This window comes from Streptomyces sp. NRRL S-1022, from assembly GCF_000720135.1.
Lineage (GTDB): Bacteria > Actinomycetota > Actinomycetes > Streptomycetales > Streptomycetaceae > Streptomyces.
Map to the genome: position 1 here is coordinate 1 of NZ_JOIU01000001.1, position 55873 is coordinate 55873.

A 55873-nucleotide genomic window follows, 5' to 3' on the forward strand; every position below is an offset into this window, starting at 1 on the left:
ATCGGCGAGCGCCTCGGCGTCTCCCAGATGCACGTCTCCCGGCTGATCACGCGACTGCTGGGCCGGCTGCGCGAGGGCATGCTCAGCACCACCTGAGCCGCCGCGGGTCCCCCGTCACCAGTTTCCTGAGGCGGCGCTACTCGTCGGAGAGCGTCAGGTCCGGTACCCGCCAGGCGGCGAGCAGGAAGGCGACCAGCGCCACCGCGGCGCCGGTGAGGAAGACGAGGCGCATCGAGGAGGCGTACCCCTCCAGGAACGGCAGCGCCACGCCCCGGTCGAGGGTGTGCAGGAAGGCGGAGTCCTCCAGGTCGACACCGCCGCCGGGGCGCAGCACTCCCGAGAGGGCGTGGGCGTTGTCGGGCCGGGCCAGCAGCCGGCGGTAGGCCGGGTCGTGGCGCGCCTCGGCCAGCCGGCCGGCTATCCGGCCGGCCGCCGTGGAGAACAGGACGGACAGGAACACGGCGGTGCCGGCCGTACCGCCGTTGGAGCGGAAGAAGTTGACCGAGGCCGTCGCCGCTCCCATGTCCGTACGGGGGACCTCGCTCTGCGCGAGCGTGGTCAGCGTCTGCATCGACGCGCCGAGTCCCGCGCCCATCAGCGCCATGCCGAGCGCCGCCTGCCACAGCGGGCTGCCGACACGCAGCGTGGCGAAGACGAGCATTGCCGCCGCGAACGAGCCGGTACCGGCGACGAGATGGACCTTGAACCGGCCGGTCCGCGCGATCAGCCGGCCCACCAGCAGCGTCACCGCGAGGTTCGCGAACACCGTGGGCAGTGTGGCCAGTCCCGCCCCCATGGGGCTCATCCCGCGCACGAGCTGGAGGTACAGCGGCAGCGTCGTCATCGCACCGAACATGCCGGCCCCCACGACGAAGTGCAGCCCCACGCCCAGCCGGAAGGCACGGATGCGGAACAGGCGCGGCGGCAGCAGCGCCGCGTCACCCGTGCGCCGCTCCACCACGACGAACACGGTCAGCCCCAGCACGCCGATCGCGTACGACACCAGCGCCCCGGGCGAGGCCCAGCCCCAACGGCGGCCCTGCTCGGCGACGGTGAGCAGCGGTACGAGCCCCACGGCGAGGGCCAGCGCCCCCGGGTAGTCGAGCCGGCGCCGCACGCGCCGGTGGGGGAAGCGCAGCACCCGGACGATCGCCACGGCCGCCGCGGCGGCGAGCGGCAGGTTGATCAGGAAGATCCAGCGCCAGCCGTCGATGCCGAGCAGGCTGCTCCGGTCGGCGAACGCGCCGCCCACGAGCGGGCCGACGATGCTGGCGCTTCCGAACACGGCCATGAACCAGCCCTGGTAGCGGCCCCGTTCGCGCGGGGTGGTGATGTCGGCGACGATCGTCATCGCCAGTGACATCAGCCCGCCGCCGCCCAGCCCCTGCACGGCGCGGAAGGCGGCGAGTTCGTAGATCGAGGTGGCGCATCCGCACAGCAGCGAGCCCGCCGTGAACAGGGCGATCGCGGCGAGGTAGACGGGCCGGCGGCCGTGGAGGTCGGAGAGCTTGCCGTACAGCGGTGTCACGAGGGTCGCCGAGATGAGGTAGGCGGTGGTCACCCATGCCTGGGCCGTCAGCCCGTGCAGGTCGTCGGCGATGGTGCGCAGGGCGGAGGAGACCACCGTCTGGTCCAGCGCCCCCAGGAACATGCCGAGCACCAGTCCGGACATGACGGTGGTGATCTGCCGGTGGCCGAGCCGTGCGGGCACGTCCCCGGCGGCACCCTGCTGCCGGGTGTCGGAGGAGGTCACAAGTCGTCCCTGTGGGTCTGGTCGTCCTGGGGGAGTGGGGAGGTGCGGGGAGCCGTCCCCGGCTTCCGGCAACGGCTCCGTGCGCCGTGGTGGTGCGGGCTACCCGGCGATCCCCTCCAGGTCACCGACCGCCCGCTCGACGTCCGGCAGCGTGAGCATCGCCAACTGGGCCGCCCGGGCCCGCGCCCGCGGCGCCGGGTCGGCGAGCAGCTTGCGGCACACGTCGGCGATGCCCGCCGCGCTGCGGTCGGCGATGTGGCGGCCGAAGCCCAGTTCCTCCACGCGCTCGGCGTTGGCGTGCTGGTCCCCGAAGTGCGGCAGGACCGCCAGCGGTGTGCCCGTGCGCATGGCCTCGCGGATGCTGTTGAACCCGCCGTGGGTGACGAACAGGTCGACCGACTCCAGCAGCAGCGGCTGCGGCACGTGCTCGGTGACGTGGACGTGCCCGGGCAGTCCGTCGGTGTCCAGGGGCAGCCCGGACGTCGACACGACCACCGTGCAGTCGTTCAGTCCGGCCGCGGCCCCCAGGATCGCGCGCAGGCTCTCGGCGGTGTCCGGCAGCCGGACCGGCAGCGGCTCGGCCGACTCCGCCATGTGCTCGCGCAGCGAGGGCAGGGCCGTACCGATCGCGGCGTACACCAGCGGCCGGTCCGTGGGCAGCCCGGCCGCCCACGGGGGCAGCACCGCGCGGCGCTCGACGTCGACCGTCTGCCGGTAGGACCAGGCCCGGGACGCGTTGCGGGCGAAGGAGAAGGCGGCCGGTACGTAGTCGACGCGGCCGTGCGGTACGACGGACAGCGGGTCCTCCCGCACCGGAAGTCCCAGTTCCTCGCGCCATGCGTTGAGCGGCGGCAGGATCTCGGCGGGGTCCATGATGTTGCTGAACCCGGAGGGCGTCGGGAGCTGCGGTACCCCCAGCAGCTCGGCGATGAGCACCGAGCTCATGTCCATGCCGTCCCGCAGGATCAGATCGGGGCGGAACTCCCGGGCGAGGGGCAGCAGGATGTCCAGCTGCGGCTTGACGGCGGCCCCGGCCACACCCCGCAACAGTAACCGGGTCAGCTCGGGGGTCGGCTCGGTCATGTCGGGGGGCTCGGGGAGTGCGGCGAGGTACGGACCGGCCGCGACGAAGGGGTCGAACCGCTTGAGCGCGGCGTTCACGTCGACGTCGTCGTCACGGAAGACCGGGGCGAGGGTGTCGACGGTGACCACCAGCACCTGGTGCCCGGCCTCGGCCAGGGCGCGCAGCAGGGGCAGCTGGGCGCGCCCGTGGGAGGGACTGCCGAGCGTGGTGCACAGAACCCGCATGGGGTGAGCCTTTCCGTTGAGAACTCTCGTTGTGGGTCGAGCACTTGCTTCAGGGGCGGGCCGGCCAGCCGCGTGCGAATCGGACGGACTCCGGCCGGACCGCAGCGCTTCACGCCACCCGCGCCGGTTCCGCAGGGCGCCCGATGCCCCGCCGGCCCAGCCCGGCCCGCGCGAGCAGGTCCGCGTCCAGCAGGTTGCGGAAGTCGTGCACCTCGTGGCCGGACATCCGCGCGGCGATCGCCGCCCAGTCCAGGTCCCGCAGCTCCGGCCACTCGGTGAGGACCAGGCAGGCCGCGGCCCCCTCGGCGGCCCGCACCGGGTCGGCGACGAGCTCGACCAGGTCGCTCAGGTCGGGTCGCTCCTGCGACAACGCCGGGTCGTACGCAGTGAGTTCGGCTCCCCGCTCGCGCAGCAGCCGGGCGACGGCGAGCGCGGGGGAGTCCCGCAGGTCGGCGGTGCCGGCCTTGAAGGTCAGACCGTACAGGGCGAGCCGTACGCCGTGCAGGGAGCCGCCCTCGCCGCGCCCGCACGAGGCGGCCACCCGCTCCACGAGCCTGCGCTGGTGCGCGACGTTGGTCTCGATGGTGGCGTTCAGCAGCGGGAAGTCGACGCCGGACCGCTCGCACACGGTCAGCAGGGCGTGGGTGTCCTTGGGCAGGCAGGAGCCGCCCCAGCCCGGCCCGGGCCGCAGGAACGCCGAGCCGATGCGCGGATCGCGCCCGATGCCCTCGGTGACGTCGGCGATGTCGGCGCCGAAGCGCTCGCAGAGGGTGGCGAGGTTGTTGGCGAACGACAGCTTCATCGCCAGGAAGAAGTTCGCCGCGTACTTGGTCAGTTCCGCGCTGGCGGGGTCGGTGAGGACCAGAGGCGCGTCGAGTGCGGCGTAGAGGTCGGCCACGCGCCGGGCGGCGGCCCGGTCGGCGGAGCCGATCACGATGCGGTCGGGATGCAGGAAGTCGTGGACGGCGCGGCCCTCGCGCAGGAACTCCGGGTTGCTCACCACGGTCACGTCCGCCCGGCCGAGCAGCGCGGCGACGCGCTCGCAGGTGCCGACCGGCACCGTCGACTTGTTGACGACGACACAGCCGGACCGCAGCACGTCCCGGATCTCCCCGGCGACGGCCTCGACGGCGGCGAGGTCGGCCGCACCGCCCGCTCCCATGGGTGTGGGCAGGCACAGGAACACCACTTCGGCCTCGGCGACGGCGGCCGCGGTGTCGCCGGTGAACTCCAGCCGGGCCGCCTCCAGGGCGTCCCGCACCGTCTCCGGCAGATCGGGCTCCAGGATGTCGACCCGGGCCGCGCGCAGCCGTTCGACCTTGCGGAGGTCGGCGTCGGCGCACACCACCGTGTGTCCCAGGGAGGCCAGGCAGGCACCGGTGGTCAGTCCGACGTAACCGGTTCCGATCACGGCGACTTGTCGAGCAGGCACAGAAGATCACCCTTTCCGGTCGGTGGGGCCCGCGCGCGGCGGCTTCGGTGCACGTGTCGGGGACGCGTGCCGTCGCACCGTGCGGGCGACCCGGAACGGGCCGGGCACCCTCGTACGGCCCGGCGGAACGAGATCCGAAGTCATCGGTCGTTGACCTGTCTCAGGTATGGCACGCGGTGCGAACACAAGTCAACGATTGGTGACAACGGTCGGTGACTTTGAGACAGCCGCTTCACACTGGACCATGGGGCGGGCAGCGGGAGGTCCGCGGGCGACGGAGGTGCGGTGACGTGACGGGAGTACACGACGGTGAGGCGGCGAAGGCGGAGGTCTGCCGACCGGCCCACAGGCGCTCGGCCTCGGCCACGCGCACCGCGCTCAGGTCCGCCGCCGCGTTCCGCTTCGGCAAGTACGGCTACGAGGGCACCAGTGTGCGCGACATCGCGGGTGACGTGGGGGTGGACGCCGCCCTCGTCTACCGCTACTTCGGCTCGAAGGAAGCGCTGTTCAACGACGTGGTGGGCACCGGGAAGATATTCGAACCCCTGCTGGAGGAGCCGGTCGAGACGATCCCCGACTGGTTCTGCGCACTGCTGTCGGGCACGCCGAAGGAGGGCGATTTCCCGCACCCGGTGCTGTCGGTGCTGCGGTCCTCCGGCCGGGACGAGGCGCTGGCCCGGCTGCGGGCCGACTTCACGGAGGTGTTCACCGAGCGCCTCGCCTCCCGCATCGGCGGCCCCGACGCCGGCCTGCGCGCGGAACTCCTCGCCGCCTGGATGCTCGGCACCAGCCTGATGCGCACCGAGATACGGCCCCCCGCCCTGATCGCGGCGTCGGACGCCACCCTGGAGCGGTACCTGCGGGCGGGCATCGACCTCCTCCTCGACCCGGCACCCCGGGAGGACCCGGGGTCGGCTGGATCCGGGGACGGGGAGCACGTCTGAGGGAGCCGTGGCTCCGCGGCCGCCGTGTTCGCCGGGACGCGCGGTCGACGGCGAGGGCGTCGGGGCTCAGCTCTCCGACGCCGGACGCGGCCCGCGGCGGAGCGGCCCGCGCGCGACCGGCCGGGCGACGGCTGCCCCCGCCGACTGGCCGTCGTCCGCGAGCGGCGCGCGATCCGAGCGATGCGCTCAGCGGCGGATGAGGCCGAGGTCGGTGGCGGTGGCGACGGCGGCGGTGCGGGAGTCGACGTCCAGCTTGGTGTAGATGCGGGCCAGGTGGGACTTGACCGTCCCCTCGGTCAGGTGGAGGCGGCCGGCGACGGCCTGGTTGGAGAGGCCGTCGGCGACCAGGGTGAGGACCTCGGTCTCGCGCCGGGTCAGGGCGGTGCCGGGGGCGCGGAGCCGGTTCATCAGCCGGTCGGCGACCGTGGGCGCCAGCGTGGTGCGTCCGGTGGCCGCGCTCCGTACGGCGGCGGCCAGGTCCTCGGGCGGGGCGTCCTTGAGGAGGTAGCCGGTGGCGCCGGCCTCGATGGCGGGCAGGGTGTCGGAGTCGGAGTCGTAGGTGGTGACGATCAGCACCCGGGGGGCTCCCGGCCGGGCGGTGATCCGGGCGGTGGCCTCGGCCCCGCCCATGCCTTTGCCGAACCGGAGATCCATCAGCACCACGTCGATGTCGCCCTCGGCGGCGCGGGCGACGGCGTCCTCGGCGGTGGCGGCCTCGGCCATGACGACCAGGCCGGGTTCGGTCTCCAGTACGGCGCGCAGCCCGGCCCGTACGACGGGGTGGTCGTCGGCCAGGAGCAGGCGGATGGGGGTGTCGGTCACGGGCGGGCCTCGGGCTGGGTCTCGGTCGGTGGGGTCAGGGGCAGCCGGGCGGCCAGCGTGGTTCCGTGGCCGGGGGCGGATCCGATGGTGAGGGTGCCTCCGAGGGCCTCGGCGCGGGCGCGCATGGCGGCCAGCCCGAAGCCGCCGGCCTCGGGGTCGGGGGCGGGCAGACGGGCGGGGTCGAAGCCGTGTCCGTCGTCGACGACGGCGAGGACGACATGGTCGCCGAGGTGGCTGAGGGTGACCTCGGCGGTGGTGGCCTCGGCGTGGCGGACGGTGTTGGCAAGGGCGGACTGGGCGATGCGCAGCAGGGCGACCTCGTGCGCGGTGGCGAGCGGGGCGGGACGGCCGGTGAGGCGGAAGCGCGCGGTGAGCCGGTGCCGGGCGGACGTGGTGGCGCACAGCCGTTCCAGGGCGTCCGCCAGGGTGGTGCCTTCCAGCGTGGGCGGGGTGAGGGCGGCGACGAAGCGGCGGGCCTCGGCCAGGTTGTCCACGGCGGCCTGACGTGCCTGGTCGACGTAGCGGGCCGCGTTCCGCGGTGTGTGGGGCAGAGCTCGCTCCGCGGCGCGCAGCAGCAGCTGGATGCTGGAGAGTCCCTGGGCGAGGGTGTCGTGGATCTCGCGGGCCAGGCGGTCGCGTTCGGCCAGCACGCCGGCGGTGTGCTGGGCGGCGGCCAGGTCGGCGCGGGTGGCTGTGAGTTCCTCGATCAGCCTGCGGCGGTGTTCGCTCTCCCGGTACAGGGCCTGGTACCCCCGCACCACGGCGACCGCCACCGCGGCGCCGAGCGCGGGGCCGATGGCCATGGCGGGGCTGAAGGAGTGCTGGTGGGCGGCGAAACCCGCGACGGCAGCGGCGGCGGTGGCGGCCACGGCCGCCGGTCCGGCGCGGCGGGGCAGCAGGTGCAGCTGGAGGAAGTACAGCGGGAAGGCCACCCACACGGCGTCGGGGGTCAGGGCGAGCAGCACCAGCCAGCAGGCGCCCACGGCGGCCAGCCACAGCGCGGCGGCTCGCCGGGAGCCGCGTACGCCCGGCAGCGTGGGCCCGACCGCGTACACCAGGCCGCACGCTGCCGACACGGCGACGATCACTCCGGCGTGGGGCCGGCCGTCGGTCACGACCCGGCCGGCGGCCAGCGCGAGCAGGCCGATGACCAGCAGGTGCAGGCACCAGGCCAGGGCCCGGGTGGTCGGGGTCGGGGCGGGGGCAGCGGTGTTCACAGTGCGTCCCAGGTTACGGAGGCCGGCTCCCCAGGACCTCTATCGAAAGGTGGAACCCGTGTGCCTTCTTTCGGCCCGCCCAGTGCAGTCCTGTGCCGGAAGCGCGCGGGGGGCCGTGGCCGCCACGGTGGAGTCCTATCGCTTCCACCACGGGAAAGGACGGGCCGGGACCGTGTTCGTCGCCTGCAGAGACCTGAAGTTCGCCAAGGGGCGCTTCGCCCTGATGGGGACCGTCATCGTGCTGATCACCCTGCTGGTCGGGCTGCTGTCCGGGCTGACGGCCGGACTGGGTCGGCAGAACACCTCCGCGATCACGGGACTGCCCGCCGACAGGATCGCCTTCCAGGCCCCCGGCGACGGACAGGACCTGTCGTACTCCGACTCCGTCGTCACCGAGCAGCAGTGGCGGCAGTGGTCGGGGGCACCCGGCGTCGAGAGCGCCGAACCGCTGGGAATCACCACCACCAAGGCCGGCGCAGGAGACAGGAGCACCGCCGTCTCGGCCTTCGGCGTCGAGCCCGGCTCCCGCCTCGCCCCGCACAGCGACGAGATCGATGACGGCACGGTGGTGCTGTCCGCCGCGGCCGCCGACGACCTCGGCGTGAAGGACGGCGACACCCTCACGCTGGCGGGCCGGCCGCTCACGGTGGCCGCCGTCCAGGGCGATGCCTACTTCAGTCACACCCCGGTCGTCTGGACCAGCCTGGACGTCTGGCGGGAGACCGCACCGCCCACCGGCGGCGCGAAGGGCCCGAGGGCCACCGTGATCGCCCTGGACACCACCTCCGCGGCCGATACGGCGGCCACCGACCGCCAGGCCGGCACCAGGACGGTCTCCACCGAGGACTCGCTGTCCGCGATCGGCTCCTACACCTCCGAGAACGGCTCCCTGCAACTGATGCGCGGCTTCCTGTTCGCCATCTCCGCCCTCGTCATCGGGGCCTTCTTCACCGTCTGGACGCTTCAGCGCAGCGGCGACGTCGCCGTCCTCAAGGCGCTGGGTGCCTCCACCGCCGGCCTCCTCAAGGACGCCCTCGGCCAGGCCGTCGTCCTGCTCGCCGGCGGGACCCTGCTCGGCACCGGCATCGCCGCCGCCCTCGGCACACTCGTGGCCGGCTCCGCCGTGCCGTTCCTCCTCACCCCCGCCACGGTCCTGGTCCCGGCCGCCGTGACGATCCTCCTCGGCGCCCTCGGAGCCGCCCTGTCCATCCGCCGCATCACCTCCGTCGATCCGCTGACCGCCCTGGGGAGCGCCCGATGAGCCTGAACCTGACCGACATCACCCTCACCTACCCCGACGGCGACACCCGCCTGACCGCCCTCGACCACATCACCCTCGACGTGCCCCGGGGCAGTCTGACCGCCGTGGCGGGCCCCTCCGGCTCCGGCAAGTCCAGCCTCCTCGCCGTCGCCGCCACCTTGATCAGCCCCGACTCCGGCACCGTCACCGTCGACGGCACCTCCACCGCGGGCCTGAGCCGCGGCGAACTCACCGAACTGCGCCGCCACAAGATCGGCATCGTCTTCCAGCAGCCCAATCTGCTGCCCTCGCTCACGGCCGCGGAACAACTCCAGGTCATGGCCCACATCGACGGCCGCAGACCCCGCACCGCCCACAGCCGGGCGATGGAACTCCTCGACGCCGTCGGCCTCGCCGCCCAGGCCGGCCGCCGCCCCCACCAGCTCTCCGGCGGCCAGCGCCAGCGCGTCAACATCGCCCGCGCCCTGATGAACGACCCCACCGTCCTCCTGGTCGACGAGCCCACCAGCGCACTCGACCACGAACGCGGCGCCGCCGTCATCGGCCTGATCACCCGTCTCACCCACCAGCAGGCCACCGCCACCGTCCTGGTCACCCACGACCGCACGCACCTCACCGCCGTCGACCAGCTCGCCGAAGTCCGCGACGGACGCCTGCACCTCCCGGCCGCACCCCGCTAGTCGCAGCGCCGCCGGGGGAGTCGGTCACGGGCCCCGACGACGCGTCACCGGCGCGCGGGGGCCGCTCCGAGGGGCACGCGTGAAGGGGCCCGGTCGTCCGCGACTTCCGGCACTGCAACGGTGGACAGCCCCCTTCCCGCGGGACGCACCGCCGTGGTCGCCCCGCCACTCCGGGGCCGCGGCCACGCACCTGATCAGCGGGGCGGACTGCGGCGCGCCGCCTCCTGGGCGGACGCAGTGGTACGGACCGCGGCACCGGTCCGCGGTCCGTACGCTGACGTGCGGGGCCGTGGGGAAGGTCAGCCCGCCTTGGCCGCCGTGCCGACCCGCGCGAGAGCCGCGGCGAGGCCGTTGGCCCACAGCTGGTTGACCCGGGCCCGCTCGGTGCTGTTCGGGTAGCGGTTGGTGCAGCTCGTGCCGGGTCCGCCGCCCGACATCAGCTCGCTGCAGGGGCCGCTGTAGTGGTCGGGCAGCCCCAGCACGTGGCCGGTCTCATGGGCGGTGACACGGATGGAGTCGTACTGCTGGTTCTGCGCGTAGTCCAGGAAGATGTAGCCGCGGCCGTGGCCGTTGGTGGAGGCGTAGGAACCGCGCGAGTCGTTGCCCTCGTAGTACGCGAAGTCACCACTGCCCGTGGTCGCCTGGAGCTTGACGTTCGACACCGAGCTGTTCCATATGGAGGCGGCGCTCGATATCTGGGAGCGGAAGCTCGGCGCCTGGTTCGCGTTGTAGTAGACGGTCACCACTTTCAGGGAGGGCTGGGCGGCCTGCCTCTTGGCGACCGACTTGAGCACGGCGTCGAAGAACGCCTTGTTGCCGGTGTTCCCGGCCACGCCCACGTAGCCGGCGGTGGCGGCCTTGGCGGGGGCTTCCGCGGTGTTCGTCGCGCTCGCCGGGCCGGCGGTGCCCAGCGCGGCGGAGGCCAGACCGAGGCCCAGCGCCAGGGCCACGAGTCTCCTGGGGTTCTTCGACTCGGTGCGGGTACGGAACGACGCCATGGGGGGGCTCCTTCTCGTCCTGTGGGGTTGAACGATCGGTTGCCAGTGAGTCTCGGGCAGACCAACGGGACGGGGGATGATGGCAGTTGGGGATAGCCTGGAGTTATCGGTGGCCGACTCGTCCGGTTTCGTTGGACCTTGAACATCTGGTGTGCTGCCCGGCTCCGCCCTACGCTCCTCCCATGGAGCTAGAGGTGAGGCATCTGCGCGTGCTCTGCGCCATCGCCGACACCGGCAGCTTGCACAAGGCGGCACGGGAACTCGGCCTGGCGCAGCCCTCTTTGAGTACCCAGTTACGGCGCATAGAGCGCGCTCTGGGTGCCCAGCTCTTCGTGCGCGTGCGGACCGGCTGCCACCCCACCCCGCTCGGGCTGGCCGTGCTGAGCCGGGCCCGGCCGCTGGTCGCGGAGTTCGCGGCGATCGTCACCGAGACCAGGGCGGCGGCGGCCCGTGCCGCCGGCGGGTACCAGCTGCGCATAGGAGCCACGGCGAGCCGGGCCATCCCCGGCTGGCTGCGCCTGCTGCGGGCACGAGGCCCGGAATGCGAGCCGGCCCTGCAGATGAACGTGTCCGCCAACGCCCTGCTGGGCATGGTCGCCGCCGGCCGGCTCGACATGGCCTTCGTGCACGAGGTCGAGGGCAGTCCGCTGCGCGTCCCGCCCGGCCTGTGCCTGCGCGTGCTCCTCGAACGGGAACCGCAGTTCGTCACGCTCGCCCCGGACCACCCCGCCGCGTCGCAGCCGGAGGTGAGCCTGGCCGATCTGGCCGGCGACCGCTGGATGGTCGACTCGACGGTCGACGGCGAGTGGGACGGCCTGTCGAGGGTGCTGCGCGCTGCGGGCCTGCACTCCGAGATGCTCCACGGCGACTACCTCACCGCGTACTCACTCGCCGCCACCGGCGAAGTGGTCACGGTCAGCCAGCCGACCGCCCATCCCCGCCCCGACCTCGCGATCCGCCCGCTGAAGGGCGACCCGCTGGGCGTACGGCTGCTGCTGGCGGCCCGCACCGAGGACGAACTGGACGAGGTCTTCCCGGAGTTGGAGGAGGCCTACTGGGCCGTCGCCCACGAGGCGCCGGCCTACCGGGAGTGGCTGGAACGCGCGCCCCTGCCCCCCCCCCCCCCGCACCGAAGGGCGAGGGCGGCACCGCCGCGCAGCTTGCCCGCTCCACCAGCTAGTGCTGTGACCGGATAGGTTCGCCGGGTTGGAGGTCGGAGTGGTTGGGTAGGCAGCGACGTCCGTCACGAAAGCCCGGAACGCCAGGTCACCGTGCATCGATGGATCGTTACGGACCGGCGTGTTTCATCCTTGGGTGGGATCGGCCGGATCGGGCTGCCCGGTTGGGCCAGTCTCACCGGCGGTGTAGTTGATCCTGCCGTTGTCCCCGAGGTCGAGGACGGCATCATGGACGTCACCGCCGATGGTGACGATGCGCCCGGGCTGATGGGACCGGACCAGTACGTCGCGCAGCGCCCGGGCTGTGGGTGCGAGGTGCGGGACGATCGCGGCAATGAAGCTCACACTTACGAACGCCGCGGCCAGTTCCCCGACGAATCCGAAGGCGTAGAACACCGGCGGGACGGTGAACAGCAGGAAGGACAGCGAGAAGAAGGTGGGCATGTGTTCGCGGTCGTCCTTGATACGGGCGGCCGACCGCTCGCGCAGGTCGACGTCCCCCAGCGGGTTGTGCGGGATGACCTCCCAGCTGCCGGAGTCCCGGCCAGAGGCGAGCAGCCGGAAGGTCACGCGCTGCCCGCGCTCCAGGTGGCCGATGGCGAAGACCGCTTCCCGGCGGCTCTGTTCGAGGTCCGGGCGTCGCTGCACGCCCCACTCGGCCTCGTGGGTGGAGGTCGCGGCGGCATCGAGGACCTCGCTGCCGTCGGCGAACCGGAACCGCAATTGCTGCTGCTGGACAACGCGATTCCCGGTGTTCTCCACGGTGAACGCGACGGAGCTGAGGTCCTCGACGTACCTGCCGTCGTAGGTGAGTCCAAGCCGGGGCCGCACCTGGTCGTCGGCGGAGACGATGGCCGTCCGCGTCTCGGTGTCGTAGGAGAGCCGCTTGGTCGGCTCGCGGCGGGCCTTCACGTACTCGATCGCCATTGTGCCGAGCACGCCGACGAGCCCGCCCGCGAGGGCGATGATCAAGTCCCGCTGGAAATCGGTCAGTGCTGCCTCTGCGGCCCAGTTCACCGTCGCCCCCGTCGATCGCTGGGGAGTCACCTTAGCGGCGGAGGGCGCCGGTACACAGTCGGAATCCGCTGCCCGGGACGATCCCGTTGCGCACCCACACAGGTTCGGCCACCACGCCTCCAGCAGTCGCAACGGACGTCACTGCCCATCCGACCTCCAACCCGGCGCACCTATGCGGTCACAGCACTAGCACGGCAGGTGGACGAGGGCGAGGGTGCGCTTCGCTTCCGAAACGGTCCGCGAAAGCGCGCCCCGCAGCGCACCGGGCCCGTTCTCCGCCCGGTTCCCGGAGCCGGGGAGCGGTGAGGAGACGCCGGCGGGTCCTCGCCGGAGGACACGGAGGCATGCCCCGGCCGGCCGCCGGACTCGGACGCACCTCTTGATGCTCTTCTCCGCTGGGTGAAAAGCAACGGCCGACCACCACCAGCACCCCCTCGACCGCTGCCGATCTCGCGCGGGGCCCGGTTCCGCTGGACCTTGACACAGTGACAAGGTCTTCACTGTGCCCATGGAGGTGGTCCACATGACCAGGCCGAGTGAGGACACGGGCACGCAGATGACGCGGGCTCTTCAGGGGCTGGAGAACGACAACTCGTCGGTCCGGCTGCGGGCAGCGCTGGCGGTCGGCACGGCGCCGGACCCGGGGTTCGTCGGTAGGCTCGTCGCGCGGTGCGCGGTCGAACCCGACTTCTCCGTACGCGAGATGCTGACCTGGGCCCTCACGCGCCACACGGCGGCGATGACGGTCCCGCTGCTTGTCGGCGAAGTCCGGTCGGGGCGAGGGCAGGCACGGAGCCAGGCGTTGCACACGCTGTCCAAGATCGGGGACCGGAAGGCGTGGCCGGCGATCACACCGGCGCTGCTGTCCGACCCCGACGACGAAGTGGCCCGCACCGCCTGGCGGGCAGCGGTCGTGCTCGTGCCCGGGGGCCGGGAGCACGAGTTGGCCGGGGCCTTGGTGACGCAGCTCGGGCGCGGCGAACGCGAGACACGGCTGAGCCTCAGCCGGGCGCTGATCGCGCTCGGAGAGGTGATGCTGCCGGCACTGGGCGCCGCGGCGACGGATCCCGACCCCCGCGTGCGCGCCCACGCGATCGCCACGGAACGACTGTGGCGCGATCCGGATGCCGGATTCGAGTTCGCGATCGAGGAGGCGAAGCGCATAGTGGCCCTGGGCGGAGACGGCCGGGAGGGGCAGTAGGCAGTGTTGATCGGCGATGTGGCGAAACGGTCCGGGGTCAGCGCCCGCATGCTCAGGCACTACGAGTCGCTCGGCCTGGTGCGGCCGACGGGCCGTACCGGCTCCGGCTACCGGGAGTACTCGGGCGAGACCGTACGGCGCATCTTCCACATCGAGGTCCTGCGGACACTGGGGCTGTCGCTGCGGGACGTCGGGCGCGCGCTCGAAGACCCCGGCTTCACGCCCGCGGAACTCGTCGACGACCTCATCCGCCGGACACAGGACCGCATCGCGGCGGAGACGGAGTTGCTCGGGCGACTCCGTCGGATCGATGCCGCGGAACCCGCCGGCTGGGAGGACGTCCTCCAGACCGTCGCGCTGCTCCAGGCACTGGGGTCGAAGAGCGCCGGGACGCGGCAGCGGGCGGCGCTGTCCGCGGCCGAGGAAGGCCCCGTGCCGGTGGACGCCCTGGTCGAGGCCGCCCTGAGCGAGTCCGACCCGAACGTCGCCGGCGCCCTCCGCTGGGCCCTGGCGCGGTCGGGCGAGGACGCGCTGGCGCTGCTGGCGGAGGGCCTGCGCTCACCCGCGGCCGAGGTGCGCACACGTGCCGTCCAGTCCGTGGCCCGTATCCCCGACGACGAGGCGACCGCACTGCTGCGGGACACCCTCGCGGACCCCGACATCGGGGTCCGCGGGCACGCGGCTGTCGCGCTCGGGGCACGCGGTGTGGCCGACGCGGTCCCGACGCTCGTCGAGATGATCGTCGAGGGGAGGAACGACACCGACGCCGCCGACGCACTGGGCACGCTGGCGCGTGACCCGGCGCTGGCGGACCGGATCGCCACCGGACTCGTCGACCGCATCGCCGGCGGCACGAGCGGCCCGTCTGCCCGCCGACGGCTTACACAGGCGCTCGCGGACATCCCGGGCGGCACGACGACACGTGCCCTCGGGGAGCTGGCCCATGACGAGGACCGTGCCGTGGCCGTCACCGCGACCTACCTGCTCAGGCTGCGCAGCACGAGGACGGCAGCCCGCCCCGGCGAGCAGCGGTGACCACCGGGCGGGCCCCCCGGACACGTTCCGAGGCCGGGCGCCTCGCCCCGGAACGTGACTCGGTGTCCGGCTCAGACCGTGGTGCGGGTCACCGGTATCCACAGCTGCGCCTCGGACTGCGCCGGGTCGTCCCGGGACGGGCGGGTGCGCAGGATCTCCGGCCCCGGACGGTACTCGTACGGGTTGGACGGGATCCACTGGGCGGCCACGTCACCCCACATCCGCTGCAGCGCCTGCGGAAACGGCCCGGTGTTCTCGAACACGGCCCAGGTGCCGGCCGGGCAGTCCAGCACGTCGAGGTCCTCGGGCACCTCGGCGGCAGCGGTCACCACGGCGTGGTAGTAGTCGAGTTCACCGCCCTCCTCGAAGCCGTCCGACAGCCGCACGGTCGCCGACACCACGCCCTGCGGGTCCTGGTCCGAGAGGCCGGCGATCCGCAGCAGCGTTCCCTGCGGGATGCTCTTGACGTGCTCGGCGATGTGCGGGTTGACGCCCTCGTAGATCAGCGGGACGCGGGCCTTCCTGCCGACGACCCGGAATGCTTCCTTCTCCACGATGCGGTATCGCATGGTGTTGCTCCCTTCGACGGTGAGGCGGAAGGACAGCCGGGGCTGCGAGCTCAGGGCCGCACCGGTACGCCTGGCCTCGCCCGGACCCACGCCGTGCATGGCGCGGAACGCCCGTGCGAAGGCCTCCCCCGAGGTGTAGCCGTAGCGGACCGCGATCTCCAGCAAGGTCGGTTCCCCGGCCAGCACTTCGGCCCCCGCGACGGTGAGCCGCCGGCGCCGGACGTACTCCGACAGCGCCATCCCCGCCAGCGACGAGAACAGCCGCCGGAAGTGGTACTCCGACGTGACCGTGATCCGGGCCAGCGCGGACACCTCGATCTGCTGGTCGAGATGGTCCTCGATGTGCTCCATGGCCTGGTTCAGCCGATCCAGCAACCCCGGCCTCCTTCCCTTTCGGTCACCGACGTTAGGAGGGACCAAGCCTGCCGCACCCGACATCCTGTGCCCGCTCCGGTCGGGTCAACCGCATCGTGCTGCTCCGATAACATGATCCAAGTCATGACGAGTGCCCGAAGATCAACTAATTCGGATAACAACTAACAAATCGGCCAGAGAATTGATACCTATAACTACGCGGGTGTTTTCGCGCAAAAACGGAGAAAGTGCCTTCGCCGCGTGGCGTGAACCACGGGTGGTGCTGTGGACCGTGGCGGGTGTGACGGCGCTGGGATTCCTTGTCGCGCTGGAGATCGCCGCGCGTCGTTACGGTATGCCCGGACCGATGACCAACCAGGCCAAGGAGGTGTTCCTGCCGCCGAAATCGGGCCCCCTGCTGTATGCGGGTATGGCGCTGATGATGGTGGTGCTCACCTGGCGCGAGCGTCTCATCGCCGCCGCGGCCGCCGTCGGGATCGACCTGGTCTTCCTGCTGGTGCGCTGGGTGGCGGACGTGAAAATCCCGTACGGCCACGGCCACCCCTTCGGCAACGGAGCGCTGTGGGTCCTGCTGGCGTACGCGGTCATCGCCGTGACCCGCCGCACGGGTGCGGAGCGTGTCCTGCTGCTCAAGGGTGTCGGGCTGGGCCTGCTGCTGGTGGCCGGCCGCAAGACCGGCGACACCTGGCTGCTGATCACCTCCAAGACCCGCCCGCTGGTCCTGGACCAGTACGTGGCGACCGCCGACCACGCCCTGGGCAACCCCTCCTGGCTGGCGGGCCGGCTCGTCAGAGCCACCGGCACGGTCGGCGCGCACGTCCTGGACTACGTCTACATCCAGCTCGCGGTCGCCGCGGTCGTCGTAGCCCTCTACCAGCTGCGCAACGTCGCGACCGAGCGCCGCTTCCCCCGCCACCATCTGGTCCGCACGTTCCTGGTCATCGGGCTCCTCGGCCCGGGCATCTACATGATCTTCCCCGTGGTGGGCCCGATCTTCGCCTACGGCGGCGACGGAGGGCACTGGGCCGTCGCCCACGTGTGGCCGGACATACCGGCCCCGATGCACACCCCGCATCCCATGCCGTTCGACCAGATCACGCCACGCAACTGCATGCCGAGCCTGCACACGGCCTGGGCGACCGCGATCTTCCTGCATTCCCGCAGCGGCCCGCGCATTCTGCGGTTCGCGGGTACGTTCTGGCTCATCGCCACCCTGGGCGCGACCCTGGGATTCGGTTATCACTACGGCGCGGACATTCTCGCCGGAGTCGTCTTCACCCTCACGATCGAAACGGCGCTGCGCTCACTGGCACGCGGCTGGGACCGCGCCGGAATCCAACTCGTCGCCCACGGCGCGACGGTGTTCACCGCGCTCCTGCTGTCCTACCGCTACCTGCCGGTGCCCATGGCCCGGCACCCGTGGCTGTTCGGCCCCCTGCTCGTCCTGGCGACAGCCTCGGTGATCCACGGCTACCTGCGCACCACGCGGCTCTGGCTGCCCGCCCCGGTCCCCGTGGCGCAGCCGGAACCCCAGCCCGAACCCGTCTGATCCACGGCCGGCCGGAGCGCTCCGGAGGAGCGGAGGCGGGGCACCGCCCCGGCGTCCGGTCAGGGGGTGGCGAGGAACTCCAGGGTGTCGATCACCCGGTTGGAGAAGCCCCACTCGTTGTCGTACCAGGCGACCACCTTGACGTGGCGGCCGTCGACGCGGGTCAGGGCCGAGTCGAAGATGGAAGAGGCGGGATTGCCCGTGATGTCCGACGACACGAGCGGGTCCTCCGAGTACTCCAGGATGCCGGCGAGCGCCCCCTGTGCCGCGGTGCGGTACGCCGCCAGCACGTCGTCACGCGTCACGTCCCGGGCGACCGTCGTGTTGAGTTCGACGATCGAGCCCACGGGCACCGGTACGCGGATCGAGTCGCCCGACAGCTTGCCGTCGAGGTTCGGCAGCACCAGGCCGATCGCCTTGGCGGCGCCGGTGGTGGTCGGCACGATGTTGACGCCGGCCGCCCGGGCGCGCCGCGCGTCGCGGTGCGGACCGTCCTGGAGGTTCTGCTCCTGCGTGTAGGCGTGCACCGTCGTCATGAACCCGTGCTCGATACCGGCGAGGTCGTCGAGCACCTTGGCCAGCGGGGCGAGCGCGTTGGTCGTGCAGGAGGCGTTCGAGACGATCGTGTGCACGTCCGGGTCGTAGGCACCGTTGTTGACACCGAACGCGAGCGTGACGTCGGCGCCGTCCGACGGCGCGCTGACGAGAACCTTCTTCGCGCCCGCGTCGAGGTGCGCCCGGGCGGCCTTGGCCGAGGTGAAGCGGCCGGTGGCTTCCAGCACGATGTCGACGCCGAGTTCGGCCCACGGCAGCTGCGCCGGTTCGCGCTCGGCCAGCACGGTGATCCGACGGCCGTCGACGACGAGGGCGTCCCCGTCGACGGTCACCGGCCGCCCCAGCCGGCCGGCCGTGCTGTCGTAGGCGAGCAGCCGGGCGAGGGTGGCGGGCTCGGTCAGGTCGTTGACGGCGACGATGTCGAGGGCGCTGTCGCGCTCCAGCAGCGCGCGCAGCACGTTGCGTCCGATGCGGCCGAACCCGTTGATGGCGATGCGAGTCATGAGTGGTGTCCCTTCCCTTCGCCACCAAGGCTCGCCCGCCGGATGCGCCGCTGACAGTGGCGGCATCGCCACGGTTCGAAAGGATCCCGCCATGCGGCGCCGGGCGGGTCACTCGCCCCGGGTGAAGGTGCGCCGGTACTCGCTCGGTGTGGTGCCGAGGATGCGCTGGAAGTGCAGGCGCAGGTTCGCGCCGGTGCCGAGCCCCACGTCGGCGGCGATCTGTTCGACGCTGCGCTCCGAACGTTCCAGCAGTTCGCGGGCCAGGTCGATCCGGGCGCGCATCACCCACTGCATCGGCGTGTAGCCGGTCTCCTCCACGAAGCGCCGGGAGAACGTGCGCGGCGACACGCCCGCCTGCCGCGCCAGTACGTCGAGGGTGAGGGGCTCGCCGAGCCGGTGCAGCGCCCACTCACGGGTGGCGGCGAACCGCTCGCCGAGCGGCTCGGGGACGCTGCGCGGCACGTACTGGGCCTGGCCGCCGCTGCGGTAGGGCGCCGCGACCAGACGCCGGGCCGCATGGTTGGACGCCGCCACCCCCAGGTCCCGGCGCAGGATGTGCAGGCACAGGTCGATGCCGGAAGCGGCGCCCGCCGAGGTGAGCAGGCTGCCCTCGTCGACGAACAGCACGTTCTCGTCGACCTTGACGAGCGGGTGCCTGGCCATGAGTGCCCGCGTGTAGTGCCAGTGCGTCGTGGCGCGCCTGCCGTCGAGCAGGCCCGTGGCCGCGAGCGCGAAGGCACCCGTGGAGATGGCGGCGAGCCGCGCGCCCCGCTCGTGGGCGGCGACCAGTGCCTCGACGACGGCCTGCGGCGGGTCGTCGCGGTCCGGGAACCGGTAGCCGGGGACGAAGACGATGTCGGCCCAGGCAAGGGCCTCCAGGCCGTGGGCGACGTGGTACGCGAGGCCGTCGCCGCCGGTCACGAGACCGGGAGTCGCCCCGCACACCCGCACCTCGTACGGCATGCTCGCGCGGGTCGTGAAGACCTGCGCGGGAATGCCGACATCGAGCGGCTTCGCGCCTTCGAGCACGAGAACGGCGACGCGATGCGGGCGGGAGGCTGGCACGGGAAGAGGTTACGCGGGGCGTGACGTCGATGCGCTCACTGATCGTCCGCGGAGTCGGTGATGACGGGCTCGGGGCCGGCGGGCAGCAGTGCGAGCACCAGCGCCACAGCCTCTTCCGCGGTGCCGGCTTCGCCGACCACGGTGGAGGTCCCGCGTCCGCGCACCTTGAACCGTCCGTCGGGCAGCGGCTCGATCGATCCGCCGTGCACGGTCCAGGGGTAGCTGGTGGAGCTGCTGAAGAGCAGGGCGAAGTGGCTGGTGAACGGGTACAGCCGCCGCAGCCGTGGTTGAACGGCCGCGGCCGCCAGCAGCGGAACGATGTCCGGGAACGGTCTCCCGGGCGAGCGGATCCGGTGCACCGCGTGCTTCCACTCCCAGGTCAGTCGCAAGGCCTGCCAATGGGCCTCGACGACATCGGCCGGCCCGCGACCCCGTGCCGCGGCCATGTCCGGCAGCACCGGTTTCGGAGGCAGGGGCACCTGCTGATCACCGGTCCCGTCCTTCGCGTCCACGGTCACAGTGTCGCAGTCGTCGCCTGCGGCGATCCGGTCCTGCGCCCGATGCCCGAGCAGCCGCGGGTGGTGCTGCTCGGGCCGCTGGTGAACATGGGAGGTTCCTGGCCGGACCATTTCGACCTGCTCACCGGTCTGCCCGGCCGGGGGGACACCGTCGTCGGCAACGACGTCTGGTTCGGACACGGTACGACCGTCATGCCCGGCGTGCGGATCGGCCACGGCGCGGTGGTCACCGGCCCGTGGAGCACATCACCGAGCACGTCCGCTCGATCGTGTCGGGCAGCATCGCCGATCTGGAGGCCGCGGCTCCGCACTCCGCGCAGGAACGAGTGGCACGCCCTCCCGTCAGCGCAGGCCGAGGCAGAGCAGCCAGGTGCGAGAGCTCGGTCGGGTGGCGGAGAGTCGGGTGGCGGTGAGGAGTGCGGCCAGTGCGCCCGGCAGCCCGGTCAGCAGGTCCGCGTCCCAGCCGGCGGGCCACGGCGGGGCGAGATGGCCGGTCAGGTGCCGGGTGAGCCGGCTCTTGAGGGTGGCGGCGGCGGGCAGCCGGGCGTGCCGGTGGAAGGCGTCGGCGACGGCCAGTACGCCCGCGGCGCCGTGGCAGAGCCCTAGGCGGTCGCCGGGGGAGTCGCCGTAGAGGTGGAAGGTCTCGTCGTAGCGCTCGGCGAGTGTGGTGAAGGCGGCCGTGGCCCAGTCGGCGGTCGTGGTGTCCCCGAGCGCGTCGGCGGCGTCCCACAGTGCCCAGGCGATCCCGGGGGTGCCGTAGCACCAGGCCTGGCGCGGGTGGGCCGTGGGCGCGAGAGGGCTTCCCGGCCCGGCGGCGGCCCAGGTGCGGATGCCGCGCTCGTCGTCGTAGGCCTGGCGGATCAGCCGGCGGGTGGTCCGGCCGAGTGCCGCGGCGAGGCCGCCCGCGAGGCCGCCCACGGTCACGTGACAACGGCTCGGCGACCAGGGCGACTTCTGGGAGATACCGTCTCTCCCGCGACCCGAGCCGGCCCGCCCCGGCCGCCGACCTGGGGCGGGAGCCGTTCCCCGAGCCGTTTCCCCCACCCGGACAGTGATCCGGATCGCGGTGCATCAGACGCCGGCGCGGGGGAATCGTGGATAACGCGTCTGCCCTTGATCCCGTGAAAAAAACTCGCATTTTGTGTGCTTGTAGGGATGAAGTAAGGGCATTCGATGGCCAGGAGGTTGATAACAATGGTTCCCCTGCTTCTGGTTCTTCTGCTGGCTCTGATCCTCTTCGGCGCGGGCTTCGCCCTGAAGGCGCTCTGGTGGATCGCGGTGATCGTGCTGATCGTGTGGCTGCTGGGCTTCGTCGTCCGGTCCGCGGACGGTACGGGCCGTAAGGGTCGCTGGTATCGCTGGTAGATGCGCGCTCCTCGGTGTCAGGAGCACTGTTGATAGGGAAGGTTGACGTGGGGCCCGGCCGGACATGGCCGGGCCCCACGTCGTGCGTCAGGACGCATCCCGCTCGACTGGCCGGGATGGATCCGGCATATCGGACGCAGGGGTGGGTACGTGTGTCATGCACCGGCCCCGTGGAATCAGCAGTGGAAACCTGCACCTCCTATCTCCGCGGGGTCGGTGCACCATGTGCGGGGCATCCCGGGGTCAAGGCAGAGGCGGCGTGCGCCGCTGTTCGGGCACCTGGGGCGGGGCGTGGCAGGGGCGGGCGGCGGCGCCCTGGTCGCCCAACTCCTCGCAGACGGCGGCCTTGTGTCCGATCAGGTCCAGGTGCTGGTCGAGCCGGCCGATCCGGGCCGCGGTCGGTCCGTCCACGTCGTCCTGGCGCTAGATGTGCCGCCCGCCGGGTCCGCGGCGCACGGGGTCGAGGAGCAGCAGGATGCGCTATTGCACCACCGCCGCAGTGGGCGGTGACACCGAGTCGGAGGCACGGATAGGGGCTCCAAGCGGCTCACAGCGGCACTCAGGGCTTTGAGCTGTCAACCCTTGGCTACTCGGAGGCCGGAGTTCTTCGACCCCGCGTTCGCCGAGAACGCCGCCAAGCTCGACGCCGTCCAACAGCTCGTCGAACTCGTGGAAGGTATCGGCTGCGCACTCCCGCAGCTCGCCGCTGCCTTCACCGTGGCCCACCCCGCCGTCACTTGGGCGATCACCGGACCGCGGACCATGGGACCACTTGAGGACCCTCGCCGACCGCGCCGCCGCCTGAGGCACCGGCCCCGGGTTGTCGGCGTACGGCAGCGGGACGCTGCGGGCGGCGGGCGAGGGGACGGGGCGCGGCCGCGGAGCCAGGCCTGACAGGGGAGGGCCGGCCCGCTCCCGGCCGTGCGCACAAAGGGGGGCCGCTATACGGCTTTACGGCCCGAGGGCTCAGACCTGGCCGCGCCAGGCGCCGGTTTCGCTGCCGCCGCGGGCTTCGATGAACTCCTTGAACCGCTTCAGGTCACCCGTGGCCTGCCGCTTGACGAAGCCGAGCTTGTCGCCGACGCTCTCGGCCAGCCCCTCGGGCTCGTAGTCGAGCTGCAGCATGACCTTGGTCGTGTTGTCGTCGATGTAGTGGAAGGTGACGACGCCGGCCTGCTTGGACTCGCCGTCGACGGTGGTCCAGGCGACGCGCTCGTCGGGGATCTGCTCGGTGATCTTCGCGTCGAACTCCCGCTTGACGCCGCCGATCTTCGTCACCCAGTGGGTGAGGGTGTCGCTGCGCTGCTCGATGCGCTCGACGCCTTCCATGAACTGCGGGAAGTCCTCGAACTGGGTCCACTGGTTGTAGGCGGTGCTTACGGGGACGCCGACCTCTATGGATTCCTCTACCTGAGACACAACTGGTCCTTTCTGGACGCGACGTGACGTGCGTATGGCAGACCAGGTTCCTGCTGGGGCGACTTTTATGCCCCCGTCACTCGTGCCCGGGCCCGTCCCCGCCACCACCCGAGGCCGAATCCGCGAGGGGCTCCGGGGTCTGCGCCACGAGGCAGTGGGGCGACGCCCACGGGGCAGCCCCGCCCGCCCGACCCGCGGGTGACGATGTACTTTCACCCCGGTCGAGCAACTCACGCCCGAGGCTCTAGCACGCGCCACCTTCCGCTACCCGGACAGCTCCGCCGAGCCGTCTGCTTCGCTGTCGCAGGGTTTCCGGCCGAGCGTCGCCGAACTGCGGCACCGTACTGCTGCCGGCCCACCGGATCCTCGCCCGCGGCGGCTCAGCTGTGCATCCCTTGCAGCATCACGCCCAAGTAGCGGCGGCCGGACTCCAGACGCGTCTGCTGGTCGTCGGCGTGGACGTTGGCGGCGAAGGCGATCCCGCACATGAGCGGCAGCAGGTCGTCCCAGGTGACCCCACCGCCTACGGTGCCCGCCTCGCCGTCAGCGAGGCCGTCATCCCCGGCCTGTCCCCGTCCCCGCCGCTGATGTCGGACCCGGCCACCAACGAGATGCTGTGGCACTTCGCCTTCAACCGGCTGCCGGACATCAACGAACGCATGGTCGCCGGCCGCGAGGAGATCTACTTCGGACACACCTTCACGTCCAAGACCGCCACGCCGGGAGCGATCCCGCAGCACGCCGTCGACGTCTACGTCGCGCTGGCGCGACGAAGGGCCGCTGAGCGTCCCGGTCCTGGCCATAGGCGGCGAGCACAGCACCGGCACCATGCCCGAGGAAGTCATGCGCATGGCCACCGACGTCACCGGGCTGATCACCCCGGCCGTCGGTCACTTCCTGCCCGAGGAAGCACCACAGGCCCTGACGACGGCGCTGCCGGACTTCCTGCGCTGACCCGGCCGGGCGGCGGCCGACCTGCCGACACCGCCCCGGATCGCCGTTTGCCGGGGCAGTTGCCGTCGCGTGACCGTGTCAGGCGGTGGGGTCCCACAGGCCCTCGGCCGTGCCGCGGGTGAGGTGTTCGGCGTAGACGCCGGCCTTCCAGGCGATGAGGGAGCGGCATTCCTGAAGCGCCGTGATCCGTTCCTCGACGCGGGCGAGGTGGGCGTGGAGGAGGCGCAGGCGCTCGGTTTCGTTGCCCGGGCCCTGTCGTACGAGCTCGGCGAACTGTTCGAGGTCGGCCAGTGGCATGCCGGATTCGCGGAGCCTGATGCAGATCCGCAGCCATTCGACGTCGGCGGTGGTGTAGCGGCGCCGTCCGCCGGTGGTGCGCTCGATGGGTGCGATCAGCAGGTGCCGGCGTTCGTAGAAGCGCAGGGCGTGCACGCTCAGTCCGGTCTGCCGGGCCACCTCGCCGATGCTGAGCGGCTGCTGACGTGTAGGGGCGGTCGTCATGGCGCCCAGCCTACGAAAGCTTGATCTAGACCTCGCTCCAGTTCGTAGCGTCGTCGGCATGACGATCACTGAACAGCAGCCACTCGCTTCCCCCTTCTCCGCCGCCAGCACCGCCGCGGACGTCCTGGCCGGCCTCGACCTGGGCGGCATGACCGCCGTCGTGACCGGCGGTTACTCGGGGCTCGGCCTGGAAACCACCCGGGCCTTGACTGCCGCCGGGGCCCGGGTCGTCGTACCGGCCCGCCGCCCCGAGTCCGCCCGCTCCGCGCTCACCCAGGTGCCGGGCGCGCAGGTCGTCCCCATGGACCTGGCCGACTCCGGCAGCGTGCGCGCCGGCGCGGCACGGATCCGCGAGCTGGTGGACCGGCTCGACCTCCTCCTGGCCGTCGCGGGGGTCATGGCTACGCCGGAACGTCGTGTGGGACCGGGCTGGGAGGGCCAGTTCACCGCCAACCACCTGGGACACTTCCTCCTCACGTGTGAGCTCTACCCGCTCCTCGCAGCGGCCGGGGGCGCACGCGTCGTCGTCAACAGCTCCGCCGGGCACGCCCTGAGCGACATCCGCTGGCACGACCCGCACTTCCGTACCGGCTACGACAAGTGGCTGGCCTACGGCCAGGCCAAGACCGCCAACGCCCTCTTCGCCGTCCGGCTCGACGCACTCGGCCGCGACGACGGTGTCCGGGCATTCGCCCTCCACCCCGGCAGGATCATCACCGGCCTGCAGCGGGAGATGACCCTCCACGAGCAGATCGAGCGTGGCTGGGTGGACGAGGAGGGCCGGGTGGTCGGCGCCGGCTTCAAGACTCCCTCCCAGGGCGCCGCCACGGGTCTGTGGGCGGCCACGTCCCCCCTCCTGGACGGCCGGGGCGGGCTCTACCTGGAGGACTGCGAGGTCGCGCGCGTCTCGGAGCCGGGCCGGCCCATGGACGACGGAGGAGTACGCGCCTACGCCGTCGACCCCGGCGCGGCGGCCCGGCTCTGGGAACTGTCACTCACGGCAACCGGCGCCGCCCCCGTCCTCCGCTGACCCGCACCTGCTGTGCCCCGCAGGAGCCCGGAGCGGACCCGTCAGGCCCCGGCCCCGTGCCCCGGCGGCCGGTCGGGCCTGACGTCCACGGCGTCGAGCTTGGCGGCCACGGCGTCGAGGACCCATTCGAGGCCGGTCGCGAAGGAGGTCTCGGCGTCCACGTCCGTGCCGTCGTACACGGCCTTGCTCAGTGCCGGGAAGCGCCCCGTGGCCAGCATGCGCGTCACGTGCGGACCGGAGGCGCGCTGCCAGTCCCGCTTGGACAGGCCCGTGGCGCGCTCGGCACGCAGGTTCGCGATCTCACGCCTGATCGCGCCGATGAAGTAGGCGCTGACGGTCTCCACGGCGCGCATGACGGTGTCGACGTCGGCGAGACCGTCGAGGGAGGCCAGCGTGGCCTCGGTCACGGCGAGGCCGTTGGGGCCCAGGGCCGGGCGGCCGCCGAGCAGGTCGGCCAGCCATTCGTGCCGGAGAGCGGCCTGCCTGGTGCCCTGGGCGAGCATGCGCAACGCCTCACGCCAGTCACCGGGTTGTCCCTCGGGCAGGATCTCGGCCTGGACCTCGTCCACCATGAGGTCGAACAGCTCCTCCTTGGTGGAGATGAACCCGTACAACCGCATCGGGCCGGCGTCCAGCCGGGCGGCGACCTTGCGCAACGACACTGCTTTCAGGCCGCCTTCGTCGGCCAGCGCGATGGCGGCGGCGACGATCCGCTCCCGGTCGAGCGGTACGGGCCGAGTCGGCGGCTCCGGCCGGTCCCACACAGTCATGGCCACATCGTACTGTTGCCATACGTCGTAGCCCGCCAATACAGTGTATCGACATGAGACAGCGCATCGCAGTGGTCGGGAGCGGTCCCGCCGGCCTCACCTTCGCCCGTGTACTGCACCGCCACGACCACCCCGTCACCATCCTGGAGCGTGACCCGGCCCCGGACGCCCGCCCCCCGGGCGGCACGCTGGACCTGCACGAGGGGCTGGGCCGGCTGGCGTTGGACAAGGCGGGGCTGCTGGCGGACTTCCAGGCGCTGGCTCGTCCCGAGGGGCAGGCCATGCGCATCCTGGACACGGACGGGACCGTCCTGCGCGACTGGCGGCCCCGCCCGGATGACCGGGCCAATCCCGAGATCGACCGGGGGCAACTCCGCGACCTGCTGCTCGGGCCTCTCGACGTCCGGTGGGGGCAGAGCGTGACGCAGGTGGTGCCGGGGACCAGGGACGGCGTAGTGGTCCGGTTCGCGGACGGGCGAGAGGAGTCGTTCGACCTCGTGATCGGCGCGGACGGCGCCTGGTCCCGGGTCCGCCCGGCGGTCTCACCGGTGACGCCGCACTACACCGGCGTCACCGCCGTCGAGACCTCCCTCGACGACGTCGACACCCGCCACCCCGACCTCGCCCGTTTGGTCGGCGACGGCTCCGTGGCCGTATACGGAATGAACCGAGCTTTCGTCGCGCAGCGCAGCAGCGGCGGGCACGTGAAGGTGTACGCCCAGTTCCGCGCGCCGCTGGACTGGCACACGCACCTGGACCCGGCCGACGCCGAGGCCGTGCGGTCGAGTCTGCTGGATCTGTTCCACGGCTGGACCGCCCCCGTCCTCGACCTCCTCCACCACGGCACCGCGTTCGTCCACCGCCCCCTCTACGTCCTGCCCGTGTCCCACACCTGGCCCCACGTCCAGGGGGTGACGCTCCTGGGCGACGCCGCCCATCTGATGCCGCCGCTGGGGGCGGGCGCGAACCTCGCGATGCTGGAAGGCGCCGAACTCGCCGAGACCATCGCCGCCGGCCCCGGAGATCCGGACGAGGCCGTCCACGCATTCGAGAAGCAGATGTGGGCGCGGGCCGGCAGGTGGGCGCAGATCACGACGGCCGGCCTCGACCGCCTCGTGAGCCCGGACCCCACCGAAGCCCTCGCCCTCTTCGACCGGGTCCAGTCGTCCTGACGGCCGAGCCAATTCGTGAAACGCACCGTGACTGCGCGCCCCCGACGCCGGGACCCTACTCCCGCTCGGCGACGGCCATCTCCCCGAGGAACGACCAGTCGTCCTGCGGAACCTTCATGTTCACGATGCGAGGTGTCTCGGCCAGGTGGCGCGGCAGCGTCTGTTGGGCGGCCTTGAAGTGCGCGGACTGCACGTGAGCGGCGCCCGCCTCGTCATCGCGGAAGGCCTCGATCAGGACGTACTCCGTCGGGTCCGCCACGCTGCGCGACCATTCGAACCACAGGCAGCCGGGCTCGCTGCGCGTGGCCTCGGTGAAGTCGGCGGCGATCTGCGGCCACCGGTCGGCATCGTCGGGAAGCACTCGGAACTTGGCGGTGATGAAGATCATGGGACTCCCTGTCCTGCGTGTCCGTGCTCAACAGGCCCGTTCCTCGTGCCGGACCTCGTGGCAACAAGATCGTATGGCGCCGGCCGGCCCTCTTTCGAGGTGCCGCTCCGTTGACCACGCGGCCCGGAGGCAGAACAGCGCCCTGAGCGCGTTGGTCAGGCGCTACGCCTGATATCCCGTCACCGCGCCCCCGTCGTGCGTCCTTCCGGTGAACCTGTCGACCCTCGCAGAGGGGGCCTTAAAGGGGTGCTCGCCGCTGTCCGCATCGTCGGCGCCGCGCCGCTCGGCCGGTCACCGGAGGGGGGATAGGGTGACGCGCATGGAGAGCACACGTTCGGCAGGGCCGATGGGCTTCAGGTAGCCCGCCAGGAGATACCTGGCGGTCGCCGCGAACGGAACCCCGTGACCCGCACCGCTCACCATCGGACCCGCTGCCACCGCGTCATCGGCGCCGGGCGATCGTCACCCCGTTGCGGACCGGCAGCATCACCACGTTGGGTGCTGGACCGGCACCCGCACCGCCTGGACTGCCCCTTGCCGACGGCAAGATCCAGAACCTGACGAAGCGCTACTAGCATCGCACCCCGTGATCGCAGTGGTCGTCACCATCGGGCTGGCGTTCGTCGGCTATGTCGTCACCTACCTCAACGGCCTGCGTCTGGCGCAGCGTCAGGAGCGTCTTGCGCGGGTGAATCGCCAGCTCAGCGACCTCTACGGACCGCTGTTCGCCTTCACGGAAGCCAACGCCCGTACGTTCGGCGCGTTCCTGGAGCGGCACGCTCGCCCTGGCGGGGAGTCGCCGTTCGCGCACGAGTCCCCGCCCACTGCGGAAGAGCTCGCCGAGTGGCGGCTGTGGGTCACCACCGTCTTCTTCCGAACATCCAGGCCATGCGCGACCTGGTCGTCACACACGCGGACCTGCTGGGCGAACCGGAGATGCCGCCGCTGCTGCTCCACCTGTGCGCGCATGTGTCGGGCTATGAGATCACGGCCGCTCGCTGGGCGCAGGGACAGCACGACCGGCACCTCTCGGTGGTGCCGTTCCCCAGCGAGGAGCTCGCCGCCTACGCGCGCCAGGGATTCGCCGCGCTGAAGAAGGAACAGGCCCGCCTGCTGGGGCAACGGCAGGGGACTTGACCAGGCGCCCGGTTGCGGCTCCTTCGAACCCGGCGTCGCCCGCGTGCTCGCCCCCGGCCGCACGTCGGGCCGGACCGGTCAGGCTGCGGCCCGGCCGGGCCTGTCGCGCTGCGATGCGGCCAGGTAGGCGACGAACGCCAGGATGGCGGCCGTCCAGGCCACCGTGACCGGCTCCAGCCCCAGTGCGAGGCCGCCGCGGGTGCGGCCCACCGCCATCCAGTCGGCGAGGGAGGCGCCGAGGGGACGGGTGATGACGTACGCGGACCAGAAGGCGGCCACCGCGTTCAGGCCGGCCCAGCGGTGGGCCAGGGCGGGCACACAGATGGCGGCCGCGAAGAGGACGACCGAGCCGAGGTAGCCCAGGCCGGCGGTGGCGGTGAGATCGCCTGCCGCGGTGCCGAGGGCGAACGTGGCCAGGACGGCGGCCCAGTAGAACGCCTCGCGGCGGCGGGTGTGGATGCCATGGATGGACAGCGTCCGCTCGCTCGCGTACCAGATGGCGAAGACGGCGGCCAGCGCGGCGAGGAAGAGGGGGGTCGACACGGCGTAGGAGACGCCGAGACCGACGTGCAGGACGTCGGCCGCCATCGTGCCGAAGACGCTGACCATGACGACCGCGGTCCAGTACACCCAGGCGATGTGCCTGCGGACGGCGAACTGGACGGCCAGGGAGGACACCAGGGCGAGGCCCCCGAGAGCGACCGCCGGTATCGGGCCGAGCAGGCGGGCCAGGAGGTCTGAGGCGGTCTCACCCATACCGGTCGTCAGTACCTTGATGATCCAGAACCAGGCGGTCACTTCCGGCACCTTGTTCGCCAAGGGGCGCAGGCGGGCGTGGCGCCGGTCATCAAGGAGGTGCTGTGTCGTCATGGCCCGCACGATGACACGATCAACTGCGATTACCCCAGGTCACTTTTCCATAGTTTTTGGGCTTCTGGGGTGTAGGTTGCCTCCTGTCTGCCTGAAGTGGAACGATCTTTACCCGTCCGTCGCTCCTGGGTTGCGGAGCGCAGGGTGATCACCCCCTGCGGCCCTGGCCGGCGGCAGCGTCGGCCAGGGCCCCACGACCCCCTGGTGCCTCCGCTCGGCCAACCGTGCGCCTTCGACCGTGCGGGTGCCTTCCGGTGTGCCGGACGGTGGCCTGACGGGAGCGGTTGCGGGTGCGTCCTAGCCTCGACGGCATGCTGGGGCTCCCCGATCATGTCCGTGCCTGTCTGTTCGACCTCGACGGCGTCCTCACCCGGACCGCCGAGGTGCACGCGGCCGCCTGGAAGGAGATGTTCGACGCCTACCTCCGCGAACGCGCGGCACGCGAGGGGACCGAGTTCGTCCCCTTCGACGCGGTGGACGACTACGACGAGTACGTCGACGGGCGGCCCCGCGAGGACGGCGTACGCACCTTCCTCGCCGCGCGGGGGGTGCACCTGCCCGAGGGAACACCGGCCGACCCGCCGCAGGCGGAGACGGTGAACGGACTCGGCAACCGCAAGAACGACCTGGTGCTGCGACGGATCCGTGAGGAAGGGGTGGCACCCTACGAGGGCTCGGTCCGCTTCCTCCACGCGGTGCGGGAGGCGGGCCTGCGCCGCGCGGTGGTGTCGTCGAGCGCGAACTGCCGGGACGTCCTGGCGGCGGCCGGCATCGAGGACCTGCTGGAGGAACGGATCGACGGAGTGGTGGCGCGCGAACACCGGTTGCGCGGCAAGCCCGCCCCGGACACCTACCTCCAGGCGGCCCGCGCCCTGGGCATCGAACCGGGTGAGGCCGCGGTGTTCGAAGACGCCCTCGCCGGTGTCGAGGCCGGGCGGGCGGGCCGGTTCGGCGTCGTCGTGGGCGTCGACCGGGTGGGACAGGCGGACCAGCTGCGCGCGCACGGGGCGGACATCGTCGTACGTGACCTGGCCGAGCTCCTGGAGCCGCGGTGATCACCCATCCCAGCTACACGGTCGAGCCGTGGTGCCTGCGCGAGACCGAGCTGAACCTGGACGTGCTCGCCCAGAGCGAATCGGTGTTCGCGCTGTCCAACGGACACATCGGCTGGCGCGGCAACCTGGACGAGGGAGAGCCGCACGGACTGCCCGGCGCCTACCTCAACGGCGTCTACGAGCGCCATCCGCTGCCCTATGCGGAAGCGGGCTACGGATATCCCGAGTCCGGCCAGACGATGATCAACGTCACCGACGGCAAGATCATCCGTCTGCTCGTGGACGACCACCCGTGCGATCTGCGCTACGGCCGGCTGCACGCGCACGAACGCGTTCTGGACTTCCGTACCGGCGTTCTCGGCCGCACCGCGCAGTGGACGACTCCCGGCGGCCGCACCGTCCGGATCACCACACAGCGGCTCGTGTCCTTCACCCAGCGCGCGGTGGCCGCCATCGTCTACGAGGTCGAGCCGATCGACGGACCGGCCACGGTGGCCGTACAGTCCGAGCTGGTCGCCAACGCACAGCTGCCCCGCCTGCACGGGGACCCGCGTGTGGCCGCGGCGATCGAATCGCCCCTGGTCGCCGAGGAGCACTTCGCCCAGGACACCCGCCTGCGGCTCGTGCACCGTACCGCCCACAGCGCACTGCGGGTGGCGGCAGCCGCCGACCATCTCGTCGAGGGCCCCGGGAGCACACACCGGACGGCACAGAGCGAACCCGACGTCAGCCGTCTGACGGTGACCGCGGACGTGGTCCCCGGGCAGTCGCTGCGACTGGTCAAGTTCGTGGCCTACGGCTGGTCGGGGGAGCGCTCGCTGCCGGCCGTGCACGACCAGGTGGACGCGGCGGTGGCAGCCGCGGTCAGCACGGGCTGGGACGGGCTGCTCGCCGCGCAACGGGCGTACCTGGACCGCTTCTGGGCCGGCGCGGACGTCGAGGTCGAGGGCGACGCGCAGATCCAGCAAGCGGTGCGGTTCGCCCTCTTCCACGTGCTCCAGGCGGCGGTCCGCAGCGAGAACCGCGCCATCCCCGCGAAGGGCCTGACCGGGACCGGGTACGACGGGCACTCCTTCTGGGACACCGAGTCCTACGTGCTGCCCGTCCTGACGTTCACCGCGCCGGAAGCCGTCGCGTCGGCACTGAGATGGCGGCACCGGATGCTGCCGGCGGCCCGGGAACGCGCGAGCCAGCTGGGCCTGTCCGGAGCGGCCTTCCCCTGGCGGACCATCGACGGCGCCGAGAGTTCCGCCTACTGGCCGGCCGGCACGGCCGCCTTCCACATCAACGCCGACATCGCCATGGCCGCCGTCCGGTACGTCATGGTGACCGAGGACGAGGACTTCGAGCGCCATGAGGGTCTCGACCTCCTCGTGGACACCGCACGGCTGTGGCGTTCCCTCGGACACCACGACGCGGAAGGCGTCTTCCACATCGACGGGGTCACCGGGCCCGACGAGTACAGCGCCATCGCCCGCGACAACGTGTACACGAACCTGCTGGCCCGGCAGAACCTGCTGGCCGCCGCGGACGGGGTCGCGCGCCATCCGGACCGGGCCGCGGAACTCGGTGTCGACGACGAGGAGACCGCGGTGTGGCGGGACGCCGCGACCCGCATGGCGGTGCCGTACAACGAGTCTCTCGGCGTGCACGAGCAGTCCGCCGGGTTCACCAGTCTCCAGCGCTGGGACTTCGAGGCGACCCCGCCCGGGAACTACCCGCTGCTGCTGCACTACCCCTACTTCGATCTCTACCGCAAGCAGGTGGTGAAGCAGGCCGATCTGGTGCTGGCGATGATGGAGTGCCCGCACCTCTTCTCCGAGGACCAGAAGGCGCGCAATTTCGCCTACTACGAAGCGATCACCGTCCGCGACTCCTCCCTGTCGGCCTGCTGCCAGGCAGTGCTCGCGGCCGAGACCGGTCACCTCCGTCTGGCCTACGCCTACCTCGGCGAGGCCGCGCTGATGGACCTCGGCGACCTGGAGCACAACACCCGCGACGGGCTGCACATCGCCTCCCTGGCCGGCACCTGGATCGCCCTGGTCGCGGGCTTCGGCGGCCTGCGCAGGTACATCGGCGGAGACGGAAGACCCGACCGGCTCGCCTTCGCACCGCGCCTGCCGGAAGCACTGTCCCGGGTGGCGTTCACCGTGCTGGTCCGCGGACGCAGGCTGAAGGTGGACATCGGGCCGTCCCGAGCGCGCTACCGGCTGGTGGAAGGCGAACCGCTCGTCGTCCTGCACCACGGCGAAGCGATGACCCTGACCACCGACGAACCACTGGACCGGCCGATGCCGCCCCCGACCGCGCTCCCCGAGCCGCAGCAGCCACCGGGCCGGCGCCCGGCGGGCCTGCCCGCCGGGGAGGAGCAGCAAGGCGGGGCACAGGACCAGACCCCGTGAGGCCCGCGCTGCCGCACGTGGGCGCCACGGTCCGCGTGACCGTGCCGCCGTGGATGCCTCATGCTGGCGCTGTGCGAAGGTCCGCCACGGACCCGGCCTGCACCTTCTGCGGCGTCGTCTCCGGCCGGGTGCGCGCCGGCCGTGTGTACGAGACCCACAGCCCCTCGCCTTCATGGACACCCACCCTGCCGCGCCCGGCGACCTCCTCGTCGGACCTCGATGCCGCGCGGCTCAGGGCGGCCCTGGCACGGAGCGGACACCGTCCCGGCGGGTGAGGTCTGGGGGGCGGGTGCCGTGGGCACGGCCCCGGCCCCCGGTTGCCTGGTGTCACGCGGCGAGGGCGTGGCCGGGATGGAGCACGACCTTGGTGTAGCCCTCGATGCGCTTGTCGAACTTCTCATACGCCTCGGGCGCCTCGTCCAGAGGCAGCTCGTGGGAGACGACGAAGCTGGGCTTGGCGCGCCCGGCGATGATCAGATCGCGCAGCTGGCGGTTGTACCGCTTGACGTTGCACTGGCCGGTGCCCATCCGCTGGCCCTTCTCGAACATCCTGCCGATGGAGACGAGAAGCTGACCGTGCTTGGCGTGTTCGTCCGGACCTCCGGGGTCGGAGGGGACGTAGAGGCCGGGGACGCCGAGCTTGCCGGTGGGTCGTACGGTTTCGACGAGGGTGTTGAGGACGACGGCGGGTTCTTCGTGACTGGTGTCGTCGTGCGCCTGGGCCTGGTAGCCGACGGCGTCGACGCCCTTGTCGGTTCCTTCACCGTTGGTGTGTTCCTTGATCTGCTGGGCGGGATCACCTTGGGTGAAGTCGATCGGGATGGCCCCGATCTCCTCCGCTTTGGCGAGTCGCTCGGGGACCCGGTCGACGGAGAAGACCTTGGCCGCGCCACGCAGGAGCGCGGAGTAGGCGGCCATGAGGCCGACGGGGCCGGCGCCGAAGACGGCGACGCTTTCGCCGGGGGTGACCTCGGCGAGTTCGCAGCCGTGGTAGCCGGTCGGGAAGATGTCGGCGAGGAGGACGAAGTCGGTTTCGAACTCTTCGCCGGGCGGGAGTTTCAGGCAGTTGAAGTCGGCGTACGGGACGCGCAGGAGTTCGGCCTGACCTCCGGTGAAGGGGCCCATGGCGACGTAGCCGTAGGCGCCGCCCGCGAAGCCGGGGTTCACCGTCAGGCAGAAGCCCGTGTTCCCGGCCAGGCAGTTCTTGCAGAATCCGCAGGCGACGTTGAAGGGCATCACGACGCGGTCGCCCTCGGACAGGGAGGTCACGCCGCTGCCGACTTCCTCGACGATGCCGAGGTTCTCGTGGCCGAAGACGATGCCGGCCTCGGCCGCGGTGCGTCCTTCGTACATGTGCAGGTCCGAACCGCAGATCGCGGTGGAGGTCACCCGGACCAGTACGTCGTTGGGGTGCTGGATCCGCGGGTCGTCGACGTCCTTCACCGTGACGCTGAAGGGCCTTTCGTAGACAACGGCTTTCACCTGTGTCACCTCCGCGTCGAGTGCTGGGGGCGGCTGCGAGGGCCGGCCGCTGGGGGGTCCGGGGTGGGGTCCCGGAGGACCGCGCCGCGGCCTGTGCACTCGCCGCACCGCCGGTACTTCCAGCAAACGCCCGCTGGTCACAGGCTGCAACCCGCCGCGGGAACCGCTGGGGTGCCAGTATCGGTCCGTCTCTGCTCCGGCCGAGCTGCCGGGCGCGGAAGTGTGGATACCTTCTGTGGGGCCCCGTGCACGCTCGGTCGTCCCGGGACTGTCCGCGGTCTCCTGGAGCTCCTCTGCCGCCGGCGTCAGCCGCCCGCACGCGGAAGATCAGCGGCCTGTGCCGACGCGGCGGGCGTCGGCCTCATCGCTGTGCGAAATGGTCCCGCAGCCAGCCGAGCAGGGCTGCGAACTGGGGAGACATGGTGGTGTCCGACTGCGTGAGGTCGGTGGTGTGGCCGTCGTCCTCGACGGTGATGGTGTAGCTCATGGCGTCCCGGGCGCGCCCGGGACGGGCCTCCCCGGTGGTGGTGGGGGCGTTGGCCGGGGGGAGGGCGGCGGCGACCAGCCGGGTCAGTTCTGCTGCGGCGGGCGGGGGCAGGGTGTCGGTGTCCACGACCTCCGGCGGCCGGTGCAGCAGGATCCCCGCGGCCTGCCCGCCGTGCCGGGCCAGGCTCACTTTCATCACGCCCCCGCCTTCCGGCCGAGCGCCGCTCCGCCGGGGCGGAGCGGCACCGTCCTCCGATGGAGTGCCGGTTGCTCCCGGCGGAGTGCCGTTCGCCTCCGGCGGGGCTTCGCCGCCTTGTTCACCTGCTGCTCTTGAGCGTGGTCACATCCTCGGCCAGTCCCTTGACCTGGGTGGCCAGGGCCCCGATCTGCTTGCTCAGGGCTGCCAGCCCGTCCTCGGGGACCGCGCCGCCGTTGTGGCCGGCCGCGAGGGTGCGGGCGCGGGCGATTCCGGTGGGGACTCCGCTGATCTGGATGCCGACGTCCTGCCATGCGCCGAGGACGGCGAGTTGTTCGTTGCTGCCGGAGCCGTAGAGCTCCTCGGCCTTCTGGTAGGTGGTGTCGGCGAAGTCCTGGAACTGGGTCTGGATGCTGGACGCTTTGAGGGATTCGTACCAGATGAGCCCCGGGGCCTGCCAGGCGAATCCACCGATGCGGGTGGCGGTGAGGTAGAACGCCTTGTTGGGGATGCCCGAGTTGATGTGGACGCCGCCGTAGTCGCCTCGTTCGGTGTTGGGCAGGTTGACGTACCTGCTCATGTGGCCGGGCTGGGGGTCCTTGCCGAACACGGGGTTGTTGTAGGCCTCGCCGGGGGCCTTGAGGGAGCGCAGGGCGTCGGCGTCGGTGCCGGGGGTGAAGACTTCGGCTCCGATCAGCCAGTCCGCGGTCTCGGCGCTCTGGTGGGCCGACCACTGTTTGACCAGCGATCCGAAGACATCCGAGACGGATTCGTTGAGCGCCCCGGGCTGGTGGTGGTAGGCGAGGCCCGCGGTGTACTCGGTGACGCCGTGGGTGAGTTCGTGGGCGATGACGTCGATGGCCGCGGTGAAGTCGGTGAACATTCTGCCGTCGCCGTCACCGAAGACCATCTGCCGTCCGTCCCAGAAGGCGTTGTTGTAACTCTCGTCGAAGTGGACGTATCCGTCCAGGCGCATGCCCAGGCCGTCGACGGAGTCGCGTTGCAGGACCTCTTGGTAGAAGTCCCGCGTGAGGCCGAGTCCGTCGAAGGCGCGGTTGACGGAGGCGTCCTTGGAGGCGGTGCCCTCCTCGGTGCGGACCAGGGTGGCGGTGGGCAGGACACGGCCCTGCCCGCAGTCGAAGACTGTGCGGCGGCCGTGCCCGGGGGCGGCGGCGCCGATGAAGGTTGCCCGGATGGCCCGTTCGCCCCGCAGCCGTGTCGTGGTCAGCATGGTGTCCAGGGCGGCTTTGCGTATCTCGCTGTCGTCGCTTTGCAGGAGCTTGTCGAGCAGGTGCGGGGGGATGATGCAGTTGACGGGGCGGGGCGTTGTCATGAGACACCTCCCGGGTGAGGAGAGCGGCTGCGATGGTCCGGTCGCTCGGGTTCTGACGTGGGTGCGGAGGCGTGCGCGGTCATGCTGTGGCCGGCGGCAGGCCGAGGTCGAAGACGACGGGGCAGTGGTCCGATGCCTTGGGCTTGTCGGGTCCCACGCCGGGGAAGCGTGGGCCGGTGTATTTGACGGCGCGCAGTGGCATCCCTTTGCGGAAGATCTCCGGCAGGGTGTCGGGGGCCGCGCGGGCCAGTGAGGCGGACGGCAGGAGGTAGTCCAGCTGCCGGTATTCGTCGCCGCCGTCCCAGTAGTGGGTCCACTGCTCGTCCTCGGGCAGGCGGGCGGTCACGTTCTCGACCTGGTCCCAGGTGACGAGCCGGCCGATGCCCGAGCCGCCGTCGCCGTCGGCTTCCAGATAGTCGTTCAGATCGCCCAGGACCACGAACGGGTGGTCGCCCGGCGCCTGGTGCCCGAAGCGGTCGGTGACGATGTCCAGCACCTGCCGGGCCTGCCGCTCGCGTTTGCCCCGGGTCTGGGAGCGTCCGCCGAGCATGGACTTGAAGTGGTTGACGAACAGCGTGACAGAGGTCGTCCCGCCCGGCCCGGTTTCCTGGCCGACTTCGATGTCGACTTCGAGGCAGTCACGCGAGAACAACGGCTCCGTCGGGCTCGCGGGGTCCATCAGGTGCTGGTGGGAACGGATCCGCGTGATCGGCAGCTTGGAGAGCACAGCGACGTCGATCAGTCGCGGGTCGTTGCCGTCCACTCCGGCGACGTAGGGGTACTGGGCGCGTCCGCCCAGCGCCTGGGCACGGAAGTACTTGAGCGTGTCGACGTTCTCCACCTCTTCGAGGCACAGCACATCGGCTGCGATCTCGCGTACCGCGGCTCCGGTGAGGGCCTTGTCGTCCATGCCGAGTTCCTCGAAACGGGTCTGGTCGACGATCCAGCCGCGTGAGTTGGCGGTCGCGGGGTCGAGGCCGTCCGCGAACCGCCAGCGAGCGAAGAGGTTCTCCACGTTGAACGTGGCCAGGCGCAGCGTTGTCACGAACCCTCCCGAGAGAACGGGGGCGTCGGGTACGGCCCCGCCGCAGAAGAGGGTGCACGGGTGCACGGGCGGCGCCGGCACGAGGAGCGACGGTCCTTGCCGGCCTAGGAGCGACGGTCCTTGCCGGCCTCGTTCTCCGGTGGCAGGACCACGCTGACACCAATAGTCTCCTGCCGCCCGGCACACCTGGCAAACGGAGGGCACAGCCCGGGGCCGCACAGCTCGGCTCGCCCTGCGGGCAGGGAGCGCAGGCGTCCCCGTGGCACGCCGGGGAGGGGGTGGGGCACCGGCGTGCGGCGGACCGTGTGCGCTGCCGGTGCGGCCTGCCCCTGGCGGGCACAGGGCCGGTGACGTCGCGTCAGGCGATCCGCTGCGGCGGGTGCCCTGGCTCCCACCGGTCGGCTCCGACAGCGCACTGCGCCGCCGCGTCCCCGGAATGCTCACGCCCCACATCCCCTGGGCCGGCGCTTGCCCGTGCTCCGCCGGGAGGGCGGTGGACCGGCAAGGAGCGGCCACCGCACCTCACCGGGGCGGCGACAGCCCTCAGTGGTCCCCGGCGCAGCACTCGTCTCCCACCCCCGCACCCCCGGCGGTCTGCAGGCGGCAGAAGCAGGAGGCCTCCACCTCGACGTCCGCCACCGCCGCGGCGAACGTGAGCTGCTGGGCAATGATCCGCGCCTCCGCCTCCTTGCCCAGCCGCAGGAGGCATTCGTGCAGGCCGTGCAGGGCCCAGACGTTGCCGGGGTGCTGCAGCGGGCGCGGCAGCGTGTCGTCCAGACCGAGGTCGGCGCGGTAGACGGCCTCGGCCTGCTCCACCAGTCCCTGTTCGAGGAGCAGTGCGCCGTACGCGTGCCGGGTGGGCTGCATCCACCCCCACGGCTCGTCGTAGGGCAGGGTGTCGTCCAGCTCGATGGAGCGCCGCAGCGCCGCGAACGCCGCCTCGTGCCTGCCCCTGCGGTACTCCAGCTCGCCGTCCAGCATCTGCCCGGCGATCGCCAGGATGTCCCTGCACGTGTTGTTGAAGAGCATGCGTGTCTGCGGCACCCGGGCGGCCGCCTCCCCGAACAGACCGCGCTCGGTCTCGGCCTCGCCGACCCGGCCCGTGGCCGCCAGCGCGACCCCCCGCGCATAGCGCAGCATCGCCGTACTCACGCAGTACAGCTCCGCATCGGCGGGCAGTGCGAGGCGCAGGATGTCCTCCCAGCGGCCGAAGCGGATCAGCACGTGCACCCGCATCGCCAGGAAGCCCTCCAGCCAGTCCGCCATGGGCGGGCTGGGCACCCGCAGCAGATCCTCGGGGACCGCATCCTCCAGCTGCCGGGCCGCCTCGATCGCGTCCTGGTAACGGCCCAGGAACATCGCACCGTAGATCTTGAAGTGGTAGTTGTGGCACCGGTAGAGGGTGTAGAAGTTCATCGCCCCGGCCCGGGCACGGACCTTCTCGTCGGCCGCGATCGCCGCGCTGTTGTCGCTGACCACCCGCCGGTAGTCACCGCACAGCACCTCCAGGTGCGAGGGCATGTGCTGCAGGTGCCCCGCGTCCGGCACCAGACCACGCAGCCGGTCACCGGCCCACAGCGCGGCTTCCGGGGTGGGGGACATCTCCATCAGGTGGATGTACAGGTGCAGCAGACCCGGGTGCCGTCCGCCCGCCGCGGTGGCCAGGGCGCCCTCCAGCAGCGCCCGGGTCTCCACCGTACGCGCCCCCGCGGCCGGCCTGCCGGTGCGGATGTCCCACAGCCGCCATGGGGTGAGGTTCATCAGTGCGTCGGCGTACAGGGCCGCGACGTCCAGGTCGTCACCGGCCAGCTGCCGCACGGCCCGCATCCTGTCGGCGTAGGCCGCGTTCCACACCGGGCCGTCCTCGGCGTCCGGGGCCTGGGCCCGTGGATAGCGGGCCGCGAGCGCGCCGACGAGAGCCTGCTCCAGGGCAGTGGCGCCGGCCGCCTTCGCCTGCGCGCGCCGCACGGCGGCGTGCGCCCGCTCCACGGTCCGGCCCAGGTCCTGCTCGTCGAAGAACTCCCAGGGCTTGTTGTAGTTAGGGCCCAGCGCGTAGGCCAGACCCCACTCGGCCATCGCACAGGTGGGATCCGCCGCCGCGGCCGCCTCGAAACAGCGGACGGCCTCCTCGTGGTGGAAGGCGTACGTCCAGTTCAGCCCGCGGTCGAACCACGTCTGCGCCTCGGACGACGTCGTCGTGACCGGTCGGCCGTGGCTGCCGAGGTCGTAGTACCGCACCCGGAACTCCTCACCGCTGCCCAGCGCCCGCTCCGGTGACCCGGCAGGTCACGGGTGCGGCCGTACTACGACCCTAGCGAAGAGACCACGGATACCATCCATTCCGGCTGGAAACACCACTTTCGGGGTCCGGCGGGTCCCGTCCATGGCGGAGCCCCGGACGGGAGATCGCAGTCGCCCCCGCCGAGAACCGCGGCCTGACCGGCCGTCCCGGCCCGGAGCGGACGACCCGGGCCGGGACGCATCCGCCGGCCGGTCAGCTCGACAGGCCGGCGAACATGCCGGGCTCGTACGAACCCCCGGGGTTGTGCACGATCACGTTCATCCGGGTGGCCGCGTTGATCAGGGCGACCAGGCAGACCAGCGCACCGACTTGGTCGTCGTCGAAGTGCTTGCGCACGTCGGCCCAGGTCTGGTCGGACACACCCTGCTCGCCGAGCCGGGTGCCCTCCTCGGCGAGCGCCAGCGCGGCCCGCTCGGCCTCGGTGAACACGGTGGAGTGACGCCAGGCGGCGACCAGGTGGAGCCGGAGCGCGGTCTCACCGGCGGCCGCGGCCTCCTTGGTGTGGATGTCCACACAGAAGCCACAGCCGTTGATCTGGCCCACCCGCAGCTCCACCAGCTCCTTCAGGGTCTTCGGCAGTGTCGACTGTTCCAGCGGCAACGAGGCGTTGTAGAACCGCTTGGCGACCATCGCGGCGGTCGGGCTGTCGAACAGGTTGAAACGGCGTTCCATGATCTCGTCCTCACTAGTGGAGTCGTGTGCCGCGCGGATCGTCCGCGGCGGCCTGACGGACACGAGATGCCGGCCGCGCGGCCCCTGTGACAGCACGGTGATGTGACGTGGGCCACCGCTCCCGGGTGTCACAGAGCGGCCGGGGCCGGCGTCTTGTGCGTGACAGGGGCGAGAGCGAACAGCGGGAGCCGGCTATGAGCGAGCGCAGCGAAGGGTCAGGGCACACGGCGGAGCCGCCTGCTGGTGCCGGCCGCGTGGACTCCGCCACCGAGGCGTTCGTCGCCCACCGCAACCTGCTGTTCACCGTCGCCTACGAGATGCTCGGCTCGGCCGCCGACGCCGAGGACGTCCTCCAGGAGACGTGGCTGCGCTGGGCGGGCGTCGACCTCGGCACGGTGCGGGACCAGCGTGCCTACCTGGTCCGGATGACCACCCGGCAGGCACTCGGCCGACTGCGCACGCTCCGTCGGCGCAAGGAGTCCTACGTCGGCCCCTGGCTGCCCGAGCCACTGCTCACCGCGCCCGACGTCGCCGAGGACGTCGAGCTCGCCGACAGCGTCTCGATGGCGATGCTGCTGGTGCTGGAGACGCTCACCCCGACCGAGCGGGCGGTGTTCGTGCTGCGTGAAGTGTTCGGTCTGGGCTACGACGAGATCGCGGAAGCCGTCGACAAGAGCTCCGGCGCGGTCCGTCAGATCGCGCACCGGGCACGAGCGCATGTCGCTGCACGCCGGCCACGCGAGGTCGTCTCGCCGGCCGAGACCCGCTGTGCGCTGGAGGCGTTCCGGAGGGCAGTCGAGACGGGTGATCTGCAGCGCCTGCTCGACCTGATCGCGCCGGACGTCGTGTTGCTGACGGACGGTGGCGGAATGGTGCAGGCCGCGACGGCGCCCGTCGTGGGCGCCGACAAGGTGGCCCGTGTGCTGGGCAGGATCGACGCCGCGGTGTCGCTGCAGGTGACACAGGTCAATGGCTGTCCGGCGCTGATCCTCCGGCTGGGCGACAAGGTCGACACCGTCCTGGCGGTGCGCCTGGACGGCGGCCTCATCACCGGGCTCTACGCCGTGCGCAATCCCGGGAAGCTGTCCCGCATCGACCGCGAGACCACTGTGAGCCGCCGAGTACGGGGACTCGCCGACCGCTCCGCCTGAATCTTGCTGCGGTTCGTTGTCCGAACTCAGGCAGTGGCCATCTCGGGCGCAGACTCCAAGGCGGCCGACGGTTGCGGTGTCCCGCCGATCTGGAGGAGGACTCCTTCGCTGGGAACGGTACTGCCGGGATTGGGGTCAGGGTGAACGTGACCGAGGCGAAGGTTCCGGTGAGGCGGACGATGCAACGGGATACCGAACTTGACTTCGAATGCGTGGCCTGAGGCGCCGACGATTTCGACCATGCCGGTGGCAGCCGGCGGCGGGTTGAAGGCCGTCGATCCGAAACCGTGGTAGTCGTCGTTGAAGAAGAAAGCGGTGCCCATGGGCCCGGCGAGCGTCACGGAGTCCAGAGCTCCGGTAAGCCCCGACGGCCGCTACCTCCTGACCGAGGCCATCGCCGACGAATACACCTCGCTCCACCGGGTGTGGGACCTCGCCGATCCCGCCAGACCCCGCCTCGCCTTCACCCTGCCCCAGCTCTGGGAGGCCCGCTATTTCCTGCCCGACCGCAAAAGGCCCGTGCTGGTGGCCCACTGGTGGAAGAACGGATCCGGCACCCACCTCTTCCGCCTGTGGGAGTTCACGGCCGGCCGTCCACGGCACGGGCGAGACATCCCCATCACCGCCCCCGACGCGGTCACAGCGGTCAGTTCCGACGGCCGCCTCTTCGCCGTCGGCGCCGTGGGCGGCAGCCGCCTGGGGCTGTGGGGCGTCGACGACGTGCACCATCCCGTCAGACGCTCCGTGATCGACGCGCCCACCGATCTACAGCACAGGCAGCCCTGGTTCCTCGACGACCACACCCTCGTCACCACCGAGACCCACGCCGACCGCCGGGACCTGCGCCTGTGGGACCTCACCGATCCCAGCGACCCCCGCAAGGCCGGCGTCATACCCGGGGGCGCCGACGGTGGGGGAGCGGGCTATCTGCGCCCCCAGCACGTCCTCATCGCGGAGAGCCCCGGGGAGACCCTCCAGTTGTGGAACGTCCGCGACCGAGACCACCCCGCCAAGGGCCGGCGGCTGCACGCCACCTCGCTCGGCTACCACCCCGTCGGCCGGGGCCGTCTGGCCACCGTGCTGCGCGACGGCACGATCCTGTTCTGGGACATCAGCGACGTCGGCCACCCCAGGCGCGCCGAGACCCTCCGCCTCGACCACGCCGTCCGGTCGATGACGGTGACCCCGGACGGGCGGCACATCGTGACGGGCATGGCCGTCGACGACCGGCTGTACTCCGGCACCGAGGAGTTCCGGATCTGGGCCACCGGGCCGGACGGGCGATGGCGGACCCCTGCCGAGACCAGCCTCGCCGGCGTCTCCGACATGCAGGTCCTGCCCGGCGACAACTCACGCATGGCCGTCGTCGGCAAGGTCGACGACGAGAAGTGGACGTTCCTCCTCGGCCTCGGCAGCGACCGCATCTACGACGACCTGGGCCTCACCCACCCGGTCAGTGTCCCCGCAGCGCAGTGGAGGACACTCTTCCCCCACCTGGCCCACCGCCCCTCCTGCGACTGACCCGGCCCCCCTGCGACACGCCCGAAAACCGCACGGCGCCACGCCCGGCACTGCGACACTGAGCGCGCAGGCGACGGGCGACACACCAGGCGAGGAGCCGACGTGACCGACCAGCACCCCACCCCAACCCCCGCCGATGTGTGGATGCTGGTACGCCACCGCCCCGCCGTCCTGCGCCGCTCCACCCAGGAACTCGCCACGGCACTGGCCGCGGCCCACGGCTCCCGCTTCGCCCTCTGGCACACCGACGAACTCCTCATCGGCATCCGCGACGGCCGGCTCACCCTCCACACCCTGGGCGGCACACCCCTGGAGCCGCCCGGAGTCGTGTGCGTGCGCCAGGTCGCCGGCCCCATGGACAACGACCGCGAGATCACCCTGCTCCGCCACCTCGACCGCATGGGCGCCACCCTCGTCAACTCCCTGGACGCCCAGCTCAAGGCCCGCAACAAGATCTGGCAGCTGCAGGAACTCGCCCTGGCGGGCCTGCCGGTGCCCGACACGCTCTCGTACGCCACCGCCCCCCTCGAAGGCGTGGTCCGCAGCCCCGACCTGACGACCCCGTGCGTGGTGAAATCCGTCAACGGCGCCAAAGGCGCGCAGGTGTTCCTCGCCCCCGGTCCGCAACTGCTGCACGACGTGGCCGGCAGCCTCGCCCGCGAGACTCCCTTCCTCTTCCAGCAGCACATCGCCCACTCGCACGGCCGCACCCTGCGCGTCATCGTCGTCGACGGCGCACCGGTGGGCGCCGTGGTGCACACCTCCCGGCACACCGCGCTGGCCGCGAACATCGCCAACGGCGGTACGGCCACCCCGTGCACCGGCCGCCACCCCGAGGCGGAGGACCTCGCGGTCCGCGCGGCCCGCGCCCTCGGCCTGCACATCGCCGGTGTGGACCTGCTGTTCACCTCGCCCGACACCTACGCCGTCTGCGAGGTCAACGCCGTCCCCGGCTGGCGCCCGGACATGACCCAGGTGACACCCGCCATCACCGCCTGCCTCACCGGCCAACTGGCGCGAGCTGCCGCAGATCCCCAGCGGACGCACTGACCGGTCGCCCTGCCGGCACGGGACGGGCCCGGCGGCTCCCTGTGAGCCGGCCGGACCCGCCGGTCACGGGTCGGCATGCGTGCGCTGTCCGCGCCACCGGACCGGTCACCAGCCGACGGCGACCAGGAGCCATTGCGGATCGGCGTGGGAGACGAACGAGGACTGGCCCGCCACGTCGTCGTAGGGGAAGCCGTAGGCGAGGTGGTCGATGGCGTTGTCGTGCCAGAACTCGGCGTAGTAGTTCGCCGGTGCGGCCTGGTAGAACTGGGCCGGGTCGGACCGCTGGGTGGCCGGCAGGGTGGCGACGTGGCGGTTGAGGGCGGCACACAGGTCGGGGTTGCCCGCGAGGGAGGCGGCGCAGCCGAAGATGTCGGAGGTGGCCGCGTTCACGCCCACGGACTGGGCGTAGGCGGTGTAGTAGTTCGCGTTGGCGCCGCCCGCGCGGAAGCCGGGGTCGCTGCCGGGCGCGATGATCCGGTAGGGGGCCTGGGTCCGGGCCAGCACCTTGAACTGGTCCGGAACGGCGTCGGTGAAGCGCTGGAAGGTGGTGGCGCGGTCCTCGGCGAAGGTCTGCCGGTTCTCGCCGACCTCGACGTCGTAACCGTCCTTGGTGTGCAGGCGCATGGCGAGCTTGAGGCCGAAGGCGTCGACCCGGGTGGTGTTGCCGTTGAAGACGTCGTTGCCGACGGTGAACTCGATGAAGTCGTAGTACGGGCTGTCGGGGGAGCCGAGGTGGAAGTACATACGGCCCGCGGAGTTGGCCGGCATGTCGAGGTAGGGCTGCTCGGCGATGGAGTGGACCTGCCCGTCGAAGCTCCAGTACACCTGGCTGTCGGGGTACTTGCCGTTGGTCCGGTTGAGGATCTTCACCTCGACGGCGTTGCTCGCCGGGGGGATGCCGCTGGTACTGCCCCAGAAGTCGTCCGGCGGGGTGGCGCCGCCGGGGCCGTAGACCTGGAACTCCCACAGCGAGTAACCGTACGGGGTGCCCCGCGCGGTGCCGTAGAGGCGGACGTAGCGGCCGCTGCCGGTGAGGGCGATGTTCTGGGTTCCGCCGGTGGCGCTGGTGGCGGAGTGGACGGTGGTCCAGGTGGTGGCGTCGGTGGAGGTCTGGATCTGGAAGGCGGTGGCGTAGGCGCCCTCCCAGTCGAGGGTGACGCGGCTGAGCCGCTGGACGGACCCGAGGTCGACGCGTATCCATTGCGGATCGGAGAAGGCCGAGGACCAGCGGGTGCCCGCGTTGCCGTCGACCGCCGCGCTCGCGGGGAAGGAGGCGTTCTCGGCCGACGAGGCGGTGGCGGGCCTGCCCTGGGACAGCAACTGGTCGGCGGCACGCGCGGGCGACGGCGCCAGCACTGCGAAGCAGGCGGCGATCAGGACGACCACCAGGCCGAGAGCCGCGCGCGAGCGGGCGGCGCCGACCGGTGGTCTACGGGTGGATGCGCCGGCGGAACTCTGCATGCGGGGTCTCCTCAAGCCGGGTCGGCATGCGTGGGGGTGGAGCAACAGCGGATGCGAGAGCGCTCTCTCGGGTTGTAGTCCCACCGGTGTCCGCCGTCAACAACTGAAGCCGAAATCGATCCGGTTGGCGTCCTGTAGGCGGCACCGCCCTGATCCCGGCACGCGGCACGGCCGGCGCCTTCGGCTTCCGACCGCCCGAGTGGCCCGGAACCGGCCCGCTCCTACACCCCTTGACGCATCCGGTACGGACCTGACCGCGCCGTCACGCCGACTCGCGCACCACGAGGACGGGCTCGAAGACGACCGACGTCGCCTCGGTGCGTGCGCCGTGGATGTGCTCGTCGAGCAGGCGGGCCATCTCCGCCGCCATCTCCTCGACCGGCTGGCGGACGGTGGTCAGCCGGGGGCGGCAGGCGAGGGCGGCGCCGGAGTCGTCGAAGCCGACGACCGCGACGTCTTCGGGCACCCGGCGGCCGCGCTCGCGCAGCACCTGGCAGGCGCCCTGGGCCATGAGGTCGTTGGCCGCGAACACGCCGTCCGTGTCGGGGTGGCGGTCGAGCAGGTCCGACATGGCGGCGATGCCGCTGTCCAGGGTGAACCCGCCCTCGGCGAAAGGGACGTACGCGTGGCCGTGACGGGCGAGCGTGTCGCGGAACCCGGCCAGGCGCTCCTGGCTCGCCGGGACGTCCAAGGGGCCGCTGACCGTGGCGAGCCGGCGGCAGCCGCGGGCGAGGAGGTGCTCGGCGGCCAGGCGCGCCCCGTCCCGGTGCGCCAGGTCGACGTAGCTGAGCGGAACCGGTCGCGCGGGACGGGCGAACAGCACGGCGGGAAGCCGGGCGTCGGCGAGGAGGGCGGGCAAGGGGTCGTCGGCGTGGGTGGAGACCACGAGGGCGCCGTCGGCGCGCCCCTGCCGCAGATAGGTCAGCACCTCCTCCCGGGTCTCGGCGGACTCGGCGAACATCAGCACCGGATGCATGGAGCGGGGGCGCAGGAAGCCGACGACACCACCGACCACGCGTCCGAAGAAGGGGTCCGTGAACACCCGTGCCGCGAAGGCGTTCTGGCCGGCGTCCGAGGTGTCCCCCGCCCCGGACACCACCAGGGCGACCGTCTCGGCCCGCCGCGTCACCAGGGAACGGGCGGCCCGGTTGGGCGCGTAACCCGTCCGCTCGACGGCCCGGCGGACCACTTCCCGGATCTCCGGATCCACATTGCGGATGCCGTTGACGACCCGGGACACGGTGGCCCGGGAGACACCGGCCTCCCGGGCGACGTCCTCCAGCGTCGGGGCCCGTCTGCGCATGCAGGCACATTAACGGACCTGGCAGGGATCACGGAATAGAGCGCTCTCCGACGGCCGGCCGGCCGTCAGGAGTAGACGCCGAACTCGTACAGCGAGTAACCCCAGCCCGTCCCCCGGGCCGTACCGTCGATCCGCACGTACCGGCCGGAGCCGGTGACGTCGACATCGTCGATGCCGCCGTTCCCGTCGGAGACGGTGCGCACGGTCTGCCAGCTCCGGCCGTCGTCGGAGGTCTGGATGGCGTACGCCTTGGCGTACGAGGCCTCCCAGTACAGCTGGACGTGCCGGAACGTGGTGCGGGTGCCGAGGTCGACCTGGAGCCACTGGGGGTCGCTCCAGTCGCTGGCCCAGCGGGTGGCGGGATTGCCGTCCACCGCGTTGGCGGCGGTGCAGGGGCAGTCGCCGTAGCTCGCCTGGTAGGACGACGCCGTGGCCGGTCCGCCCAGTGCCAGGTTGGTGCCGGACGGCACGGGCGGGACCACTCTGATCGAGCGGGTCTCGACGCCGACGTTGCCCCGGCCGTCGGTCGCCTTGACGTAGATCTTCCAGGCACCCGGGCGGTCCGGTGCCGTGACCTTCAGACGTCCGCCGCCGAGGTCGGTGAAGGGCAGCGACGTCAGGTTCTTGCTCTGATCGACGTACATGCTGTTGTCGAGGACCTCGTAGGAGATCCGGTCGCCGTCGGGATCGGCGGCCTGCACCGAAAGGACGAGATCACGTCCGGCCTGCACCTTGCCCGCGTCACCCTCCACCGTCAGGCCGGAGACGACGGGCGGGGTGTTGTCGTGCGTGGTGTCGCCGCCGTAGGCCTTCTTCACGGCGTAGTACGACAGGCGCTTCTGGCCCGCGGGCAGCAGGTTGAACCAGATGCCGCCGAAGTCGTACTCGGTGCCGTAGTGGAACATCGTGGCACCGAGTGCGACGCCCTTGTGCCCGGTGACGCAGCCCCAGGCACGCGTGTAGCCGTCGGCCTTGGCCCGGTCGGAGGGTTCGAGGGGTACGCCGTTGGCGTCGTCGGGGACCTCCCACTCACCGGCCGGTCCGGTCTCGGTGACGATGTAGGGCTTGGTGTAACCCCCTCGTTCCCAGGCCGCCTTGACGTCGCAGACCGCGTTGTACGCGTTCACGGCGTACAGGTCGAGGTCCGGGGCGTTCCTCTTGTAGTACGTCCAGGCCCCGACCCAGGCGTCGGTGGAGGTGACGGGGTGGTCGGGGTCCACGGCGTGGATCTTCTTGGCGATGTCGTCGACGAGAGTGGTGTAGGCGTCACGCTGTCTCTCCAGCTCGTCGCCGCTGTAGCAGTTCTGCAGGCCGAGGACCGACTCGTTGCCGACGTCCCACATGAGCACGCCGGGGTTGTCCTTGTAGGTCTGGACCCACTGGGGGAACTCGGCCAGCACTCGGCTCTTGTAGGCGCTGTCGGTCACGTAGTTCACGCAGCCGCCGCTGCCGGGGCCGCCGCCGGGCTGCAACCAGAAACCGGCGACGACCTTGATGCCGTGGGCGGCCGCGGAGTCGAACAGCGGCTTGCTGGAGGCGTCGGTGCCCCAGGTGCGGATCGTGTTGACGCCCATGGACTGCAGGTCCGGCATGTACCTCTCGGCGTCCGCGACACCAGGGCCCCAGGTCAGGCCCTTGACCTGGTACGGCCGTCCGTCCACCGTCAGCTGCCAGGAGCCCTGGCTGCCGGTGACCTTGACGACGCTGCCGGCCGTCCGAGCCTGCGCCTGGGCGGCAGGCAGGGCCGTGAGGAGGCCGGCGGCCAGGGCGCCGGCGGCCAAGGGTGCCGCGACGCGGCGGGCGCGGGTGCGGGGTAGTGGGGTCATCGCTGCCGCTCCTCAGGGGAGTTCATAGTGCTCGTCGAGTGCGGCGCCCGCCCCCGGGTGGGTCTCGTCGTAGCCGCGCGCGTCGCACTGGAGCCCGCCGACGATGCAGTGGTCGACCAGCGCCTTGAGCGTGGGGGCGTCCCAGGCGTTGAAGAAGTCGTAGTGGAAGCTGTGGCCCGTTCCGCTGGCGAGCCGGACCTTCGACATGTCGCCGTTGACGGGGAAGGCCATCTTGAACTCGATCATCGGCAGCGCGACCGGGTGATCGGCCGGGCAGACGTTGTCGTTCGTTCCGGGCTTGACCACGGGATAGGCCATGTGGCTCTTGTGGTCGGGTGTGTCGAGGTACGTGCCGTCCCAGCAACTGGGCGCCTGGAAACGGATGTTGAGCTGGACGTCGGCGCGGTTCGGGCAGGTGGCGGGGAACTCGGTGTTGAAGTAGCTGTCGCCGCACTCCCAGCCCTCGACGAAGCCGGGGTGATGGCGGAACTCGTCGGCGCTCTGCGTAGGGCTGCCGACGACGAACCGCAGACCCTTGGGGAAGGGCCGGACGCTGGTGTAGTCGGTGACGCCGGCCTTGTAGTAGATGACCTGCGGACCGACCGGGAGGACCTGCCGGTCGCCGTTGTAGAGGGTGGGCATCCAGTAGCCGGACAGGTCACCGGGAGCCTTGCAGGTGGTACGGCCGGCCGCCAGCGAGGCCGTCGTACTGGCGGCGTCGGTCGTCGTGTTGCCCAGGAACGTGTGGTCGTGGGACGCGCCGGGCTGCTGCGGGTAGACGATGGGGTCGTCCGGGCGGGTGTGGGTGACCGAGCAGTTGGCCTGGAACTCGTGGAAGTAGCGGTGCGGCGGGTCCTGCGTGGCCGGTGTCACGCCGGTGACCGGCGGGTTCACCGGGATGTAGCCGTCGCCGTCCGGGTCCTCCGGAGAGGTGGCCACGGACGCGGCCATCGCGTGACCGGAGTGCGTGGCCGCGAACGACCGCGCCGCGGCGCTGTGCGGTGCGGGCGGGCCGGCGCTGGTGGCGACGCCACCGACACCGACCGAGGCCAGCAGGAGCGCGCCGGTGATCAGCGTGGCCGACAGGCATTTCGATCTCCGCGACATGGAGACCTCCTCCTGAACGGTGGGAGTGTGGGAGGCCGCGCCCGGGGCGGCATGGCGTCAGCTGAGCCCACGTCATGGGGCGGCTGGGCGAGGCGTGGGAGAGCGCTCTCCCGTCGAGGAGTGTTGGGGGCGCGCCGGTGAGGTGTCAAGGGATGCGGCACGGGCCGGAGCGGAAAGATTCCAACGTCCGCGGACTTGCCGGGACGTGAGACTCATAGGTTAAATCAAGATGTGAACTAAGCGTGCTGTGACGGGGACAGGAGGCTGCTCGGACGCGTGCCGGCGAAACCACGGGAATGTCCAGGCCGGGTGGTGGCGACCCAGGCGTGCGGGCTGTCGTGGGTCTCGTTCACCATGCCTCCCGGACGCCGACGGCCATGCTGTGGTGCCGGGGCGCCTCGATCTCGTCGAGCAACGCGATCGCGAAGTCCGCGTACGTCAGCCGGCCGGCCGGGTCTCCGTCCTCGGCGAGCCGGTACCGGCCGGTGGGCGTGCCGGCATGGTCGGAATCGCCCGCGGGTGCCACGTACGCCCAGTCGAGATCGCAGGTCCGCAGCAGAAAGAAGGGACGGTACTCGTTCGGGTATCCGGGCTCGTCCGTCAACGGAGCACCAGACGCGCCCGGCAGGATCGATGCGAGGCCGACCGCCACCAGACGGTGCACGCCCGCCTTCGCCAGACCGGTGGCAGGGCGCGGGACGACGCGGTGAAGAAGTCGCGCGGCGGCACTGATGGCGGTGTTGTGTCCGGCGGCCGCGTACTCGACGCTCCCCGCGCCCGTGACATCGCCCGCCACTACGCGCACATCCGTCGGATCGCCGTGGGCGGCGGGGTCGCGCACCACCGCGGTGGCCTGGTGGCCACGCCGGCGCGTCTCGGCGACAGCCTGCCGACCGGCCCGGCGGACGAACTGCTCGACGCCCGCGAGTCCTACGACCAGGGGACCCGCCTCGACCACACGGGATGACTCGGCACGTGCCGCTCCCACGTCCCCACGCGACGGCGCTCCAGCGCGTCGACGGAGCCGTTCGCAGGAGACCGACGACCGCCGAGCCCTGCCTCGCCAGGTCGTTTCCCTCAGTGGCCGGAGGCCGGAGACGGGTGGCCGGCCGCCGGACCGGCCCGCGGTGCCTGCGCGAGGCGATCCGGTCGGCCGGCCGCGGGCTAACTCGTCCAGCTGTGCGCCACGTCGACGACGACCCGGTCGTTCAGCCGGGTCACGCGGAACGGCAGTCGGGCGCGCACACCGAGACCGACCTGCGTCTGCCCCTCGAAGGTGCCGCCGAACCGGGTGTCCCGGAAGGTCCTGTACCCGCTGACGTTCACGCCGGGCAGGGCCTTGCCCACCTTCCCCGGATAGGTCGGCACGCCACGCTCCACGTCGTAGCTCCAAGCGCCGATGCGGATTTCGAGGATCGCCCCGCCGGCGACCGGTATGTACTTGCCCGAGGGGTCCGCGTAGAGCCGGTCCACGTACTGGACGTGGTAGCCGATCCGGGAGCCGCCGCCGGGCACGTCGAACACGATGCGGTCGTAGCAGTCGTGCCGTGCCGCTCTGATGTCCTCCAGGTGATCGGCTCCCGAGGTGGCGCCACCCTTGGCGCCGCTGCCCCAGCCCGTCGGGCAGACCGCCGTCGCGCGGGCTGCCTCGGCCGGGGCCGCACCGGCGGTGCTCGCCGCCGTCCCCAGCGTGGCGCCCGCGAGTGCGAGCACCGCCACTGCCGTTCTTACACGTCGCATCCTGTCCCCCTTGGTCGCGCTTGGTCGCGTACCTCTGATGCCAGGTGAGACAGCCGACCGTACCGGAAGGTTGTACGCCAGATGAGGGCAAACAGGGAATCTCGTCATCCGTGGGTTCACCTGGAAGCCACCGGTCGAGGCGCGCCAAGATCACCTGCGGCAGCGCAGCCGGCCAAGAGATGTGCATACGGTGATCAGGGCGGGGCACACGGTTCCCTGGAGTACACATCCATCGCTCCCCGACCGTGCAGCAGTCCGGCGGGGGAGTGCTCACGGCCGTCGCGGGCGCTGCGGAGCGGCCCGCCTTTCGAGAAGGTTGTCGCTGTGTTGCTGCCTGCGGAGAAGGAACTACGTGCGGTACTGGCCCGGTTCGCCGATGCCCGCTTTCGCCATGATGTGCAGCCCACCGGCCACTCCAGCCGTGAGCTGGAGGACGCCTCGTACACGCTGTGCGTCATGACCGGTACACAGTCGTTGGACCAGGCCCTCGCTGCCGCCGACGCCCTTCTGGAACGGCTGCGAGCGGATCGCACCGGGACCACGAAGGCGACGCAGACCCTGGCTGCCTGACGCCGGCCTTCGTACGGTCCGAGGTGCACGCCTTCGTGCGGTCTGAGGTTTACGCAGGCTGCGGACATAGTGGTGTCATGGCTTGGTGTCACGGCACAGGAGCCCCCGGTGGGGCGGCCGTCTCATCGACCTCGTCCCCTGGACGCCGTGCTGGTCCAGCTCATCGCGGCCACAGCGGCGTGTCATCAGGGGCGCCCCCAGTGGTGGGATCCGCGGAACATCGAGATCGTCAGGAAGCGGCTGGCCGTCGCAGCCGAAGCCGCCGGCGACACCGCGACCGTTCGCGGGAGAACCTCGATCACGGAAGTGGCGGTGAGACGCCAGGCGAGACGGTTCCACACGGCTCTGGCGGAACTGATCCGCCGCCACGACCGTGCGATCACTCAGGTGCGCAGCGCGCAGGAGTACGACGCGATCACGGCTTCGCCGCGCAGCGGTGTCCTGGCCCTCGCAACAGAGGACCTGGAGGGTCTCATGCAGCACAGTGCCGCTGAACCGCCGACGTCCCGGGCCGCCCGGTTCGTGCGCCGTACCGGCTCCAGCCTGGTCCTCGTCGCCTTCGCCGTGATCATTCCGCTGCTGCCGGGAGTGGACAGCGCGACCGGCGCAGGAGTCCGCGTGCTGCTCCTCATGACGGCCGCACTGGCCCTGACCCCGGCCGGTGGCAGTGCCTCCGGCTCCATACGATCCGCACTCGAACGATCCCTGTTCCCCAAAGCCACCCCATGACCCGATCCCTGTTCCCCAAAGCCACCCCAGACCGCGCCGGAACACCGCGCGTCGCAGTGCCGTGACCTGCTGCAAGAAGTCCTCCGGCACTCACGTCGTGCAGCGAGGGAGCCCCCCGCTGCACGAACACGATCACCGGTCGGCCCGGTGGAGGGCCGGTCAGCCCTGGGTCACCGGTGTCTGCAGTTCCGTCACCCACTCGTCGCGGTCGGCGGGGCACTCCAGGTTGATCTCGCGGGGGTAGCCGGTCGCGTGGTAGCCGTGGGCGTCGATCCAGCGGGCCAGGGTCTGGGCGGTGGGGAGCACGCTGTCCATCGAGCCGCGGTGCACGATGGTCGCCGCCTGGTCGAGGGACGGCAGGTCCAGCACCCGGACGGCGCCGTCCTGGAGCGGGGCGGAGACCTGCACGGCGGCGTGGACTGTGATCCTGCCGCCGCCCTCCGGGGCGTCCTCGTAGCAGGCGACACCGGGCCCGGCGGGGGAGATGCCGGCCGCACCCAGGCGCCGGAACAACTCGTCGTAGAGCGGCCCGATGACCGGGCCGATGTCCTCGGGCTCGAAACTGTCCGCGGTAGCGGTCAGCTCGGCCACCCGCAGGCTGGGAACGGTCTTGATGACGACGTCGTCGGCAGGCATGCGCCCCTCGCTCTCGATCGCTCGGAGCCTCGCCTCGACCCGCACCAGGCGTGCTTCTGCGGCGGCCACGGCAGTTTCCAGCTCGGCCTGCCGCAGCCGCAGCATGCCGCGCAGTTCCTCCACGCCGACCTTCTCATCCACGATGTCGCTGACCTGCTGAAGGGTGAATCCGAGGTCTTTGAGCGCGAGGATCCGGTTCAGGCGGGCGAGCTGGGCGGCGGTGTAGTGGCGGTAGCCACTGGCTGGATCGACGTGGGCCGGGCGCAGCAGGCCGGTCGCGTCGTAGTGACGCAGCATCCGGACCGAGACGCGGCCGTGCCGGGCGAAGTCTCCGATGGTGAACATGATGTCTCCGAGCAGACCGCCTGACACGGTGTGAGGGTCAAGAGGCTACCTGGTGGGCGGGGAACCCCAGAAGCGCCCGCGGGGCCGAGCACGGCTCGGCGGTGCGCGGCGTCGTGCCGCCCGCCGCCCCGCGGCCAGGGCTCCCCCCAACGCGTCCGCTGACCGTGTTCTCCCCGCTCGTGCTGTTCACGGGCGGGCGGCTGCGTAGAGGCTGTCGCGCAGCTCGGGCAGGGACTCGCGGTCCTTGCGCCACACGAGGCGCAGGGGTCGGGTCGGCACCGGCAGAGCCAGCTGGACGAGGGCGCCGGAGCGGAGACTGTCGGCGAGCACATCGCCGGACCAGGTGTCCAGCCGCATGTCATTCCTGCGGAACGCTACGGCCGCCGGCCGTCCCGCCGTAGCCTCCGAGCGCACAGCCCCTTCCCCGTCCACGCACAGACCGCAGAGGGAGGATGGCCGGATGATCAGCGGAAACACCGAGCTGACCCGAGTCGAGCAGCCGCCGGGAATCGGTTCTGTCCGGGCCGCCCCAGTGACACATGTGCGGCAGACACATGTGCGGCGGCGCTCCTCCGCACGGGCGCTGCGGAGCTGGGAGCGGCGACCGGTCGAAGCGGCCGGGATCACGGGCTTGCCCGCGCAGAGCCTCAGCCGTCTTCTAGGGTCGTCCATATGATGATCGACACTGGCGCCGTCGGCTCGCTCTTCGACTCCCTGCGGGCGGACGCCTTGACGAGCCCGGACCAGCTTCGCGAGCTCTACCCGCCGCCGAACCCGAACGCGCTCCGCAAGGAGACCGACCACCTGACGGAGGAGACCCGGGCGCTGATCGGCTGTTCCTCACTGGTGTTCATCGGCAGTGCGGACATCGAGGGCGGGGCCGACGTGACGCCGCGCGGCGGACCGGCCGGGTTCGTCTCGGTGCTGGACGAGCGGACCCTGGTGATCCCCGACGCGACCGGCAACAAGCGGCTCGACACGATGCACAACGTGCTGCAGACCGGACGCGTCGGACTGCTCTTCCTCATCCCCGGCCGCCCGACCACGCTGCGCGTCAACGGCCGCGCCTGCGTCTCGGCGCGCCCGGAACTGCTCAGCCAACTCACTCCCGTCGGCAAACCGCCGGTCACGGCGATCGTGGTGGAGGTCGAGCAGGTCTATCCGCACTGCCCGAAATCGCTGATGCGCGCCAACGCCTGGCGACCGGAGCGGTGGATGCCTGCCGACACCCAGCCGACCAGCGCCGAGGTGACGCTGGCCCAGCTGGACGTGCCGGGCCTGACCATCGACCAGATCGAGGAAGCCGAACGGGAGTCACTGCGCCTGCGTTACGAGTGAGTCCCGGTGCCGGTTGCTCGCTGCGCGGAGGGTACGGCCGGGCCCGAAGGTCGGCGCCGCGCCGTGAAAACTCCGCCGGGAACGAGGGCCGGCCCCGTGGCCGCGACGCCACCGGCGACCGCCCAGGAAGGGCCGCCGTGCCCGTCGGGCGGCCGGCGATCGTGACGTGCCTGACGTGGTCTGCCGGAGGGAGTTCTCCCCAGGCGCGGCCCGCAGGTCGGTGAGGACCACCCGGACCTCACGGCCCGGCCGGAGGGAGGCAGGCGTGCCGCTGCCGGGGAACGCGTCCCGGGGAACGCTGACGAACCGGTCGAGCTGCGCCGAGTCCTCGGCCGCGACCTTGAGCATGGCCGTCGCGACGATACGGCCGTGACTGGTCGCGGTGACCGGATAGGTGCCCGGGCGCAGACCCGAGCGGATGCGGTGCTCCGAGCCCTCCGCGTCCACCTGCACGGACCGCGTCGACCCCCTCTTCAGTGGAGCCAGGGTGATCGGCTGCTGCAGGGCCGGGGAGGTGACCTCGGCCTTGGTCGCCGA

General features: G+C 71.6%; 53 protein-coding genes and 3 pseudogenes. 22 read left to right on the plus strand and 34 right to left on the minus strand.

What is annotated here, in order from left to right; genetic code table 11:
- A partial coding sequence (locus IG05_RS44205; protein WP_267883296.1) for a sigma factor-like helix-turn-helix DNA-binding protein occupies positions 1-96 on the plus strand: 96 nt, incomplete at its 5' end.
- Between the two features lie 40 nt (positions 97-136).
- Here the strand turns inward: IG05_RS44205 and IG05_RS0100010 are convergent.
- The 3 genes from IG05_RS0100010 to IG05_RS0100020 all read right to left on the minus strand — a co-directional run bounded on the left by IG05_RS0100010 (position 137) and on the right by IG05_RS0100020 (position 4493).
- Positions 137-1753 (minus strand): MDR family MFS transporter, encoded by a 1617-nt coding sequence (locus tag IG05_RS0100010; protein WP_030338058.1) that lies wholly within the window; start codon positions 1751-1753, stop codon positions 137-139.
- Between the two features lie 99 nt (positions 1754-1852).
- Positions 1853-3061 (minus strand): glycosyltransferase, encoded by a 1209-nt coding sequence (locus tag IG05_RS0100015; protein ID WP_030338060.1) that lies wholly within the window; start codon positions 3059-3061, stop codon positions 1853-1855.
- A 109-nt stretch (positions 3062-3170) separates the two neighbouring features.
- Entirely contained in the window at positions 3171-4493 is a 1323-nt protein-coding gene (locus tag IG05_RS0100020; protein ID WP_030338062.1) for a UDP-glucose dehydrogenase family protein, read from the minus strand.
- Positions 4494-4783: 290 nt separating this feature from the next.
- Between IG05_RS0100020 and IG05_RS0100025 the strand changes: the two genes are divergently transcribed.
- The gene (locus IG05_RS0100025) at positions 4784-5437 is read left to right on the plus strand and encodes a TetR/AcrR family transcriptional regulator (RefSeq protein ID WP_030338064.1); all 654 of its coding nucleotides are present in this window, start codon (positions 4784-4786) and stop codon (positions 5435-5437) included.
- A 186-nt stretch (positions 5438-5623) separates the two neighbouring features.
- Here IG05_RS0100025 and IG05_RS0100030 read toward each other — a convergent pair whose 3' ends face one another.
- Both IG05_RS0100030 and IG05_RS0100035 read right to left on the minus strand, forming a co-directional pair.
- Complete coding sequence (locus IG05_RS0100030) at positions 5624-6259, minus strand: response regulator (RefSeq protein ID WP_030338066.1); 636 nt, start codon at positions 6257-6259, stop codon at positions 5624-5626.
- A complete protein-coding gene (locus tag IG05_RS0100035) occupies positions 6256-7476 on the minus strand; it encodes a sensor histidine kinase (RefSeq protein ID WP_030338069.1) in 1221 nt (406 codons plus the stop codon). Before IG05_RS0100035 ends, IG05_RS0100030 begins: the two co-directional genes overlap by 4 nt.
- Positions 7477-7648: 172 nt before the next feature.
- Here IG05_RS0100035 and IG05_RS0100040 point away from each other — a divergent pair, with 172 nt between their 5' ends.
- A complete protein-coding gene (locus IG05_RS0100040) occupies positions 7649-8737 on the plus strand; it encodes an ABC transporter permease (RefSeq protein WP_030338071.1) in 1089 nt (362 codons plus the stop codon).
- Positions 8734-9417: an ABC transporter ATP-binding protein gene (locus IG05_RS0100045; protein WP_030338074.1), complete on the plus strand. Its 684-nt coding sequence runs from the start codon at positions 8734-8736 to the stop codon at positions 9415-9417. Before IG05_RS0100040 ends, IG05_RS0100045 begins: the two co-directional genes overlap by 4 nt.
- 299 nt (positions 9418-9716) lie before the next feature.
- On the opposite strand, the gene snpA is transcribed toward IG05_RS0100045, so the two are convergent.
- The gene (gene snpA, locus IG05_RS0100050) at positions 9717-10415 is read right to left on the minus strand and encodes a snapalysin (RefSeq protein WP_030338076.1); all 699 of its coding nucleotides are present in this window, start codon (positions 10413-10415) and stop codon (positions 9717-9719) included.
- Between the two features lie 182 nt (positions 10416-10597).
- Between snpA and IG05_RS0100055 the strand changes: the two genes are divergently transcribed.
- Positions 10598-11611, plus strand: coding sequence for a LysR family transcriptional regulator (locus IG05_RS0100055; protein ID WP_030338077.1), 1014 nt, complete (start codon positions 10598-10600; stop codon positions 11609-11611).
- A gap of 108 nt (positions 11612-11719) precedes the next feature.
- On the opposite strand, the gene IG05_RS0100060 is transcribed toward IG05_RS0100055, so the two are convergent.
- Positions 11720-12610, minus strand: coding sequence for a hypothetical protein (locus IG05_RS0100060; protein WP_063760054.1), 891 nt, complete (start codon positions 12608-12610; stop codon positions 11720-11722).
- A 523-nt stretch (positions 12611-13133) separates the two neighbouring features.
- Between IG05_RS0100060 and IG05_RS0100065 the strand changes: the two genes are divergently transcribed.
- Both IG05_RS0100065 and IG05_RS0100070 read left to right on the plus strand, forming a co-directional pair.
- Positions 13134-13811 (plus strand): HEAT repeat domain-containing protein, encoded by a 678-nt coding sequence (locus IG05_RS0100065; protein ID WP_030338080.1) that lies wholly within the window; start codon positions 13134-13136, stop codon positions 13809-13811.
- A gap of 3 nt (positions 13812-13814) precedes the next feature.
- A complete protein-coding gene (locus IG05_RS0100070; RefSeq protein ID WP_030338082.1) occupies positions 13815-14846 on the plus strand; it encodes a HEAT repeat domain-containing protein in 1032 nt (343 codons plus the stop codon).
- 71 nt (positions 14847-14917) lie between these two features.
- On the opposite strand, the gene IG05_RS0100075 is transcribed toward IG05_RS0100070, so the two are convergent.
- Entirely contained in the window at positions 14918-15790 is an 873-nt protein-coding gene (locus tag IG05_RS0100075) for an AraC family transcriptional regulator (RefSeq protein WP_030338083.1), read from the minus strand.
- 202 nt (positions 15791-15992) lie between these two features.
- Here IG05_RS0100075 and IG05_RS0100080 point away from each other — a divergent pair, with 202 nt between their 5' ends.
- Complete coding sequence (locus IG05_RS0100080; RefSeq protein WP_234335691.1) at positions 15993-17339, plus strand: phosphatase PAP2 family protein; 1347 nt, start codon at positions 15993-15995, stop codon at positions 17337-17339.
- Positions 17340-17398: 59 nt separating this feature from the next.
- Here IG05_RS0100080 and gap read toward each other — a convergent pair whose 3' ends face one another.
- From gap to IG05_RS50160, 3 genes are all read right to left on the minus strand, one after another.
- A complete protein-coding gene (gene gap / locus IG05_RS0100085; RefSeq protein WP_030338089.1) occupies positions 17399-18397 on the minus strand; it encodes a type I glyceraldehyde-3-phosphate dehydrogenase in 999 nt (332 codons plus the stop codon).
- 108 nt (positions 18398-18505) lie between these two features.
- Complete coding sequence (locus IG05_RS0100090; protein WP_030338091.1) at positions 18506-19462, minus strand: GlxA family transcriptional regulator; 957 nt, start codon at positions 19460-19462, stop codon at positions 18506-18508.
- Between the two features lie 35 nt (positions 19463-19497).
- A complete protein-coding gene (locus IG05_RS50160) occupies positions 19498-20091 on the minus strand; it encodes a DUF6193 family natural product biosynthesis protein (protein ID WP_420707545.1) in 594 nt (197 codons plus the stop codon).
- Between IG05_RS50160 and IG05_RS50165 the strand changes: the two are divergent.
- Positions 20056-20393: pseudogene (locus tag IG05_RS50165) on the plus strand (hypothetical protein); the annotation flags it as partial. The gene IG05_RS50160 and the pseudogene IG05_RS50165 overlap by 36 nt on opposite strands.
- On the opposite strand, the gene IG05_RS0100100 reads toward IG05_RS50165, so the two are convergent.
- Entirely contained in the window at positions 20323-20904 is a 582-nt protein-coding gene (locus tag IG05_RS0100100) for a lanthionine synthetase LanC family protein (protein ID WP_051789316.1), read from the minus strand. The pseudogene IG05_RS50165 and the gene IG05_RS0100100 sit on opposite strands and share 71 nt — an antisense overlap.
- A gap of 270 nt (positions 20905-21174) precedes the next feature.
- Between IG05_RS0100100 and IG05_RS0100105 the strand changes: the two genes are divergently transcribed.
- Positions 21175-21345, plus strand: a complete 171-nt coding sequence (locus tag IG05_RS0100105) for a hypothetical protein (protein WP_030338097.1) — start codon at positions 21175-21177, stop codon at positions 21343-21345.
- Between the two features lie 243 nt (positions 21346-21588).
- Here the strand turns inward: IG05_RS0100105 and IG05_RS47510 are convergent, their stop codons facing one another.
- Positions 21589-21756, minus strand: a complete 168-nt coding sequence (locus tag IG05_RS47510; RefSeq protein WP_158838655.1) for a hypothetical protein — start codon at positions 21754-21756, stop codon at positions 21589-21591.
- A gap of 174 nt (positions 21757-21930) precedes the next feature.
- Here IG05_RS47510 and IG05_RS48765 point away from each other — a divergent pair.
- Positions 21931-22122 (plus strand): annotated as a pseudogene (locus IG05_RS48765) (aldo/keto reductase); the annotation flags it as partial.
- Positions 22123-22311: 189 nt separating this feature from the next.
- On the opposite strand, the gene IG05_RS0100115 reads toward IG05_RS48765, so the two are convergent.
- The 3 genes from IG05_RS0100115 to IG05_RS0100125 form a co-directional block, all read right to left on the minus strand.
- Complete coding sequence (locus tag IG05_RS0100115; RefSeq protein ID WP_030338100.1) at positions 22312-22764, minus strand: SRPBCC family protein; 453 nt, start codon at positions 22762-22764, stop codon at positions 22312-22314.
- A 380-nt stretch (positions 22765-23144) separates the two neighbouring features.
- Positions 23145-23615: a hypothetical protein gene (locus IG05_RS48770; RefSeq protein ID WP_234335692.1), complete on the minus strand. Its 471-nt coding sequence runs from the start codon at positions 23613-23615 to the stop codon at positions 23145-23147.
- Positions 23616-23796: 181 nt separating this feature from the next.
- The gene (locus IG05_RS0100125) at positions 23797-24219 is read right to left on the minus strand and encodes a MerR family transcriptional regulator (RefSeq protein WP_030338102.1); all 423 of its coding nucleotides are present in this window, start codon (positions 24217-24219) and stop codon (positions 23797-23799) included.
- Between the two features lie 58 nt (positions 24220-24277).
- Here IG05_RS0100125 and IG05_RS0100130 point away from each other — a divergent pair, with 58 nt between their 5' ends.
- On the plus strand, positions 24278-25249 hold the full coding sequence (locus IG05_RS0100130; protein ID WP_030338103.1) for an SDR family NAD(P)-dependent oxidoreductase: 972 nt from the start codon (positions 24278-24280) through the stop codon (positions 25247-25249).
- 41 nt (positions 25250-25290) lie between these two features.
- On the opposite strand, the gene IG05_RS0100135 is transcribed toward IG05_RS0100130, so the two are convergent.
- On the minus strand, positions 25291-26019 hold the full coding sequence (locus IG05_RS0100135) for a TetR/AcrR family transcriptional regulator (RefSeq protein ID WP_030338105.1): 729 nt from the start codon (positions 26017-26019) through the stop codon (positions 25291-25293).
- A gap of 53 nt (positions 26020-26072) precedes the next feature.
- Between IG05_RS0100135 and IG05_RS0100140 the strand changes: the two genes are divergently transcribed.
- Complete coding sequence (locus IG05_RS0100140) at positions 26073-27191, plus strand: FAD-dependent oxidoreductase (RefSeq protein ID WP_030338106.1); 1119 nt, start codon at positions 26073-26075, stop codon at positions 27189-27191.
- 55 nt (positions 27192-27246) lie between these two features.
- On the opposite strand, the gene IG05_RS0100145 is transcribed toward IG05_RS0100140, so the two are convergent.
- Positions 27247-27579, minus strand: coding sequence for a putative quinol monooxygenase (locus IG05_RS0100145; RefSeq protein ID WP_030338107.1), 333 nt, complete (start codon positions 27577-27579; stop codon positions 27247-27249).
- Positions 27580-28165: 586 nt separating this feature from the next.
- Here IG05_RS0100145 and IG05_RS41650 point away from each other — a divergent pair.
- Positions 28166-28716: pseudogene (locus IG05_RS41650) on the plus strand (hypothetical protein).
- Between the two features lie 78 nt (positions 28717-28794).
- Here the strand turns inward: IG05_RS41650 and IG05_RS0100155 are convergent.
- On the minus strand, positions 28795-29586 hold the full coding sequence (locus IG05_RS0100155; RefSeq protein WP_037812589.1) for a membrane protein: 792 nt from the start codon (positions 29584-29586) through the stop codon (positions 28795-28797).
- Between the two features lie 311 nt (positions 29587-29897).
- Between IG05_RS0100155 and IG05_RS0100160 the strand changes: the two genes are divergently transcribed.
- On the plus strand, positions 29898-30641 hold the full coding sequence (locus tag IG05_RS0100160) for a beta-phosphoglucomutase family hydrolase (RefSeq protein ID WP_030338112.1): 744 nt from the start codon (positions 29898-29900) through the stop codon (positions 30639-30641).
- The gene (locus tag IG05_RS0100165) at positions 30638-33043 is read left to right on the plus strand and encodes a glycoside hydrolase family 65 protein (RefSeq protein WP_030338114.1); all 2406 of its coding nucleotides are present in this window, start codon (positions 30638-30640) and stop codon (positions 33041-33043) included. Before IG05_RS0100160 ends, IG05_RS0100165 begins: the two co-directional genes overlap by 4 nt.
- Positions 33044-33370: 327 nt before the next feature.
- Here the strand turns inward: IG05_RS0100165 and IG05_RS0100170 are convergent, their stop codons facing one another.
- From IG05_RS0100170 to IG05_RS0100195, 6 genes are all read right to left on the minus strand, one after another.
- On the minus strand, positions 33371-34525 hold the full coding sequence (locus tag IG05_RS0100170) for a glutathione-independent formaldehyde dehydrogenase (protein ID WP_030338116.1): 1155 nt from the start codon (positions 34523-34525) through the stop codon (positions 33371-33373).
- A 361-nt stretch (positions 34526-34886) separates the two neighbouring features.
- Positions 34887-35207, minus strand: coding sequence for a protealysin inhibitor emfourin (locus IG05_RS0100175; RefSeq protein WP_030338118.1), 321 nt, complete (start codon positions 35205-35207; stop codon positions 34887-34889).
- Positions 35208-35328: 121 nt separating this feature from the next.
- Entirely contained in the window at positions 35329-36540 is a 1212-nt protein-coding gene (locus IG05_RS0100180) for a M4 family metallopeptidase (RefSeq protein WP_030338120.1), read from the minus strand.
- A 79-nt stretch (positions 36541-36619) separates the two neighbouring features.
- Positions 36620-37585, minus strand: a complete 966-nt coding sequence (locus tag IG05_RS0100185; protein ID WP_030338122.1) for an endonuclease/exonuclease/phosphatase family protein — start codon at positions 37583-37585, stop codon at positions 36620-36622.
- 543 nt (positions 37586-38128) lie between these two features.
- On the minus strand, positions 38129-39823 hold the full coding sequence (locus IG05_RS0100190; RefSeq protein ID WP_030338124.1) for a hypothetical protein: 1695 nt from the start codon (positions 39821-39823) through the stop codon (positions 38129-38131).
- A gap of 256 nt (positions 39824-40079) precedes the next feature.
- Positions 40080-40559, minus strand: a complete 480-nt coding sequence (locus IG05_RS0100195; RefSeq protein ID WP_030338126.1) for a carboxymuconolactone decarboxylase family protein — start codon at positions 40557-40559, stop codon at positions 40080-40082.
- 194 nt (positions 40560-40753) lie between these two features.
- Between IG05_RS0100195 and IG05_RS0100200 the strand changes: the two genes are divergently transcribed.
- Positions 40754-41710 carry an RNA polymerase sigma-70 factor gene (locus tag IG05_RS0100200; protein WP_030338128.1) on the plus strand — a complete coding sequence of 319 codons (957 nt, stop codon included), beginning with the start codon at positions 40754-40756 and terminating at the stop codon, positions 41708-41710.
- Between the two features lie 26 nt (positions 41711-41736).
- Here IG05_RS0100200 and IG05_RS0100205 read toward each other — a convergent pair whose 3' ends face one another.
- Positions 41737-42033, minus strand: coding sequence for a hypothetical protein (locus tag IG05_RS0100205; RefSeq protein WP_158838657.1), 297 nt, complete (start codon positions 42031-42033; stop codon positions 41737-41739).
- Here IG05_RS0100205 and IG05_RS0100210 point away from each other — a divergent pair.
- On the plus strand, positions 42026-43231 hold the full coding sequence (locus IG05_RS0100210) for a WD40 repeat domain-containing protein (RefSeq protein WP_158838659.1): 1206 nt from the start codon (positions 42026-42028) through the stop codon (positions 43229-43231). The two genes, IG05_RS0100205 and IG05_RS0100210, sit on opposite strands and share 8 nt — an antisense overlap.
- A gap of 102 nt (positions 43232-43333) precedes the next feature.
- A complete protein-coding gene (locus tag IG05_RS0100215) occupies positions 43334-44281 on the plus strand; it encodes an ATP-grasp domain-containing protein (protein ID WP_030338133.1) in 948 nt (315 codons plus the stop codon).
- Positions 44282-44386: 105 nt separating this feature from the next.
- On the opposite strand, the gene IG05_RS0100220 is transcribed toward IG05_RS0100215, so the two are convergent.
- From IG05_RS0100220 to IG05_RS0100245, 6 genes are all read right to left on the minus strand, one after another.
- Positions 44387-45742 carry a beta-1,3-glucanase family protein gene (locus IG05_RS0100220; protein ID WP_030338135.1) on the minus strand — a complete coding sequence of 452 codons (1356 nt, stop codon included), beginning with the start codon at positions 45740-45742 and terminating at the stop codon, positions 44387-44389.
- 262 nt (positions 45743-46004) lie between these two features.
- Positions 46005-47045: a LacI family DNA-binding transcriptional regulator gene (locus tag IG05_RS0100225; RefSeq protein ID WP_030338136.1), complete on the minus strand. Its 1041-nt coding sequence runs from the start codon at positions 47043-47045 to the stop codon at positions 46005-46007.
- 65 nt (positions 47046-47110) lie between these two features.
- The gene (locus IG05_RS0100230) at positions 47111-48871 is read right to left on the minus strand and encodes a discoidin domain-containing protein (protein WP_030338137.1); all 1761 of its coding nucleotides are present in this window, start codon (positions 48869-48871) and stop codon (positions 47111-47113) included.
- 12 nt (positions 48872-48883) lie between these two features.
- Positions 48884-49978 carry a DUF1996 domain-containing protein gene (locus IG05_RS0100235; protein WP_030338139.1) on the minus strand — a complete coding sequence of 365 codons (1095 nt, stop codon included), beginning with the start codon at positions 49976-49978 and terminating at the stop codon, positions 48884-48886.
- 349 nt (positions 49979-50327) lie between these two features.
- The gene (locus IG05_RS0100240) at positions 50328-50966 is read right to left on the minus strand and encodes an NAD(P)-dependent oxidoreductase (RefSeq protein WP_234335693.1); all 639 of its coding nucleotides are present in this window, start codon (positions 50964-50966) and stop codon (positions 50328-50330) included.
- A gap of 176 nt (positions 50967-51142) precedes the next feature.
- On the minus strand, positions 51143-51718 hold the full coding sequence (locus IG05_RS0100245; protein WP_030338143.1) for an AMIN-like domain-containing (lipo)protein: 576 nt from the start codon (positions 51716-51718) through the stop codon (positions 51143-51145).
- 324 nt (positions 51719-52042) lie between these two features.
- On the opposite strand from IG05_RS0100245, the gene IG05_RS0100250 reads away from it, so the two are divergent.
- Together IG05_RS0100250 and IG05_RS0100255 are read left to right on the plus strand one after the other, a co-directional pair.
- Complete coding sequence (locus IG05_RS0100250) at positions 52043-52288, plus strand: DUF5133 domain-containing protein (RefSeq protein ID WP_030338144.1); 246 nt, start codon at positions 52043-52045, stop codon at positions 52286-52288.
- Between the two features lie 312 nt (positions 52289-52600).
- The gene (locus IG05_RS0100255; RefSeq protein ID WP_158838661.1) at positions 52601-53017 is read left to right on the plus strand and encodes a hypothetical protein; all 417 of its coding nucleotides are present in this window, start codon (positions 52601-52603) and stop codon (positions 53015-53017) included.
- Positions 53018-53176: 159 nt separating this feature from the next.
- Here IG05_RS0100255 and IG05_RS0100260 read toward each other — a convergent pair whose 3' ends face one another.
- Both IG05_RS0100260 and IG05_RS46470 read right to left on the minus strand, forming a co-directional pair.
- Complete coding sequence (locus IG05_RS0100260) at positions 53177-53998, minus strand: MerR family transcriptional regulator (RefSeq protein ID WP_030338149.1); 822 nt, start codon at positions 53996-53998, stop codon at positions 53177-53179.
- Positions 53999-54184: 186 nt separating this feature from the next.
- Complete coding sequence (locus tag IG05_RS46470; RefSeq protein WP_234335694.1) at positions 54185-54355, minus strand: hypothetical protein; 171 nt, start codon at positions 54353-54355, stop codon at positions 54185-54187.
- Positions 54356-54670: 315 nt separating this feature from the next.
- Here IG05_RS46470 and IG05_RS0100270 point away from each other — a divergent pair, with 315 nt between their 5' ends.
- Positions 54671-55336 carry an MSMEG_1061 family FMN-dependent PPOX-type flavoprotein gene (locus tag IG05_RS0100270; RefSeq protein WP_030338151.1) on the plus strand — a complete coding sequence of 222 codons (666 nt, stop codon included), beginning with the start codon at positions 54671-54673 and terminating at the stop codon, positions 55334-55336.
- Positions 55337-55873: the final 537 nt, after the last annotated feature.

Excerpts from the sequence above, each read along its gene's own strand:
- IG05_RS0100015 (WP_030338060.1), bottom strand. The coding sequence starts at position 3,061 with ATGCGGGTTCTGTGCACCACGCTCGGCAGTCCCTCCCACGGGCGCGCC.
- IG05_RS0100045 (WP_030338074.1), top strand. The coding sequence starts at position 8,734 with ATGAGCCTGAACCTGACCGACATCACCCTCACCTACCCCGACGGCGAC.
- snpA (WP_030338076.1), bottom strand. The coding sequence starts at position 10,415 with ATGGCGTCGTTCCGTACCCGCACCGAGTCGAAGAACCCCAGGAGACTC.
- IG05_RS0100055 (WP_030338077.1), top strand. The coding sequence starts at position 10,598 with ATGGAGCTAGAGGTGAGGCATCTGCGCGTGCTCTGCGCCATCGCCGAC.
- IG05_RS0100065 (WP_030338080.1), top strand. The coding sequence starts at position 13,134 with ATGACCAGGCCGAGTGAGGACACGGGCACGCAGATGACGCGGGCTCTT.
- gap (WP_030338089.1), bottom strand. The coding sequence starts at position 18,397 with ATGACTCGCATCGCCATCAACGGGTTCGGCCGCATCGGACGCAACGTG.
- IG05_RS50160 (WP_420707545.1), bottom strand. The coding sequence starts at position 20,091 with ATGGTCCGGCCAGGAACCTCCCATGTTCACCAGCGGCCCGAGCAGCAC.
- IG05_RS0100105 (WP_030338097.1), top strand. The coding sequence starts at position 21,175 with ATGGTTCCCCTGCTTCTGGTTCTTCTGCTGGCTCTGATCCTCTTCGGC.
- IG05_RS48770 (WP_234335692.1), bottom strand. The coding sequence starts at position 23,615 with ATGCGCATGACTTCCTCGGGCATGGTGCCGGTGCTGTGCTCGCCGCCT.
- IG05_RS0100125 (WP_030338102.1), bottom strand. The coding sequence starts at position 24,219 with ATGACGACCGCCCCTACACGTCAGCAGCCGCTCAGCATCGGCGAGGTG.
- IG05_RS0100130 (WP_030338103.1), top strand. The coding sequence starts at position 24,278 with ATGACGATCACTGAACAGCAGCCACTCGCTTCCCCCTTCTCCGCCGCC.
- IG05_RS0100135 (WP_030338105.1), bottom strand. The coding sequence starts at position 26,019 with ATGACTGTGTGGGACCGGCCGGAGCCGCCGACTCGGCCCGTACCGCTC.
- IG05_RS0100140 (WP_030338106.1), top strand. The coding sequence starts at position 26,073 with ATGAGACAGCGCATCGCAGTGGTCGGGAGCGGTCCCGCCGGCCTCACC.
- IG05_RS0100145 (WP_030338107.1), bottom strand. The coding sequence starts at position 27,579 with ATGATCTTCATCACCGCCAAGTTCCGAGTGCTTCCCGACGATGCCGAC.
- IG05_RS0100155 (WP_037812589.1), bottom strand. The coding sequence starts at position 29,586 with ATGACGACACAGCACCTCCTTGATGACCGGCGCCACGCCCGCCTGCGC.
- IG05_RS0100160 (WP_030338112.1), top strand. The coding sequence starts at position 29,898 with ATGCTGGGGCTCCCCGATCATGTCCGTGCCTGTCTGTTCGACCTCGAC.
- IG05_RS0100175 (WP_030338118.1), bottom strand. The coding sequence starts at position 35,207 with ATGAAAGTGAGCCTGGCCCGGCACGGCGGGCAGGCCGCGGGGATCCTG.
- IG05_RS0100180 (WP_030338120.1), bottom strand. The coding sequence starts at position 36,540 with ATGACAACGCCCCGCCCCGTCAACTGCATCATCCCCCCGCACCTGCTC.
- IG05_RS0100195 (WP_030338126.1), bottom strand. The coding sequence starts at position 40,559 with ATGGAACGCCGTTTCAACCTGTTCGACAGCCCGACCGCCGCGATGGTC.
- IG05_RS0100200 (WP_030338128.1), top strand. The coding sequence starts at position 40,754 with ATGAGCGAGCGCAGCGAAGGGTCAGGGCACACGGCGGAGCCGCCTGCT.
- IG05_RS0100205 (WP_158838657.1), bottom strand. The coding sequence starts at position 42,033 with ATGGGCACCGCTTTCTTCTTCAACGACGACTACCACGGTTTCGGATCG.
- IG05_RS0100220 (WP_030338135.1), bottom strand. The coding sequence starts at position 45,742 with ATGCAGAGTTCCGCCGGCGCATCCACCCGTAGACCACCGGTCGGCGCC.
- IG05_RS0100225 (WP_030338136.1), bottom strand. The coding sequence starts at position 47,045 with ATGCGCAGACGGGCCCCGACGCTGGAGGACGTCGCCCGGGAGGCCGGT.
- IG05_RS0100230 (WP_030338137.1), bottom strand. The coding sequence starts at position 48,871 with ATGACCCCACTACCCCGCACCCGCGCCCGCCGCGTCGCGGCACCCTTG.
- IG05_RS0100235 (WP_030338139.1), bottom strand. The coding sequence starts at position 49,978 with ATGTCGCGGAGATCGAAATGCCTGTCGGCCACGCTGATCACCGGCGCG.
- IG05_RS0100245 (WP_030338143.1), bottom strand. The coding sequence starts at position 51,718 with ATGCGACGTGTAAGAACGGCAGTGGCGGTGCTCGCACTCGCGGGCGCC.
- IG05_RS0100260 (WP_030338149.1), bottom strand. The coding sequence starts at position 53,998 with ATGTTCACCATCGGAGACTTCGCCCGGCACGGCCGCGTCTCGGTCCGG.
- IG05_RS46470 (WP_234335694.1), bottom strand. The coding sequence starts at position 54,355 with ATGCGGCTGGACACCTGGTCCGGCGATGTGCTCGCCGACAGTCTCCGC.
- IG05_RS0100270 (WP_030338151.1), top strand. The coding sequence starts at position 54,671 with ATGATGATCGACACTGGCGCCGTCGGCTCGCTCTTCGACTCCCTGCGG.